Source organism: Vibrio phycocola, assembly GCF_053850235.1.
Map to the genome: position 1 here is coordinate 1 of NZ_JBSQDJ010000008.1, position 57,671 is coordinate 57,671.

54 protein-coding genes and 1 pseudogene are annotated in these 57,671 nt (G+C 42.8%); 37 read left to right on the forward strand and 18 right to left on the reverse strand.

What is annotated here, in order from left to right:
• The first annotated feature begins 287 nt into the window (after positions 1 to 287).
• The 4 genes from ACWU4D_RS12500 to ACWU4D_RS12515 all read left to right on the forward strand — a co-directional run bounded on the left by ACWU4D_RS12500 (position 288) and on the right by ACWU4D_RS12515 (position 2,947).
• A complete protein-coding gene (locus ACWU4D_RS12500; protein WP_456051771.1) occupies positions 288 to 473 on the forward strand; it encodes a hypothetical protein in 186 nt (61 codons plus the stop codon).
• The gene (locus ACWU4D_RS12505; protein WP_456051772.1) at positions 463 to 1,569 is read left to right on the forward strand and encodes an LPO_1073/Vpar_1526 family protein; all 1,107 of its coding nucleotides are present in this window, start codon (positions 463 to 465) and stop codon (positions 1,567 to 1,569) included. Before ACWU4D_RS12500 ends, ACWU4D_RS12505 begins: the two co-directional genes overlap by 11 nt.
• A 124-nt stretch (positions 1,570 to 1,693) precedes the next feature.
• On the forward strand, positions 1,694 to 2,425 hold the full coding sequence (locus tag ACWU4D_RS12510) for a protein NO VEIN domain-containing protein (protein WP_456051773.1): 732 nt from the start codon (positions 1,694 to 1,696) through the stop codon (positions 2,423 to 2,425).
• 117 nt (positions 2,426 to 2,542) lie between these two features.
• Positions 2,543 to 2,947 carry a DUF1801 domain-containing protein gene (locus tag ACWU4D_RS12515; protein ID WP_456051774.1) on the forward strand — a complete coding sequence of 135 codons (405 nt, stop codon included), beginning with the start codon at positions 2,543 to 2,545 and terminating at the stop codon, positions 2,945 to 2,947.
• Positions 2,948 to 2,958: 11 nt separating this feature from the next.
• Here ACWU4D_RS12515 and ACWU4D_RS12520 read toward each other — a convergent pair.
• Positions 2,959 to 3,135, reverse strand: a pseudogene (locus ACWU4D_RS12520) (transposase); the annotation flags it as partial.
• A gap of 234 nt (positions 3,136 to 3,369) precedes the next feature.
• On the opposite strand from ACWU4D_RS12520, the gene ACWU4D_RS12525 reads away from it, so the two are divergent.
• Both ACWU4D_RS12525 and ACWU4D_RS12530 read left to right on the forward strand, forming a co-directional pair.
• The gene (locus ACWU4D_RS12525; protein ID WP_456051775.1) at positions 3,370 to 3,660 is read left to right on the forward strand and encodes a type II toxin-antitoxin system TacA family antitoxin; all 291 of its coding nucleotides are present in this window, start codon (positions 3,370 to 3,372) and stop codon (positions 3,658 to 3,660) included.
• Complete coding sequence (locus tag ACWU4D_RS12530) at positions 3,636 to 4,190, forward strand: GNAT family N-acetyltransferase (protein WP_456051776.1); 555 nt, start codon at positions 3,636 to 3,638, stop codon at positions 4,188 to 4,190. Before ACWU4D_RS12525 ends, ACWU4D_RS12530 begins: the two co-directional genes overlap by 25 nt.
• Before the next feature lie 174 nt (positions 4,191 to 4,364).
• Here ACWU4D_RS12530 and ACWU4D_RS12535 read toward each other — a convergent pair whose 3' ends face one another.
• From ACWU4D_RS12535 to ACWU4D_RS12555, 5 genes are all read right to left on the reverse strand, one after another.
• Positions 4,365 to 6,143 (reverse strand): M14 family zinc carboxypeptidase, encoded by a 1,779-nt coding sequence (locus tag ACWU4D_RS12535; RefSeq protein WP_456051777.1) that lies wholly within the window; start codon positions 6,141 to 6,143, stop codon positions 4,365 to 4,367.
• Complete coding sequence (locus tag ACWU4D_RS12540; RefSeq protein WP_456051778.1) at positions 6,140 to 7,012, reverse strand: ABC transporter permease; 873 nt, start codon at positions 7,010 to 7,012, stop codon at positions 6,140 to 6,142. Before ACWU4D_RS12540 ends, ACWU4D_RS12535 begins: the two co-directional genes overlap by 4 nt.
• A 5-nt stretch (positions 7,013 to 7,017) precedes the next feature.
• On the reverse strand, positions 7,018 to 7,941 hold the full coding sequence (locus ACWU4D_RS12545) for an ABC transporter permease (RefSeq protein ID WP_456051779.1): 924 nt from the start codon (positions 7,939 to 7,941) through the stop codon (positions 7,018 to 7,020).
• A gap of 68 nt (positions 7,942 to 8,009) precedes the next feature.
• Complete coding sequence (locus ACWU4D_RS12550; RefSeq protein WP_456051780.1) at positions 8,010 to 9,539, reverse strand: ABC transporter substrate-binding protein; 1,530 nt, start codon at positions 9,537 to 9,539, stop codon at positions 8,010 to 8,012.
• Positions 9,540 to 9,578: 39 nt separating this feature from the next.
• Positions 9,579 to 11,408, reverse strand: a complete 1,830-nt coding sequence (locus ACWU4D_RS12555) for an ABC transporter ATP-binding protein (protein ID WP_456051781.1) — start codon at positions 11,406 to 11,408, stop codon at positions 9,579 to 9,581.
• A gap of 193 nt (positions 11,409 to 11,601) precedes the next feature.
• Here ACWU4D_RS12555 and ACWU4D_RS12560 point away from each other — a divergent pair, with 193 nt between their 5' ends.
• The 9 genes from ACWU4D_RS12560 to ACWU4D_RS12600 all read left to right on the forward strand — a co-directional run bounded on the left by ACWU4D_RS12560 (position 11,602) and on the right by ACWU4D_RS12600 (position 19,744).
• Entirely contained in the window at positions 11,602 to 12,504 is a 903-nt protein-coding gene (locus tag ACWU4D_RS12560) for a LysR family transcriptional regulator (RefSeq protein WP_456051782.1), read from the forward strand.
• Positions 12,505 to 12,686: 182 nt separating this feature from the next.
• Positions 12,687 to 13,373 carry a DUF969 domain-containing protein gene (locus tag ACWU4D_RS12565; protein ID WP_456051783.1) on the forward strand — a complete coding sequence of 229 codons (687 nt, stop codon included), beginning with the start codon at positions 12,687 to 12,689 and terminating at the stop codon, positions 13,371 to 13,373.
• Positions 13,373 to 14,278 (forward strand): DUF979 domain-containing protein, encoded by a 906-nt coding sequence (locus ACWU4D_RS12570; RefSeq protein WP_456051784.1) that lies wholly within the window; start codon positions 13,373 to 13,375, stop codon positions 14,276 to 14,278. Before ACWU4D_RS12565 ends, ACWU4D_RS12570 begins: the two co-directional genes overlap by 1 nt.
• 8 nt (positions 14,279 to 14,286) lie before the next feature.
• On the forward strand, positions 14,287 to 14,916 hold the full coding sequence (pcp, locus tag ACWU4D_RS12575; protein ID WP_456051785.1) for a pyroglutamyl-peptidase I: 630 nt from the start codon (positions 14,287 to 14,289) through the stop codon (positions 14,914 to 14,916).
• A 377-nt stretch (positions 14,917 to 15,293) separates the two neighbouring features.
• The gene (locus ACWU4D_RS12580; protein ID WP_456051786.1) at positions 15,294 to 16,205 is read left to right on the forward strand and encodes a diguanylate cyclase; all 912 of its coding nucleotides are present in this window, start codon (positions 15,294 to 15,296) and stop codon (positions 16,203 to 16,205) included.
• Between the two features lie 280 nt (positions 16,206 to 16,485).
• On the forward strand, positions 16,486 to 16,923 hold the full coding sequence (locus ACWU4D_RS12585; RefSeq protein ID WP_456051980.1) for an excinuclease: 438 nt from the start codon (positions 16,486 to 16,488) through the stop codon (positions 16,921 to 16,923).
• Between the two features lie 295 nt (positions 16,924 to 17,218).
• Positions 17,219 to 17,677 (forward strand): ComEA family DNA-binding protein, encoded by a 459-nt coding sequence (locus ACWU4D_RS12590; protein ID WP_456051787.1) that lies wholly within the window; start codon positions 17,219 to 17,221, stop codon positions 17,675 to 17,677.
• Positions 17,678 to 18,124: 447 nt separating this feature from the next.
• A complete protein-coding gene (locus tag ACWU4D_RS12595) occupies positions 18,125 to 18,904 on the forward strand; it encodes a transporter substrate-binding domain-containing protein (protein WP_456051788.1) in 780 nt (259 codons plus the stop codon).
• Between the two features lie 33 nt (positions 18,905 to 18,937).
• Positions 18,938 to 19,744 (forward strand): amino acid ABC transporter permease, encoded by an 807-nt coding sequence (locus ACWU4D_RS12600; protein WP_456051789.1) that lies wholly within the window; start codon positions 18,938 to 18,940, stop codon positions 19,742 to 19,744.
• A gap of 99 nt (positions 19,745 to 19,843) precedes the next feature.
• On the opposite strand, the gene ACWU4D_RS12605 is transcribed toward ACWU4D_RS12600, so the two are convergent.
• Positions 19,844 to 22,342 carry a molybdopterin oxidoreductase family protein gene (locus tag ACWU4D_RS12605; RefSeq protein ID WP_456051790.1) on the reverse strand — a complete coding sequence of 833 codons (2,499 nt, stop codon included), beginning with the start codon at positions 22,340 to 22,342 and terminating at the stop codon, positions 19,844 to 19,846.
• Positions 22,343 to 22,736: 394 nt separating this feature from the next.
• On the opposite strand from ACWU4D_RS12605, the gene cobA reads away from it, so the two are divergent.
• The 5 genes from cobA (at position 22,737) to ACWU4D_RS12630 (ending at position 30,060) form a co-directional block, all read left to right on the forward strand.
• Positions 22,737 to 23,567 carry a uroporphyrinogen-III C-methyltransferase gene (cobA, locus tag ACWU4D_RS12610; protein ID WP_456051791.1) on the forward strand — a complete coding sequence of 277 codons (831 nt, stop codon included), beginning with the start codon at positions 22,737 to 22,739 and terminating at the stop codon, positions 23,565 to 23,567.
• Between the two features lie 60 nt (positions 23,568 to 23,627).
• Positions 23,628 to 26,165, forward strand: coding sequence for a nitrite reductase large subunit NirB (gene nirB, locus ACWU4D_RS12615; RefSeq protein WP_456051792.1), 2,538 nt, complete (start codon positions 23,628 to 23,630; stop codon positions 26,163 to 26,165).
• 57 nt (positions 26,166 to 26,222) lie between these two features.
• Complete coding sequence (gene nirD, locus ACWU4D_RS12620) at positions 26,223 to 26,567, forward strand: nitrite reductase small subunit NirD (RefSeq protein WP_456051793.1); 345 nt, start codon at positions 26,223 to 26,225, stop codon at positions 26,565 to 26,567.
• A gap of 108 nt (positions 26,568 to 26,675) precedes the next feature.
• Positions 26,676 to 28,145, forward strand: a complete 1,470-nt coding sequence (locus ACWU4D_RS12625; protein ID WP_456051794.1) for a NarK family nitrate/nitrite MFS transporter — start codon at positions 26,676 to 26,678, stop codon at positions 28,143 to 28,145.
• 157 nt (positions 28,146 to 28,302) lie between these two features.
• The gene (locus ACWU4D_RS12630; protein WP_456051795.1) at positions 28,303 to 30,060 is read left to right on the forward strand and encodes a protein kinase domain-containing protein; all 1,758 of its coding nucleotides are present in this window, start codon (positions 28,303 to 28,305) and stop codon (positions 30,058 to 30,060) included.
• A gap of 80 nt (positions 30,061 to 30,140) precedes the next feature.
• Here the strand turns inward: ACWU4D_RS12630 and ggt are convergent, their stop codons facing one another.
• A complete protein-coding gene (gene ggt / locus ACWU4D_RS12635; protein WP_456051796.1) occupies positions 30,141 to 31,898 on the reverse strand; it encodes a gamma-glutamyltransferase in 1,758 nt (585 codons plus the stop codon).
• 448 nt (positions 31,899 to 32,346) lie between these two features.
• On the opposite strand from ggt, the gene ACWU4D_RS12640 reads away from it, so the two are divergent.
• The 3 genes from ACWU4D_RS12640 to ACWU4D_RS12650 all read left to right on the forward strand — a co-directional run bounded on the left by ACWU4D_RS12640 (position 32,347) and on the right by ACWU4D_RS12650 (position 33,914).
• Complete coding sequence (locus ACWU4D_RS12640) at positions 32,347 to 32,649, forward strand: hypothetical protein (protein ID WP_456051797.1); 303 nt, start codon at positions 32,347 to 32,349, stop codon at positions 32,647 to 32,649.
• A 119-nt stretch (positions 32,650 to 32,768) separates the two neighbouring features.
• Positions 32,769 to 33,287 carry a hypothetical protein gene (locus ACWU4D_RS12645; protein WP_456051798.1) on the forward strand — a complete coding sequence of 173 codons (519 nt, stop codon included), beginning with the start codon at positions 32,769 to 32,771 and terminating at the stop codon, positions 33,285 to 33,287.
• 105 nt (positions 33,288 to 33,392) lie between these two features.
• Positions 33,393 to 33,914 (forward strand): hypothetical protein, encoded by a 522-nt coding sequence (locus ACWU4D_RS12650; RefSeq protein WP_456051799.1) that lies wholly within the window; start codon positions 33,393 to 33,395, stop codon positions 33,912 to 33,914.
• A gap of 223 nt (positions 33,915 to 34,137) precedes the next feature.
• Here ACWU4D_RS12650 and ACWU4D_RS12655 read toward each other — a convergent pair whose 3' ends face one another.
• Positions 34,138 to 34,812 carry an HAD family hydrolase gene (locus ACWU4D_RS12655; RefSeq protein WP_456051800.1) on the reverse strand — a complete coding sequence of 225 codons (675 nt, stop codon included), beginning with the start codon at positions 34,810 to 34,812 and terminating at the stop codon, positions 34,138 to 34,140.
• 481 nt (positions 34,813 to 35,293) lie between these two features.
• On the opposite strand from ACWU4D_RS12655, the gene ACWU4D_RS12660 reads away from it, so the two are divergent.
• Positions 35,294 to 36,070, forward strand: coding sequence for a DeoR/GlpR family DNA-binding transcription regulator (locus tag ACWU4D_RS12660; protein ID WP_456051801.1), 777 nt, complete (start codon positions 35,294 to 35,296; stop codon positions 36,068 to 36,070).
• A gap of 65 nt (positions 36,071 to 36,135) precedes the next feature.
• Here ACWU4D_RS12660 and ACWU4D_RS12665 read toward each other — a convergent pair whose 3' ends face one another.
• Complete coding sequence (locus ACWU4D_RS12665) at positions 36,136 to 36,756, reverse strand: TetR/AcrR family transcriptional regulator (RefSeq protein WP_456051802.1); 621 nt, start codon at positions 36,754 to 36,756, stop codon at positions 36,136 to 36,138.
• 107 nt (positions 36,757 to 36,863) lie between these two features.
• On the opposite strand from ACWU4D_RS12665, the gene ACWU4D_RS12670 reads away from it, so the two are divergent.
• Complete coding sequence (locus ACWU4D_RS12670) at positions 36,864 to 37,931, forward strand: MBL fold metallo-hydrolase (protein WP_456051803.1); 1,068 nt, start codon at positions 36,864 to 36,866, stop codon at positions 37,929 to 37,931.
• A gap of 41 nt (positions 37,932 to 37,972) precedes the next feature.
• Here the strand turns inward: ACWU4D_RS12670 and yddG are convergent, their stop codons facing one another.
• Together yddG and ACWU4D_RS12680 are read right to left on the reverse strand one after the other, a co-directional pair.
• A complete protein-coding gene (gene yddG, locus ACWU4D_RS12675; protein WP_456051804.1) occupies positions 37,973 to 38,857 on the reverse strand; it encodes an aromatic amino acid DMT transporter YddG in 885 nt (294 codons plus the stop codon).
• Positions 38,858 to 38,956: 99 nt separating this feature from the next.
• A complete protein-coding gene (locus tag ACWU4D_RS12680; RefSeq protein WP_456051805.1) occupies positions 38,957 to 39,676 on the reverse strand; it encodes a helix-turn-helix transcriptional regulator in 720 nt (239 codons plus the stop codon).
• A gap of 144 nt (positions 39,677 to 39,820) precedes the next feature.
• Here ACWU4D_RS12680 and ACWU4D_RS12685 point away from each other — a divergent pair, with 144 nt between their 5' ends.
• From ACWU4D_RS12685 to ACWU4D_RS12715, 7 genes are all read left to right on the forward strand, one after another.
• On the forward strand, positions 39,821 to 40,762 hold the full coding sequence (locus tag ACWU4D_RS12685) for an alpha/beta fold hydrolase (RefSeq protein ID WP_456051806.1): 942 nt from the start codon (positions 39,821 to 39,823) through the stop codon (positions 40,760 to 40,762).
• 198 nt (positions 40,763 to 40,960) lie between these two features.
• A complete protein-coding gene (locus tag ACWU4D_RS12690) occupies positions 40,961 to 41,485 on the forward strand; it encodes a hypothetical protein (protein WP_456051807.1) in 525 nt (174 codons plus the stop codon).
• Between the two features lie 37 nt (positions 41,486 to 41,522).
• A complete protein-coding gene (locus ACWU4D_RS12695) occupies positions 41,523 to 42,086 on the forward strand; it encodes a GNAT family N-acetyltransferase (RefSeq protein WP_456051808.1) in 564 nt (187 codons plus the stop codon).
• Positions 42,087 to 42,396: 310 nt separating this feature from the next.
• Positions 42,397 to 42,921: an adenylate kinase gene (locus ACWU4D_RS12700; RefSeq protein ID WP_456051809.1), complete on the forward strand. Its 525-nt coding sequence runs from the start codon at positions 42,397 to 42,399 to the stop codon at positions 42,919 to 42,921.
• A 72-nt stretch (positions 42,922 to 42,993) separates the two neighbouring features.
• Positions 42,994 to 43,344 (forward strand): GFA family protein, encoded by a 351-nt coding sequence (locus ACWU4D_RS12705; protein WP_456051810.1) that lies wholly within the window; start codon positions 42,994 to 42,996, stop codon positions 43,342 to 43,344.
• Positions 43,345 to 43,428: 84 nt separating this feature from the next.
• Positions 43,429 to 43,881, forward strand: coding sequence for a GNAT family N-acetyltransferase (locus ACWU4D_RS12710; protein ID WP_456051811.1), 453 nt, complete (start codon positions 43,429 to 43,431; stop codon positions 43,879 to 43,881).
• A 65-nt stretch (positions 43,882 to 43,946) separates the two neighbouring features.
• Complete coding sequence (locus ACWU4D_RS12715) at positions 43,947 to 44,336, forward strand: NUDIX hydrolase (protein ID WP_456051812.1); 390 nt, start codon at positions 43,947 to 43,949, stop codon at positions 44,334 to 44,336.
• An 8-nt stretch (positions 44,337 to 44,344) separates the two neighbouring features.
• Here the strand turns inward: ACWU4D_RS12715 and ACWU4D_RS12720 are convergent, their stop codons facing one another.
• Entirely contained in the window at positions 44,345 to 45,259 is a 915-nt protein-coding gene (locus ACWU4D_RS12720) for an epimerase (RefSeq protein WP_456051813.1), read from the reverse strand.
• A 109-nt stretch (positions 45,260 to 45,368) separates the two neighbouring features.
• Between ACWU4D_RS12720 and ACWU4D_RS12725 the strand changes: the two genes are divergently transcribed.
• A complete protein-coding gene (locus ACWU4D_RS12725) occupies positions 45,369 to 46,250 on the forward strand; it encodes a LysR family transcriptional regulator (RefSeq protein WP_456051814.1) in 882 nt (293 codons plus the stop codon).
• Between the two features lie 41 nt (positions 46,251 to 46,291).
• Here the strand turns inward: ACWU4D_RS12725 and ACWU4D_RS12730 are convergent, their stop codons facing one another.
• The 3 genes from ACWU4D_RS12730 to pfkB all read right to left on the reverse strand — a co-directional run bounded on the left by ACWU4D_RS12730 (position 46,292) and on the right by pfkB (position 49,839).
• Positions 46,292 to 46,876 carry a chromosome partitioning protein ParA gene (locus tag ACWU4D_RS12730; RefSeq protein ID WP_456051815.1) on the reverse strand — a complete coding sequence of 195 codons (585 nt, stop codon included), beginning with the start codon at positions 46,874 to 46,876 and terminating at the stop codon, positions 46,292 to 46,294.
• A 216-nt stretch (positions 46,877 to 47,092) separates the two neighbouring features.
• A complete protein-coding gene (fruA, locus tag ACWU4D_RS12735; protein ID WP_456051816.1) occupies positions 47,093 to 48,832 on the reverse strand; it encodes a PTS fructose transporter subunit IIBC in 1,740 nt (579 codons plus the stop codon).
• Between the two features lie 26 nt (positions 48,833 to 48,858).
• Positions 48,859 to 49,839 (reverse strand): 1-phosphofructokinase, encoded by a 981-nt coding sequence (gene pfkB, locus ACWU4D_RS12740; protein ID WP_456051817.1) that lies wholly within the window; start codon positions 49,837 to 49,839, stop codon positions 48,859 to 48,861.
• A gap of 141 nt (positions 49,840 to 49,980) precedes the next feature.
• Between pfkB and cra the strand changes: the two genes are divergently transcribed.
• Entirely contained in the window at positions 49,981 to 51,009 is a 1,029-nt protein-coding gene (gene cra / locus ACWU4D_RS12745) for a catabolite repressor/activator (protein WP_456051973.1), read from the forward strand.
• Between the two features lie 22 nt (positions 51,010 to 51,031).
• On the opposite strand, the gene ACWU4D_RS12750 is transcribed toward cra, so the two are convergent.
• The gene (locus ACWU4D_RS12750) at positions 51,032 to 51,994 is read right to left on the reverse strand and encodes a LysR family transcriptional regulator (RefSeq protein WP_456051818.1); all 963 of its coding nucleotides are present in this window, start codon (positions 51,992 to 51,994) and stop codon (positions 51,032 to 51,034) included.
• Positions 51,995 to 52,178: 184 nt separating this feature from the next.
• Here ACWU4D_RS12750 and ACWU4D_RS12755 point away from each other — a divergent pair, with 184 nt between their 5' ends.
• Positions 52,179 to 53,594, forward strand: coding sequence for an acetyl-CoA carboxylase biotin carboxylase subunit (locus tag ACWU4D_RS12755; RefSeq protein ID WP_456051819.1), 1,416 nt, complete (start codon positions 52,179 to 52,181; stop codon positions 53,592 to 53,594).
• Positions 53,595 to 53,666: 72 nt separating this feature from the next.
• Complete coding sequence (gene oadA / locus ACWU4D_RS12760; protein WP_456051820.1) at positions 53,667 to 55,457, forward strand: sodium-extruding oxaloacetate decarboxylase subunit alpha; 1,791 nt, start codon at positions 53,667 to 53,669, stop codon at positions 55,455 to 55,457.
• A gap of 96 nt (positions 55,458 to 55,553) precedes the next feature.
• Here the strand turns inward: oadA and ACWU4D_RS12765 are convergent, their stop codons facing one another.
• Positions 55,554 to 56,156, reverse strand: coding sequence for a LysE family translocator (locus ACWU4D_RS12765; RefSeq protein WP_456051821.1), 603 nt, complete (start codon positions 56,154 to 56,156; stop codon positions 55,554 to 55,556).
• A gap of 84 nt (positions 56,157 to 56,240) precedes the next feature.
• On the opposite strand from ACWU4D_RS12765, the gene ACWU4D_RS12770 reads away from it, so the two are divergent.
• Positions 56,241 to 57,647 (forward strand): aminotransferase-like domain-containing protein, encoded by a 1,407-nt coding sequence (locus tag ACWU4D_RS12770; protein ID WP_456051822.1) that lies wholly within the window; start codon positions 56,241 to 56,243, stop codon positions 57,645 to 57,647.
• Positions 57,648 to 57,671: the final 24 nt, after the last annotated feature.

A 57,671-nucleotide genomic window follows, 5' to 3' on the forward strand; every position in this document is an offset into this window, starting at 1 on the left:
TATTTTGCTTGGAGTCGTTTGTCGCGTTCTTTCTTGTTATCGGTCTCTCGATAGAGGAGCCATCGCTTAATCGAACTACGACAAATGAAAGCTTTAGTTGCAGCTAAAGCCTGGGTCTCACTTTACCCTAAACTGGGAATAAGGTGTTCTTAGGTGGGTTTATTGTCCATACAAGGCGTTTAAACGGAACTAAAACAGTGGGTTACGTTGCGCTTCGCTCCACATTTTAACCCACTATTTTAGTCCGCTTAACGCGGCGTTATACATCATAAATAGAGAGTGTGCATATGGAATGGATTGCTGACAATAAAGATTGGCTTTTTAGTGGAATTGCTATTGCCATACCGCTTGCAATCATTGGTTGGTTTATTTCGTCCCGAAAAAATAAGCAAATCCAAAAAGGCGGAGATAACTCAACTAATATTCAAGTTGGTGGAAACCTCAATTTAGGTGGTAAAAAGGATGCTGAGTAAACAGAGCCAAAAAGGCGGAGATAACTCTACCAATATTCAAGCTGAAAATATGGTCATGCAAGTCGGGATAGATGAAAAGCGTGCTCGTGAAGTTTTTCAGGAAATGAATCTGCAATTAAGAAGAGAATATACTCAAGAAGCATTAGATATTGCTAATGCTAGAGTGACTGAATTTGAAAATAGCCTTATGCCTAAAATGGAACAAGTTGATGGTGCGTTAGAGGCTTTTGCAGATCCAAGTTTTCAATTGTTAGTTGTTGAGGCGCAAAAAACAGCAGCCTCAACGGAAAGACCAGCAGATTACGATTTACTATCCGAGTTACTGGTGCATAGGTTTCAAAAAGGAGATAACCGTATTGCTAGAGCTGGTATTAGTGTAGCCGTAGATATTGTCGATAAGATTTCTGATGAGGCACTACTCGGTTTAACTGTTGCTCATGCAGTCGGTAGCTTTTTTCCTGTTGCAGGTGATGTTTATCAAGGCCTGGATGTGCTAAATGATTTGTTTGGAAAGATTATGTATGGGAATCTACCAAATGGCCAAGAGTGGCTGGATCACTTAGATATATTGAGTGCTGTAAGGCTAAGTACATTCGGTCAACTTAAAAAAATTCAACAGTTCTATCCAGAAACACTATCAGGGTATATTGATGTTGGTATTGAGAAAAATTCAGATAATCATAAGAAAGCTGTCGAGATTTTAAATGTAAATAACTTACCTCTAGGTTTACTTGTAGACCATAGTTTCAACTCAAGCTTTCAGAGGTTGCCAATCTCGAACAGACAACAAATTAAATCTTTAACCTTACAACAGCAGTTTTTACACCAAGGCCAATTAATTCTTACACCAGTGAGATTATCTCAAGAACAGGTGGATGCGATTAATTCCGTATATGATCTTTATTCAAACGATGGAAATCAGAAACAAAAAAATATCGATTCATTCATGGTTCAATGGGATAAAAGAGCTAATTTAAAGGTTTTAAAAGACTGGTGGGATAATATTCCAATGATATTGAACATCACATCCGCAGGTAAAGTCCTAGCCCATTCTAATGCTCAGAGGTGTGACAATAAACTTCCACCAATGAGCTAATGATGCATAACAAGGCCATTAAGTCGGATTCGTAACAGCTTGCTCGGTTCCGCTTCGCTACACATTCTAGCAAGCTATTACTCACCGATTGTGGCGGCGTTATATTTACTTATTAAGGTTCAGCATGAAAGTTACAACTGATGAATTAGCTAGCATACTTGCTGGCGGTGATAGCTATATAAGAACTAAGGATAATGTGGTTAAGGGGCTTGCAATCACTACTCAGAAGAACCCTGAAGCCCCTGAAATTATCGTTGTCGGAAAAGGTCCTCGAATTGTTAGAAATGCTCAATTATTCTTAGAGTGTCAGAGACATGTACCTGTATATGTAAAACAAGCTACAAATCAATGGGAATTTATGGGTAACTATAAAGCAGACAACTATCTTCAAGACTCTGCAACAATAGAGAAATATCGTCGACATAGAAGTGCCGAAGATATTGATGGTATTTTATTCCTAAGCACAGATTTTACAGAAGACGTCATTGTTCAGCCTCGAACTGTCATTGACAATGAGACCAAGAAGAAAGTTGAGTTATCTGCGATCAACACTGTAATTTCGCATTTTGAGTCTAAAGGTTACCAAGTGTTTGACCGTCAAAAAGATAATTGTGGTTACGACCTATTAGCTGAAAAAGGAAATAATGTTTTAAAGCTTGAAGTAAAAGGAACTTCCTCAGAAAAGCAACGATTCTTTTTATCAAGAAATGAACAGGCTAAATCAGTAGATCCTCTATGGCGCTTGGCCATCGTTACATCTGCTCTATTTTCCCCTCATCTAGAAGTACTAAATACCGAAGAAATGGAGTCGAGATTCAATTTTAGTGCTATGTGCTGGGAATGTACGTTACCGTAAATATAACAAGCACTTTAAACCGGAACAAAAACAGTTGGCTAAGTTTCGCTTCGTTCCACAATTTTAGCCAACAATTTTTGTCCGCTTAAGTGGGCGTTATATGAATGAGGGCTTAAGATGCAACTTGCAGTTCGAGAAAAATTTGAAAGCTACCCCGAACATGCAAAAAGCATATTGCTGGAACTTCGTTCGTTGGTGCTCGACATTGTTCATGAGCATAATTTAGGTGAGGTGGAAGAAACTCTTAAATGGGGTGAGCCTAGTTATCTGGTAAAAACAGGTAGTACGGTACGCTTTGACTGGAAACAGAAATCACCAGAGAGTTACTTTATATATTTTAATTGTAAAACCAAACTTGTAGATACTTTTCGGGAACTATATTCAAATGATCTCGAATTTCAGGGAAACAGAGCAATTGTGTTGCGGCTCAGCGAACCTATGCCTACAACCATATTACGGCATTGTATTGAGCTTTCGCTTAAATATAAAAAAGTTAGGCATTTACCATTATTAGGGGCTTAGCTTTAGTGGCTAATACAGGCGATGATAGCTACTTTCTTGGGCTTTCTAGCCGCGACGAGTCGATGATAAGTCTCCTTAAAAACGGGATTGGACTGTATTGCGGACATCATCGCCATGTACAAAACAGTTCGAACCTGATGATGTCCTCCTTGGGTTTTCTTATGGACTTTGAAGCACCCACTTTCTTTTATCGCTGTGCGAGCTCGCTCCCTTGAGGCCCTCTTTATACGGTGAAATAACGGACAAATTAGTTGACACTAACGTCAATTCATACGAATATTTACTTGTCCGGTTATAACCCGTACAAATAAATATACTATCAAGACTATTTAATTTTTATTGGAGTCGGCTTGCGAAACCCAATTGCGAGCTGTTATTCATCAAGTAATGGGTGGCCGAGCGCACATGCGCGAGGAGAAGAAATGAGTGCATTAAAAAAAGAGAGAGTTGAATTTCGCCTTTCTGAGAGTGAGAAAAGGACTTTGGAAGAGGCAGCAATACTGTCTAACACTACTGTAAGTAAATTTGTATCTGAAAGTGCGGTATCAAAGGCTCAAAAGGTTGTGGACGAACATAAGCGTCTACAGGTGGAAGCAAGCCAATGGGAATCGGTTATGGACGCCCTTGAGAATCCAGTAGATCCAAACGAGTTAATGCAGGAAATCATTGGTATGTCTATGGAGGAATCTTGGACAGTCAAGATCAAAAAGTAACGGTTGAACGTTTCAACCCAGAAGCAAACTACGACTTTTCACAGTTCAATTGTGGTGTCGAGGTATTGAATGATTATCTCAATAACTCGATGCACAAAGAGAGCGCTAGGAAAATAGCCATTCCTCACCTATGCATTGTGGAGCCTGAGAACGAAAGTGAACCTAAACGAGTTATTGGTTATTTTACTCTGGCTAGTAGCTCGTTTGAGAAAGCGCATCTCACCAATCGTGAACAAAGGCAATTTCCTTACAAAACCGTACCTTGTATCTTATTAAGCAAGATAGCTGTGTGTCAAAGCTCGCAAGGTCAAGGTATAGGCAAGTGGCTTCTTGGTAGGGCAATTCGTCAGGCTTTCTTTGCATCAAGAGATGTAGGCGTATATGCACTATTTTTGCAGTCAAGAGAAGGACGAGAACAGTTCTACCTTGATGCCGGGATGATTCAATCTAAGCTTCAACCAAAGATGTTCATTTTCCCATTGAAACAGTACGAGAACGGATTAAAAACGCAAGTGCTTAGAGCACTCTAATTAAACTCTTTATCGAAAATTGTTTTTGATAACGATAACCAACAGTTCGCGCCTCTCTCGATGCTGAACTCCAATAGGTTAACATTTTAACCTGCCTCTTCGTGATACAACATTTAGCATTGGAATTTAAGCTAACCCACGAAATGGCTTCGTGGGTAGCAACCTCTAACATCCCTAAAACAGCGGATTTATCTTGCGTGATTTTCCTTGAGAATTCATAACCGACTGAAATATATCGTAGGCTTCTAGAACAACGGCTTTTTGGACATTATGACCAAATTTGAAATCCTGCCCATAGATCGTCTCATCCGGAAATTCACTGATTAATTGCAGCGGAACCGGACTGCTTTCTTCCTTTGAAACAATACAAGGGATATTGTTCAAAACCTTAATGCCACGATTCTGGGCATGGAAAGAGAACAAGTCGATCTGCTGTTGGTTAAATTCGACCAGTTGCGGAATCTCTGCTAGACGCTTGGTGAGTTGCCAAAGTAGCTCTCGACCACAATCTTGGTAAATTTCGTCATTAGAGTAGCGTAAAACAAGAAAAAAGCCTTTTGGCAGTGTCCACTTATCAAAACCGGCAGGAATATAGCCAGATAACGGGCGGACCCATTCATGACAAGGATAGCCATGAAGATTAATGTGAAGTTTTACCTGATTGTTTGCAAAAGCCCTTAATCGGATACTGTTTTCATACGCTTGCTCTTTGATGTGAGTATCTAAATCATTTCCCATCGCCGTGTAGCGTGCAGCGTGATGCATGTGATTTGGGTTAGTTTGAAGCAATCGAAGGAAGGTCTCGTAGCCGTCGGGGTTTTCTAATGGTGAAACAAGAAAGTGAGCGGTTGGCCGCGTTGCCAACTTTTTTGCCGCTCTCAGTGCGCCAACAATGCCAGTGGTTTCGTTGGCATGTTGACCACCACTTACCATAACCGGCAGTTCGCTTCCATAATGATAAACCGCATTGATTGGACGGCCTGCTACAGACTGCGCAATGATTCGTTTCCCTTCTATTTCATCGAGAGTTAATGAAATTTGAGAAGACGACAATGGCCGTTGAGCATACTCCAGCTCTTGCCATGGCATTTCCTGATTGCTCTGAGTGTAAGGATCAAGAGACATCTTAATATCATAGTCGCCTTGTTGGCTTACAATGTCCGGGATAACCTGCCCAAACCGAAAAGAGCGATCGTGTGGGGCTTTCCCTGCTCGGTATTTAAACCATTCTTGAATGGTAAAATAGAGGTCTTCATGGAGCGCTTCACTAAGGCTCACATGTTCGTGGACATAGGGCAGTTCTTCGTCAAACATTGGCCCCTGAACGTTGATATTGAGCTCTTCAAACAGTGAAGAACGCCATGAATGATGAGTGATTGCTTGCGTAATCGTCTCAAAAACCTGTTCATAATCGGTGACAATACTTTTGTCTGTGACTCGATTTCCTTGTGGATCGTTTATTCTTACCCAACCACTTGGTGACAGATGTCTATCACAAGTAATACTTTTGTTTACTGAGCTTGGCGCTAACACGTGATGCGTGAACTTCTCGCCAGTTTTCAATACGACATCAATTTCGTAGGTCAGAGAACGAGCTCGGTTTTCAATTAAATTCACTCTATTTAATCCTAGAATTCCACCAAGAGGGTAACTTTCTAGGGCAAAGCGATTAGGTTGACAGTGGTCATTAACGGGATATCGAATATCCAGCTTTTCTAGGTTTCCTTCGTTGATGTCGAGCTCTTCCAAAACGAAGTGCAGTAATGGCTTATAAGCACTTCGTATTTTGGCATTGATACCCGCCATTTGAAGTTGCTTTTCTGCGCTTTGCCGACTTTTCTTGTCGTTAAATACCCAGAGCTCAATCTCATGATTCTGATACTCTGGCTGGCTGTATTGTTGGACGAGCTCAGGCAATGTCGCCTTAATTTTGGTCGATAAAATCAGGCTCATCGCGACGTTTTTCCTGTTGGGTCTAAAGAATCACGAAGCCAGTCACCTAACAGATTCAAGCCCAATACGGTTAATAAAATCGCAAGCCCTGGGAATAAACTTACCCACCATGCGGTTTGAATATAAGTACGGCCATCGGCAAGCATGCCACCCCAACTTGGTGTCAATGGATCAACACCTAACCCGAGGAAGGTTAAACTACTTTCTAGTAAAATATTGTTCGCGACATTTAGCGTCATTAGAACAATCACAGGACCTAAAAGGTTTGGCAGAATGTGGCGAAATATAATCATAAAGTCACTGACCCCAATCGCTTGAGCCGATTGAATGAACTCTCGGTCACGCAACGAAAGTACTGAGCCACGAACTAGGCGGGCATACTGTACCCATTGAGACACAATCAGCAGTATGATCATATTGGTAAGGCTACCGCCAACAATTGCGATAAAGGTAATTGCAAGAAGAATAAATGGTAGGGCAAGCTGAACGTCGGCAAAGCGCATAACGAACATCTCCCAGAATCCTCTGTAGTAGCCAGAAATGAGCCCCATGACGACGCCCAAAATCACAGCACCAACGACAGAAAGAAAACCAACCTGCAGGGAAACTGCGCCGCCTGCGACGACTCGCGCAAGTACATCTCGTCCAAGGGGGTCAGTACCGAAAAGGTGTTCAGTGTGGCTAAATGGCTCTATAAGGCGAGCGGTAAGATTGATTTTGTCAGCCAATCCATCAAAGAGAAAATCGGAGCAAAGGACGAGCACGCACATTGATGCAGTGAGTGCAAAACCCAATACAAACTCAAGACTTTTGAAGACAGAAAAATTGATGCTAGATGCCTTATCAGAGGCCGTTGTTACTTTTGACATGGTCACTACTCCGTTCTGATTCGAGGGTCGATAAGTCCGTAGGCAATATCAACAAGAAGGTTTACACCGACGATAAGCATGGAAAGAATCGTAATTACTGCTTGTAATACGGGGTAGTCACGAGAACTGACCGCTTCAAATGCTAATGTGCCTAGCCCTGGCCAGTTAAATACGCGCTCAATGATGACAATGCCTCCCAGTAAACCGCCAAATTGCAGGCCAAAGTAGGTAATAAGCGGGATGGCACAATTTCTTAGCGCGTGTTTATAGAGAACCGTATTTTCACTTAGGCCTTTCGCTCGGGCGACCATAACGTATTGCGATTGCAATGTTTCCAGCATGGCAGTACGAACCAATCTGACATTGGTGGCTGTTAGGATGATGCCCATAGTGAAAGCCGGCATTAAAAAGCTCGTCCAATCAGACATACCGCTCGGCGGAAGCCATTGCAGCGTGATTGAGAACAGTAGAACCAGCATTAGCGCTAACCAGAAGTTTGGAAATGACAGACCAATCAGAGATAAAATTCGGATGGTTTGGTCAACCCAGGTATTACGTTTGATGGCGGCCTTGATCCCAAGGGGAATCGAAAGAAGGATAGAGACAATCATGACCGCGAAAGCAAGAAAAACAGTTGCGGGAACCGAAGTCGCAATCAGCTGAGAAACCGGCGTACCTCCCATAAAGCTTTTTCCAAAATCACCAACAAATAGCCCTTGGATAAATTCGATATATTGAACAGTAAAGGGTTTGTTGATGCCTAACGCTTCGCGAATATTGACCAAATCTGCTTCAGTAACACTGCCAGCACCTTGTGTCAGCATCAAGGCTGGATCACCGGTTAAACGGATGGCAAATGCCACAAGCAGCGTCACTGAAAACAGGACAAAGATAGCTTGAATTAAGCGCTTAAATATAAATTGAGCCATAGATTTATTCCTTTGGGAAAGAAGGCACGGCAATCCATACCGCGCCTGTAAATCGGTCGTTGTTGTGGTTATTCAACCGTTACTTCATTAAACAGCAGGCGGTTATCCGCAGCTGGTGTGAAGTTCTTAACTTTTTTGGACACACCATAAATGGCATTTAGGCTGTACAACGGCATTTCTAGAGCATGATCAACAGTGTATTTAGCGATCGATTTGAGCATGACTTCACGTTCAGTCTGATCACTGATGGTGCGTTGTTTCTCGAGTAATGCATCCAATTCTGGGTTGTTGTCATATGGGTTCCACTTTTCACCGCTGTGATACATAAAGTACGCGGTATTATCGTAGTCCAGTGTCCATCCTCCCCAAGCTTGCTGGAACATCGCTCCCGTTTTACCCTGTGGAACAATTTCATTGATGAATATGTTCGTTTCGTAAGGTTTGATGCTCGCATTTAATCCAATTATTTGTAGATAACTTGCAATCGCTTGAGAGACTTCGTTAAATGTTGCATTGCCACCGCGAATATCGATTTGCACTTTCGAACCGCTTGGAACACCAGCGTCTTTCAGCAACTGTTTTGCCTTTTCTGGGTCATATGGCAACGGTTTAAGCTCTGAATCATCACCAAATGAAATACGGCTCTGGAAGCTACTGATAGGTTCAGCTTGGCCACCCAGTATCGCGTCAATAATCGTTTGTCTGTCGACACCGTAGATCATTGCTTTACGTACGCGTTCATCAGCAGTAATGCCATGTTGGGTATTAAACCGAAGGGCATAAACGGAAGGACTGGTTGTCGTACTAACCGCAAGCGAGTCGTCTTGCTCAATAGTCGGAAGCATTGAGATCGGAATGATTGGCGGTACGACCATATCAACTCGGCCTGATTGAAGTTCAGCTACCGCGGTAGAGGGCTCTGCAATAAAGCGATAGTTAAGTGCGTCTAACTTTGGAGCGCCACGCCAATGCTGTGCAAATGGTTTTAACGCAACACTGACTTTGGGTTCGTAGGATTCAAGGCTAAACGCGCCTGTCCCAACAGGGTGTGCATTAAAGTACTCTTCACCTTTCTCGGAGATATACTTAGGTGGGACAATCATCGCACCGTAACCCGATAACTTGGTTAACAAAACAGGATCAGGTTGATGAAGATGAAAGTCCACAGTATAGGTATCTATGGTTTCGATACTTTCAATGGCCGCATAATTTGAACGTTGTGGACCTTTCTTACCTTCTTCACCTAGTAGACGTTCAAATGTAAATTTTACTGAGTCTGCATTAAACGCTTCACCATTGTGAAAGGTGACGCCTTCTCGAAGGGAAAATCGAATACGTTTGCCCTCATCGAGTACTTCCCATTTTGTGGCTAACCCAGGTTTGAGTTCAAGGTCTGTATCACGGTATGTCAGGCCGTCAAAGATATTGGTTGCAACGGTAGACCAAGCGATAAGATACGTATCAATAGGATCCCAACTTCCAGGATCTTGAGACGAAGCCACGGTGAGAGTTCCCGCTGAAGCTGTCGATGCGATTGAAATTGACGTCGCTAATAGAAGCGGTTTAATGAGTTTTTTGTGAATACTAAATGTCGTCATAGATTGGATCTCCATTTCCGTTGTAGTTTGTATTGCTGTTTAGTAATCTTGCGCGACAAAGTGTCCCGCTTGATGTTGTTTGTAGGTATGAGCTTCTGGTTCATTGCCGACTTTACGTACCGGGCTAGGAATCTCACCTGTGATTTGAAAGTGATTACGAGCTCGATTGGGGTCTGCCACTGGGACGGCATTGAGTAACTTTTTGGTGTAAGGGTGTTGTGGCGTTTCCAATACTTGTTGTCGGCTGCCAATTTCTGCAATTTGACCCAGATAAAGAACTGCAACACGGTGACTCATCTTTTCCACGACGGCCATATCATGGCTGATAAACAGTAAGGCAATTCCTTGCTCGGCTTGCAGCTCCATCAATAAGTTGATGATTTGAGCCTGAACGGTCACATCAAGAGCAGAGAGTGCTTCATCGGCAATGATCAGTTTTGGATTACAGGCTAGGGCTCGTGCAATGCAAATCCGTTGCCTTTGACCACCAGAAAACTCATGAGGATAACGGCTAGCATGTTCTGCACTTAACCCAACACGCTCTAGCAGTTCTGATACTCGCTTTTTAACCTCAGATGATCGATGCATGATCTTATGAGTGTATATAGGTTCAGCTATTGAAAAACCAACGGTTTTTCTAGGATCGAGTGATGCAAACGGGTCCTGAAAGATGTATTGGATTTCTTGCTTCAATTGTTTTTTACGGGCTCTAGTGAGATGACGCATTAAACGCCCTTTGTAGTAAATGTCGCCTTCGGATAGCGCTTGAAGTTGCTGGATACTGCGTCCAATAGTTGATTTGCCAGAGCCGGACTCCCCAACCAACGCAAGAGTTTCTCCGGGGTAAATACTGAAATTCACTTTTTCAACAGCATGAATGCGGTGAGTCACTCCTTTAAAAAAGTGTCTGTTGATATCAAATCGAACGGCAATATCCTCAACGGTGAGCAGAGGATCGACATCGTAGTTAGCCGTATTCTGAATTTGCTCTTCACCGATAATTTTAGGTGTGTCACCATCCATAACCGCGACTTGGAAGCGTTTTGGGTATTGCTCTCCTGTCATTTCTCCCAGCCTAGGAACCGCAGCGAGTAGCGTTTGTGTGTAAGGGTGTTGAGGGTTGTTAAAAATGGATTGAACCGAACCTTCTTCGACTTTTTTGCCTTTCCACATCACCACGACATCATCAGCAATTTCCGCTACGACACCCATATCGTGGGTGATAAAAATAACCGCCATATCGAGTTCTTTTTGCAGATCAGAAATAATGGCCAAAATCTGAGCTTGAATAGTAACGTCCAGTGCGGTGGTCGGTTCATCTGCAATCAGCAATTTAGGACGGCATGCAAGAGCCATCGCAATCATGACTCGCTGCCTCATTCCTCCGGATAACTGGTGAGGGTAACGAGTGAGCATTTGATTCGCATTGGGTAGTCGAACCATTTCGAGCAATCGTTGGCTGTCTTTTAAAGCTTCTGCTTTGCTCTTGCCTTCGTGTAACTGGATAACTTCGCTGATTTGGTCGCCAATGGTGTATACCGGATTTAGAGACGTCATTGGCTCCTGAAAGATCATCGCAATATCGTTGCCTCTGATATGGCGCATGTCGTCTTGGGAGAGAGATAAAAGGTCGGATGTACCGTTGTCTGAGTTGAACAATATGCGTCCACTAGAGTAGGTAGCTCCAGAGATATCCGCTAATCTCATAATTGACTGAGAAGTAACGGATTTACCAGAGCCAGACTCACCTACAATGGCGAGTGTACGGCCTGACATCACAGAGAAATCGAGGTTTTCTACGACCGTTGATTGACCGAATTTAACCGACAAATTGTCGACGGTAAGAGTTGGAGAGGTGCTGCATTCCATTACAAACGTCCTTTTCAGAGTGTTAGCTGTTGCTGAGGTTATTACTGCTACAGAACAGGTCCTTTTTGTTCTTGATTGCTGCTTGAGCAAAACGGCATGAGTAAGTCTTTCGCCTATAACCATCATCCATAAATTAAGCATGATATCTACTTATAATATTGTATCACCGATAACCTAATGTTATTCTCTGGGAATGAAATTTAGACAAATAGAAGCGTTCCGTTACATCATGCTACGCGGGACAACAGCGGCTGCAGCCGTAGAAATGCATGTAACCCAGCCAGCTGTCAGCCGTTTGATCAAGGATTTAGAAAGCTCGTTAGGCTTTATGTTGTTTGAACGTAGAGGCAATCGGCTGAACCCAACTCTTGAGGCGAGTGAGTTTTTCAAGTCGGTTGAAGAGAGTTTTCTTGGGCTAGAAAAACTCGAATTTTCTGCGCAAAAAATCCGTAGCCGAGAACCGAAAGAGATAACCATAGCAAGTACATCGGCTGTGGCGAGTTCGATATTGCCTCTTGCAGTGAAAGAGCATAAAAAATATTACCCAGAAGAACGTTTCTCAATCTACACCAACTCTGTATCGGAAATTGTTGCCAAGCTACAGTCAAACTCTATTGATCTGGCTGTTGGCCTTGTGGTTCCAGATTTGCCAGGGATAGAGCAAGAAGTCATTGGGCACGCGCGTTATGTGTTTGCCGCACCTTATGTTCATCCCCTTGCCACGAAAGAGGTGATTTGTGTTGAGGATCTCGTTGGGGAGTCGGTTCTCACGGTTGTCGATTCCACTTCAGATTACTGGAGTAAGTTACATAGAATACTTGAGCCTATACAACCCAGTTTGACTCAACATATCTCCATTGATACATCACACACCGCTTATTCTATGATCGCGACTGGGCTTGCTGTCGGTGTTTTGGAGCCTTTTGCAGCGAAAGTATGGGAAGGGTGTGGTGTTGTGACGCGTCCGTTTGAGCCTGCCATCACATACCCTTATGGATTGGCATATCCTACCCACACTCGACATCGTCATTCTTTGAATAAATTTATTGAGTCGCTACGAACTGCAGCCGAAACCATGTCCGAATTTACCCGCTAGTCGTTTGAGATACTTTCCAACTCCTTTCTTACCCAGTCAATCCTAATTGGCTTAGTGTATAACATCCAGTAATTCTCAATACCACTTTATGAGTAGACGTGATGGTGAATATCGGGATGATTATACACATTATTGCCGGATGGGATCGATCTATCTGGCTGGTCACATTAAGGAGTAGAACAATGATCGACTTATGGCCCTTGATTGGTGTAGTCATTATTACAATTGGTTTTGCATTTAGATTAAATACGTTGCTTGTTATATTGGTTGCCGGCTTTGCGACCGGGTTTGTCGCCAAATTAGATGTCATCGAAATTTTATCTATATTAGGTTCGTCGTTTACGAAGAACCGCTACATGTCTTTGTTTATTCTCGTGTTGCCGATGATAGGTTTGTTGGAAAGCTACGGTCTTAGAGAGCGGGCCGAGATACTCATTTCATCGATGCGCAAGGCGACCGTCACTAAAGTTACTCTAAGCTACCTTCTATTGAGAAAAATCACTGTCGCGATTGGTTTGAACCTGGGAGGACACCCTTCAATGATTAGACCTTTAGTTGCTCCTATGGCCGAATCAGCGGCAACGCAAGACAATAAAAACCTTTCAGAAAGCAAACGCATGAGGATCAGAGCTCTTTCCGCTATCAGTGAAAACTTCGGCAACTTTTTTAGTCAGCTCATATTCATTGGCAGTGGTGGTTTACTTCTTATCAAAGGGGTATTAAGTGACAGTGGGTATCCGTTAGAGATCAACGAAATGTATTTTTGGGCGATACCAACAGCCATTGCGTCGATTATCGTATTCTCTGTATTTGCCCATTTAGAAGTGAAACGTATTCAGAAAGCAGAAACGAAATCGGAGGATAAATAATGCTCGAGTATATTTATCAAGCCGTTGGCCTACTGATTATTGTCTTTTCAGTTCAAACTTTTCTAGATAAAACCAATCAAAAACGCATCGGTACAGGTCTTTTTTGGTTAATTTACGGCTCTTCATTGTGTTTTGGTAAGGTTCTTCCAGATTGGTTGGTGGGGCTCATGATTCTGGTTCTTACTCTGCTGGTTACTTTTAAGATGATGGGAAGCAGTAACAGAGGAAAAGTTGATGTAAAACTGCGTAAGCAAAGAGCAGAAACATTAAAAAATCGTCTATTCCTACCTGCATTAGTCATTCCTGTCATTACCATTTCTTGGTCAAAAATGACGGGCACCAGCACTTTAATTGGTCTAGGTATTAGCTTCGGTATCGCTTTATTGGTCGCGTTATTCATTACAAGAGGTAAAGCAACTCAAAGCATTAATGAAGGGCGTCATTTAATCGATTCCATTGGCTGGGCAGTGATTCTCCCTCAATTTCTAGCGGCACTTGGGTATCTGTTTGGTGAAGCGGGTGTTGGAGATACGGTCTCGCAGATTGTGAAAGAGGTAGTACCGAACAACAGTACCTTTGCCTATGTAGTCTGTTATACCTTTGGGATGGCCCTGTTCACGGTCGTTATGGGAAATGCTTTCGCCGCATTTTCAGTGATTACGACTGGTATCGCAGTACCATTGCTGATTATGGAACAATCAGGAAATCCTGCAATTATTGGTGTTATTGGCATGCTTTCAGGTTATTGCGGCACCTTAATGACCCCAATGGCAGCGAACTTTAATATTGTTCCTGCTGCATTACTTGAGCTAAAGAATAAAAACCAGATTATCTACATGCAGTTGCTGCCAGCCTTATGCATGTTGACCATCAATACTTTCCTTATTTACTTTTTAGCGTTCTGAGAAGCATTATGAAAAAGATACTAATCACAGGTTTTGAACCGTTTGGTGACGAAAAAGTAAACCCAGCATTGGAAGCGGTGCGCCGTTTGGAGTCACATGCACTGAATGGAGCGACGATTATTAGCTGCTCGGTACCTGTCGTACACCAGAAATCCATAGACGTAGTGATTGAGGCCATTGAAAAGCACCAACCTGATTATGTAATGACAATCGGTCAAGCAGGCGGGCGAACGGCGATTACTCCTGAGCGAGTTGCCGTCAATATCGATGACTTCAGAATCCCCGACAATGAAGGCAATCAAGTTGTCGATAAGCCAATCGTTGCTCAAGGGCCTGCTGCTTATTTCTCGACCCTGCCGATTAAAGCAATGGTTGATGCAATTCGGGAAAAAGGCATACCTGCGTATGTTTCTGAAAGTGCAGGAACTTATGTTTGTAATCATCTATTTTATGGAGTCCAGCATTTTCTTAATGACCAAGGAATACCACACGGTTTTGTGCATATTCCGTTGATTGCGGAACAGGCGATAAAAGAGAATAAACCGTGCCTATCATTGGAACTTATTGTGGAAGGGTTAGCATGTGCTGCTCAGGTGATCGTTGATAGCGATAGTGATCAAGAGGCTAGGGCTTCGTAGCGATTTTATTGTACTGTCCTTCATTAAGGATATAAGCTGGCATTCTGAGTTGGCGCTCTAATAGGTTGCTGACTCTTGAATGTCTGAGTGTGTCTTTTAAAAGTGAGGCCGAGAATATCTCCTTTCCTGTTTTCTTTTCTTTAAGTTCAACGTGAATCTTAAATGGTTCGCGTGATATTTTGTTCCAAATTTCTACCTTTTATTCTTAGTAATCAATCTGTCAAGTAGCCTTGTACTCTAGATTATTATCACATTTGCATATTCCTAATGATGAAGTTACTCAAAAATAGAGCTAGTATCCTAATAGACGTTAATATTAGTGGTAAGAATGCAATCTCATAGTTAATAGCAGTGCTAAATGGAATAGGGCTCATTGAATGGAATCAAGTAATGCCACATATTTTTTTGAATCGGTTCTCAATTCATTACCAGAACAATTGGCAGTTATCGATGGAGAGGGGCGAATTGTATTTGTAAACCAAAGCTGGATTAATTTCTCATCTCTCAATGGAGGGGGAACGATTGAGTGGACGAATGTTAATTATTTAGAATGCTGCACATCATCTCAAGTCGATAGTGATTTCACTAAGGTAGCCAAAGGAATAAAAGCAATTATCACCACAAATGAAGGCACCTTCACTTATGAATATCCCTGCCATAGTCCGACCGAACAGAGGTGGTTCATTATGAGAATGTCGCCGCTCAACTGGGAAGGTTCACCTTATTTTGTTGTGACTCATCAAGATATCACACAGAGAAAACTCGCTGAGCAAAAAGCGGAAGCGCTTGCTTTGGAAGATGCATTAACTGGAATTGCAAATCGACGTAAGTTTACTGAATTTTCTGATGAGCAGTGGCGTTTTAATATGAGAGAGAAAACACCGCTAGCTGTTGCGATAATCGATATTGATTATTTTAAAAGCCTAAACGACACATATGGGCATGCCTTCGGTGATGAGTGCTTAGTTAAACTGGGCGCGATTCTTAAAGAAATGGTTCGACGTCCAAATGAATTATGTGCTCGTTTAGGTGGTGATGAGTTTATTATCATTTTTGGTAATACAACCTTGCTTCAAGCTAGGCAGCGCACTGAGCAGATATTAAGCTGTATTAATGCGATATCGTTAAATCATAACTCAGATTTTGACTATTCTTTCGCTTTGAAAGTGAGTATAGGCTGTGCGTCGCTCGTTCCCACTCAAGAGACTTCATTAGAAAACTTGATTAATAAAGCTGATATTAACTTATATCGGGCGAAGCAGAGCGGAAGAAATAAGTTTGTGAGTTGAGCTATCTAAAATTTATGTTCACTAACATTCGACACTATGTGGCTTATTTTCCTAACAATTGGTTGCATTAGTTGGATAAGGACATGATTTTGAAACGCTTAGTGATGCTTGTCTTAAATATCACTGATAATCTCAATATCGCATTTGATACGTATTCTTTGAATTGCTATGTGTTAAATCATCATGGTGTTTGATAACATTTACCAGATTAATCGTTAGTCGGTATTTAGAGCTAGCTGTTAGCGCCATAAATGAATAATAAATTAAGGAAATCAAAACAATGAGAAAATTTGTAATATTAGCGTTGTCTGCCCTCATGCTTCTTTCATCAAATGCTTTTGCAAGAAATGATGTGAAGGAGTATCCACTCAAGGCGGCTATGGAATCTGCAAATGCTGAGGCGAAATTGGGTTCAGATATTTCTTTTTATTTTGGTGACCAACGCCATGGTAAGATCAAACAGAATTTTGGTGAATTTAAAACCAATAAAAAAACCAATGCCTTTAATAAATCAGATAGCGAGGCTTGTAATTGGGCATTCCTTTCAGCAATGATTACTCTGAAAGATAGAGCATTAAAAGAAGGTGGGAATGCGGTTATAGAAATTAAATCGAACTATAAAAATAACCTTGTGTCCAGTTCTGAAACTTTCCAATGTGGAGCGGGAAATGTCATAGCTGGTGTTGCGTTGACAGGAAAAGTAGTGACGCTTAAGTAATGTATACCTTGCTAGAATTTAAAAAACTCTAGCCTAAGAGTCATTGAATTCTAAATAATGAGCCATAAATGCGAATCGCGTTTGTGGCTTTATTTTATGAATACTGCTTTACCCATAGTTTGGTGCTTGTTTGTAAGCGCTTAACTTCGATTCCCAGAGTAATCGATCGTATTACTATCCACGATTCAAAAGTGAGAAAGACAAAACAAACAAGGCATTAACTTTTTTAACAACGAAAATATGGAGCGATAAGTGTATACTCTTTTTTTTCAAAAAAATGCCAGAAGGAATTACTATGAAAGCGGTTAATCTTGGTCTCGTACTTATCTTGTCATTGTTTGTTGGACTGACAACTGTACCTACAGATGCTTATGCAGCATCAACGAAAGAAACGGCAGAGAAAAAACTCCAATCAACGGAAAAGAGCACCAAATCCTCGACAAAAAGTACTAAATCTACGACAAAAAGTACGAGCTCGAATAAATCGACAAACTCAACAAAAAAGAGTACGAAATCTACAACTAAATCTACTGCTTCGAAGTCACCAAAAAAAGCACCATCAAAACCTATTAATATAAATACTGCGAATGAAGCATTATTAATTCAACTTCCTGGTGTTGGACCTGCGACTGCTAAGGCCATTATTAAACATCGTAAGGCTAATGGTAAATTCAAGAAAGCGAATGACTTACTCAATGTAAAAGGCATTGGTGACAAAACATTTAAGAAAATGAAGTCATATGTAAAAATTTAGAGTATTCGCACTGGTATTACGTTGATTGATATTATGCATTCTTGTTTTTCGAGCAATGAGTGTTTATCCATTTCAGCGTGAGTTTCTAAATTATTTCGTTACATTTTATATTATAATGCCTTAATATTAACGATATAAATCATGGGTAAGAGAGTAGAGTTATGGATTTTAAACAAACGTATATGTATTTCTTTGCATGGGCTGCTTTTCTGGGATTAGTTGCACCATTTACCGTTCTATTTCTCGCTATAACCAGTTAATAGCGCGTGTTTCTGATGGCAACAATATTGCTATCGAATAATGACATAATGCGTCCAAATGGGCGCATTTTTTATTTCTCTTAAGCCGTTTAGCCGTGTAAATGTCTTTACTTCAAGATATCTGATGGAATCGACGAAGAACTCTGATAAAATATTTGAACTTCTTCATGTTTAAAAAGGTTCCACAATGCGCGTACTATTGGTCGCTTTACTCTCTGCTCTTACATCACTGTCGTCTTTTGCGGCTGATTTACCCGACCTTAAAGGAAAGGAAATACATGCAGTTACGGAAAATGCATACACACCTCTGAATTTTACCGATCCAAAAACAGGCAAAGGTGTTGGCTGGGAGTACGATGCATTCAACGAGATCGCAAAGCGTTTAAATGCGAAAGTGGTCTGGAATTTGAGCAGTTGGGAAACCATGATTCAAGCGGTTCGTACTGGTCAATATGATGTCGGTATGGACGGTATTACGATCAATGAAGAGCGCAAAAGCCAAATCGACTTTTCTGATTCATACATGGTTTCACAACAATTTATGTTAGTACGAGCTGATGAAGCTGGTTTTACCGACGCAAAAACATTTGCGGAGAACGATAAAAACCTAGTGGGAGCTCAACCAGCAACAACAAACTTCTATGTTGCGGTATACGATATACTTGATGGTAATGAAGCTAACCCAAGAATTAAACTATTTGAAACCTTTGGTGCATCAGTTCAAGCGCTGATCTCTGGTGACGTTGATACGGTACTGATGGATGCGACTTCTGCACAAGGTTACATTGGAGCAAACCCAGGTAAATTGAAGGTTATCGGTGACGCACTGGGTACAGAAGAGTTTGGATTTATTTTCACACCGGGTTCCGATCTTGTTGAACCTGTAAATGCGGCTATTGCATCGATGAAAGAAGATGGCACGCTAGAGCGTCTAAATCAGAAATGGTTTTTTGACTACAACCAATAATTGCTGTTCGCTTTATAGGTTGAATTTACCAATATGAGACAGACTAAACCTTCAGGGTTTTCACGCCTGCCATGGTGGCTGCTCACGGCCACCTTATTATGTATTTTATTTGCTTGGCAGATGGTTGCGGATGAAGGGTATCGAACCATTCTCTCGGCACTATTTGATGGCGTTGGGGTTACGTTATTCGTTTCTTTGGTCGCGTTTGCGTTAGCAACACTGCTTGGGCTTGTGTTTGCTATCATGCGGGTATCTAACCATCGTGTTGTTCGTGAAGTTGCCACCTTCTATATTGAAGTTGTACGAGGTATTCCAATGCTCGTACTGCTGTTTTATATTGCCTTCGTTGGAGCCCCGCAGTTAGTTGGTTTTGCGAACTGGCTGTTTACTTATCCTATTGAATGGCAATGGCTGTCATCGTTTACGGTCCGTGACTTTGATTTTACGTGGCGGGCTATTTTTGCCTTAATGATTGGCTATAGTGCTTTTATTGCTGAAATTTTCCGAGCGGGAATCGAAGCCGTAAGTCGTGGGCAAGTTGAAGCGGCGCAAGCATTGGGGTTGTCACGTTGGCAGGCGTTTCGTCTTGTGGTGTGGCCTCAAGCATTTCGTACGATTCTACCTCCATTGGGTAATGACTTTGTGGCGATGATTAAAGATTCGGCACTAGTGAGTGCATTGGGTGTTCAAGATATTACCCAGTTGGGTAAAGTGTATTCGTCCTCAACTTTCTTATTTTTTGAAACCTATAACATGGTCGCTTTTTTATACTTAGTGATGACCATAATGTTGTCGCTGATGGTCAAATGGCTTGAACATTGGTTGAAAGTAGAACGGTAATTGTTTTATTCGTATTAATGAGTTAGTTAGCTTAAACAGAACAGCCACACTGTATTGATAACAGTGTGGCTGTTTTTTTAGGTTACTTGGGTATAGAAGTTAGGCTACTTCGTTTAATTCTGCATTCCCCAGAAACTCTGCTTCCATCGCGCCATCAAATGGTTTGTTATAACGGTTTATGTAGTCACTAATAAATTGTTCGTCAAGAGACGCTTGAACGTAAATCGCTTGCTGAACCCTCTCCCCAATCACTGAAGCAAAGCGATGTTGCACTCCACTTTCTCCCGATTCGAATGTGGCAACACGATCAATGTTCACGCCCATTTTTTCACGCAACTGTTGGGCAAGTTCATATGCAGAAAGTGTTGATTCAATACGATATAAGTAGCCATCTTCGATTTTCTGGCGAGCCCAGTAATCTTGCTCATTAAAATCGACAGTCGTGCGAGAAATAAACACGGCGGTGCTGTGATAATGGCATGGCTCAATTTTAACCGGAGTGTGTTTGAACTCTGGCTGACCAGAAAAATTATCGGTATGTGGGGCTATTAAATCACAAGGTTTTGAGTTTTTTGCTGTGGTATTGTTCCAATGTATTGGCATAAAGAGCTGATTTGGTAACACATCTTCGGTCAGTTCTGCTCTCGCCACACACAAACCCTGCTGATTCGATATCTCAACAATCTGGCGGTCTTTTATCCCAAACTTTTTCGCGCTATCTGGGTGAATCTGTACATACGGCTCAGATTTATGGTCACCAAGTCTTGCTGACAGTCCCGTCCTCGACATGGTATGCCACTGATCTCGAGCTCGGCCACTATTGAGCAATAGTGAGTGCTCGGCACTGGTGCTAGCAATTGGTGCTGAGTGCTTAACAGATATAAAGTTAGCTTTGCGATCGGCAGTAAAAAACCGTCCGTCACTAAATAAGCGTTGATTGACAATGTCAGTTTGCAGCTCGGTGACTGGCCACTGTTGTGGGGACAATTGGCTATAACCTTTGTCATCTAATTGAGTTAAGCCAATCAACGAGAAATCGCGTTCTCCTTGGGTATTTCCATGTGCTGAAAGCTGAGCGTATTCGCGGAAAACCTCGCCTTCGTGACGAAAGTTAAAGGCATCGGTGAACCCCATTTTTTGGCCAACTTGACTGATGATCCACCAATCTGGTTTTGCCATACCTGGGCTTGGCATCAGCTTACGTTGGCGCGAGATTCGTCGTTCTGAATTAGTAACAGTGCCGGATTTTTCGCTCCACCCTTGGGCGGGCAATACGAGATCGGCCAAGCGCGTGGTTTCGGTATCTGCAATACAGTCAGATACCACTACAAATGGGCAGGTTTCTAACGCTTGTCGTATTTTGTCGGTATTTGGTAAGCTGACCATCGGATTGGTTGCCATTACCCATACGGCTTTGATTTTGCCTTCGGCCATCGCATCAAACATATCAACGGCTTTTAAACCTGCTGAGGTAGCGAGATTCTCTGTGCCCCAAAACTCACTGATCAGATCAAGATGGTGTGGGTTTTCGAATTCCATGTGCGAGGCAAGAGTGTTTGCGAGTGCGCCCACTTCACGGCCACCCATCGCATTCGGTTGACCTGTAATTGAGAATGGTCCCATGCCTTCTTTACCGATCTTCTCGGTGGCAAGGTGACAATTAATAATGCTGTTTACTTTATCGGATCCCGTGCTTGATTGATTCACTCCTTGTGAATACACAGTAATGACTTTATCTGTGTTGGCAAAACTGTGATAGAAGCTTTCCAACTGCTCACTTGAAAGTCCGGTAATGGTTTCAATATCAGATTCTTGTTTTGCAGACTCCAGTGCCTGATCGAAATTGTTGGTATAAGAGTCGATATAAGCTTGATTAAGGTGATTGTTATCTGCGAGGTAATTGAGTAAGCCATTAAACAGGGCGACATCAGAGCCTGAATTTAACGCTAGATGATCGTCGGCAATCGCACAGGTATCAGTAGCACGAGGATCAACGACAATCACTTTTAAGTTTGGATTGGCTTGCTTTGCACTACGAAGCCGTTGGAAGATAACAGGGTGACACCAAGCGAGATTTGAACCAACCAAAATTACGAGATCAGATTGCTCCATATCTTCGTAACACACTGGTACGGTATCCGACCCGAAGGCGCGTTTGTATCCCACAACCGCCGACGCCATACAAAGGCGAGAATTACTATCAATGTTCGCGGTACCCATAAACCCTTTTATAAGTTTATTGGCGAGGTAATAGTCTTCTGTTAGCAGTTGGCCCGATACATAGAATGCGACAGAGTCGGGTCCGTGTTCTTCTATAGTTTTAGAGAATTTATCCGCGACCATTTGTGTCGCTTCATCCCAGCCTAGATCTCTACCACCTGAAACACTGTAATCAATAGGTGACAGCAGGCGTCCATCATGGATCACGGTATCACCTAGAGCAATGCCTTTAGTGCATAATTTTCCGTAGTTTGCAGGGTGGCTTTTATCACCTCTGATCTCCAACTCACCGGACATTTTCGGGCGGGCTTCAACACCACATCCTACTCCACAATAGGCGCATGTTGTTTTGATCCATCCATCGTTTGATTGTGTCACGGCTCAACTCCAAATTTCTTAAACTATTACTAATAAGTGGTATGTAGCAACTTATGAACCAACTTGGTATAAATTTGAAAGTATAATATTTTTATTATTTAAAACAGATAGTTAAATATCGATCTACCCCTAAAGTGGTAGGTGGTATTTTACTATATTACCCATATTAGTTACTGCATTTGCACCATTAGTGAGTTTTTTGCACTATCAAGGCTCATTTTTAGGTAACTTTGCTTTTAATTTTCACTGGTTCTTACTTTTTAATTTTAAAGGTTTTGAGTTATCTATTTGTTAAATAAGTTAATTTTTATTTATTGTGCATGATTTTGTGATCTGGGCACCACTCTTGCATTTCTCGAAATGGAAATTATGAGTTGAAATGTAGGACCCGATTATGAATACAAATCACAACCACGCAGTTTCAGTGACTCGCCCTGGGGTGGTTACGCTTGTTGGCGCTGGCCCCGGAGACCCCGATCTATTAACCGTTAAAGCACTGCGAGTTATTCAGCAGGCAAAATTGATAGTGTTTGATAACCTGGTTAGTGATGAAATCCAAGCTCTCTTTCCTGCAAATGCAAAAAAGCTGTATGTCGGAAAAGCAAAAGGGCAGCACAGTTCAACTCAAGATGAAATTAACAATATCTTAATTAAGTATTCATTATCGGGTGTCGATGTCTGCCGAGTAAAAGGTGGTGACTCTTTTGTCTTTGGTCGCGGGGGAGAGGAGATGCTCTTACTTGCTCAAAAAGGCATAGCTGTTGATGTTGTTCCGGGGATAACTGCCGCATCGGGTTGCACCAGTTATTCACAGATACCTCTCACTCATCGAGGCCTTGCCCAAGGCTGCACGTTTATTACAGCACATGCGGACAAGAAACTTGAGATTAATTGGCCCGCATTAGCAACATTGAATCAAACCTTAGTTATCTATATGGGGCTTAGTAAAACAGACATGATTTCTAAGCAGCTTATTAGAGGAGGGATGGATCCTGAAACTCCAGTCGCATTTCTTGAGAATGGATGCACGCCAAAACAACGAACGTTTACCGGACAGCTCAAGCAATTGACTGAACTTAAGCAGCAGCACGACATTCAATCACCTGCACTTATTGTGATTGGTAAGGTTGTGTCGGTTGCGAGCCAGATGCAATGGCTTGAACAATTATCTGAACGTTCGGATGTGTCGGTAAAAACGGAATATAACCTAAGAATGTCCGCCTAAGTTAGACGTGAAAAACGCACAGACATTGGTTTATAAATTTACTATTAGGAAGATGACAATATGAGCAAGCAAAGAATCGTAGTAGTGGGCAACGGCATGGTTGGTCACAAATTTATCGACACACTAATAAAAAGTGACAGTAATGATTACGAGATTATTACCTTTTCAGAAGAGTCTCGCTTAGCGTACGACCGAGTACAGTTGACGTCTTATCTGACAGGTAAGACGGCTGAAGACTTGGCAATGACCGATGAGCCTTACTATCAAGCAAACGGCATTAAATATGTTGTAGATGAAAAGGTTACTCAGCTCAATACCGCAGAAAAGCAAGTCATTACCGCCTCTGGTCGCGTAGAAGAGTACGACAAGTTAGTGTTGGCGACGGGTTCTTTCCCGTTTGTACCACCGATTCCTGGTAACGACCAAGAGCATTGTTTTGTTTATCGAACTCTTGAAGATCTCGACGCAATTGAAGCATCAAGTAAACAAAGTAAAAGTGGCGTTGTCGTCGGTGGTGGATTGCTTGGTCTAGAAGCCGCAAATGCGATTAAAAACCTCGGTTTAGAAACCCATGTGGTTGAATTCGCACCTCGCTTAATGGCGGTTCAGCTTGAAGAAGGGGGCGGTGCGCTCCTACGTCGCAAGATAGAAGACATGGGCGTGTCAGTTCATACCGAGAAAGCAACAACTGAAATCGTGGCTGGTAAAGATGCTCGTTACTGCATGAAATTTGCTGATGGTACTGAACTTGAGACCGACATGATCGTTTTCTCCGCAGGTATTCGTCCTCAAGATGAATTAGCGCGAAGCTCTGATATCGAAATCGGTGAACGTGGCGGTATCGTTATTAACAACAATTGCCAAACGAATCATGAAGATGTCTATGCAATTGGTGAATGTGCATTATGGGATAACAAAATCTACGGCCTTGTTGCGCCGGGTTACCAGATGGCGAAAGTCGCAGCCAGTCACATGATGCAAGAAGAGAAGCAAGTCGAATTCCTTGGTGCAGACATGAGCACCAAACTTAAGCTTCTGGGTGTTGATGTTGCTAGTATCGGCGAAGTGCATGGCCGCACGGAAGGCGCACAGTCTTTCACTTACAATGATGAGATTGAACAAGTTTATAAACGTCTCATTATTTCTGAAGATGGAACGAAAATTGTTGGTGCGGTACTTGTCGGTGATGCTGAAGCGTACGGTACATTACTGCAAATGATGCAAAATGATATGCCGCTGCCTTCAAATCCAGCGGTGTTGATTCTCTCTAACCTCGCAGAAGATGACTCACCGGGCATGGGTATCGATGCTTTGCCAGATGGCGCAATGATCTGCTCATGTTTTGATGTAACCAAAGGTGATATCAAACAAGCCGTAGCCGCGGGTTGCACAACGATGGCGGCATTGAAAGAAACCACAAATGCATCAACTGGTTGTGGTGGCTGTTCAGCGTTGGCAAAACAGGTACTTGATAGTGAATTGCTAAACCTTGGTGTGGAAGTCAACAATGATATTTGTGAACACTTCGCTTATTCACGTCAGGAACTCAGCGATATCGTCCGTGTTAACCAAATTAAGACGTTTGATGAGTTATTAACTCAATACGGAAAAGGCTTAGGTTGTGAAATCTGTAAACCTGCTGTTGGCTCAATTCTCGCGTCATTCTGGAACGACTACATCCTCGAAAACGAACACATCGAACTTCAAGATACCAACGATATCTATTTAGGCAATATGCAAAAAGACGGTACTTATTCAGTAGTGCCTCGCGTTGCGGGTGGTGAAATTACCCCTGACAAGCTTATCGTATTGGGTGAAGTCGCGAAAGAGTTTGACTTGTATACCAAGGTGACAGGTGGTCAGCGCATCGACTTATTTGGCGCGCAGTTAAATGATTTGCCTTCTATTTGGAAGAAACTTGTCGACGCAGGTTTTGAAACGGGTCATGCCTACGGTAAGTCATTGAGAACCGTTAAATCATGCGTTGGTAGTACTTGGTGTCGTTACGGCGTTGGCAACAGTGTCGGCTTCTCTATCGACCTTGAGAACCGCTACAAAGGGGTTCGAGCGCCACATAAAGTGAAGTTTGGTGTGTCTGGTTGTACTCGAGAGTGTGCTGAAGCTCAGTCGAAGGACTTCGGTATCATCGCAACCGAAAATGGTTGGAATTTGTATGTATGTGGTAACGGCGGAATGCGTCCACGTCATGCCGACTTGTTTGCATCTGACCTTGATGAAGCAACACTAATCAAATACGTCGACCGCATCTTTATGTTCTACATCCGCACCGCAGACCGTTTGCAACGAACGTCGGTTTGGATGGAGAACTTAGACGGTGGGTTGGACTATCTGAAACAAGTCATTATTGAAGATAAATTAAATCTGTGTGAAGAGCTCGAGAAAGAGATGGAAGCGAATATCGCTAACTATCAATGTGAGTGGAAAACCACGATTGAGTCACCAGAGAAACTGAAACGCTTTAGTCATTTTATCAATAGTGATAAGCGTGACGAGGGATTGAAATTTATCTCGGTCCGTGACCAGCGTTTCCCAGAGCCTGAACTTGAGAATGAAATTGAAATCGTTGAAGTATCTTAGTCGATAGCGACAGAACACACTTTACGTTAAAGAATTGAAATAGTTAGGAGAATCATTATGGAAAATTGGCAAACCATCTGTTCTATAGAAGATTTGGCTCCCAATGTAGGTGTTTGCGCATTGGTTGAAGGGAAGCAAGTTGCGGTATTTCGTTGTACTAGAACGCAATCGTTATACGCAATTTCTAATTACGATCCGATAGGAAAAGCGAATGTTCTTTCTCGTGGCATTATTGGTGGCATCGATGGCAAACTTTGTGTTGCATCTCCGCTATACAAGCAGCACTACAGTTTGGAAACAGGTGAGTGCTTAGAACAGCCAGAATACCAATTAGACACTTATCCTATTCGTGAACACAACGGTTCAGTTCAAGTTCAGTTTTCACAAGCGATGGTCGCGTAAATAGAAGAGATATTATAAGTATTAACACGCCTTTATTCCGACTGAATATTGGCGTGAACATTATTATTACAATTATTAAAAATCAAGACGAGATGTAAAGGAAGTAAAATGGAAGACACTAAATTCTCCATAATGTCGTTTAAAGGAAAAATGAAAATCCTGCATATGAGCTGGATAGCGTTTTTCATCACATTTGTCGTGTGGTTTAACTTTGCGCCATTACTGCAAATGGTTAAAGAAACCCTCGGATTAACCACTCAAGAAATCAAAACATTGCTGATTTTAAACGTGGCATTAACCATACCCGCTCGAGTGGTCATCGGTATGCTTACCGATAAATACGGTCCAAGAATCGTCTACTCTGCCTTGTTAGCCGTGTGTTCGATTCCCTGTTTTATGTTCGCGTTTGCCGATAGTTTTATTCAAGCGGCCATCGCTCGTTTCCTATTAGGCTTTATCGGCGCAGGTTTTGTTATTGGTATTCGTTTGGTATCTGAATGGTTCCCACATAACGAGCTCGGTACAGCAGAAGGTATCTATGGCGGTTGGGGTAACTTCGGTTCAGCTGCGGCGGCATTCACACTTCCAACACTCGCTCTTATGTTTGGTGGTGAAGACGGATGGCGTTATGCCGTTGCGATTACCGGCTTAATGAGCTTATTGTTCTCGGTTGTGTTCTACCGCAATGTTTCTGATACTCCGAAAGGGTCGACTTACTTCAAACCTAAGCATTTAAGTGCGATGGAAGTGACATCGAAAGGAGACTTTTTCTTACTGCTTATTATGAAAATTCCAATGTATGCAGTTCTTGCATTGCTCGCGTGGAAACTTTCACCTGCTGGTGTGGCGATGCTGTCCGACTTTGTTGTTAACTGCATTTATGGTGGCTTGTTAGCACTTTACCTACTCGAGCTTAGCCAAGTATGGAAAGTAAACAAAAATATCTTCACCACGCCAGTTGAAGAAATCCATCAGTATAAATTTAAGCAAGTTGCTGTTCTTAATGTTCTGTACTTTGCGACCTTCGGTTCAGAACTTGCGGTTGTCTCTATGTTGCCGCTGTTCTTCTCTGATATGTTTGAACTGACTCCAGTTGTTGCGGGTATGGTTGCTTCGGCCTATGCCTTTATGAACTTGATGTCACGTCCAGGTGGTGGTTGGATTTCAGACCGTTTTGGCCGTAAACCAACACTTCTTATCTTAACCGCTGGTCTGGCGGTGGGTTATGCCCTAATGGGTCAGGTAGACAGTCAGTGGCCAGTATGGTTAGCGGTTGTTGCAGCGATGGCGTGTTCGTTCTTTGTTCAAGCAGGCGAGGGCGCAGTCTTTGCGACAGTTCCACTGATTAAGCGTCGTATGACGGGGCAAATTGCAGGCATGACAGGCGCATACGGTAACGTCGGAGCGGTAACTTATTTAACGATACTCTCGTTTGTTGATTACCAGACTTTCTTCTATGTGATCGCGGGTACTGCTGTACTAGGATTTATTGTTTTACTCTCTATGGAAGAGCCAAGCGGTAAAATCGCAGAAGTGAATGAAGACGGAAGCGTCACCATGATTGATGTTTCACACTAAACTGAAACTGACCCGCAGTTATTAAACAAAAAGATCGGGAGATATTGGAGTACGCACTTGTTTCAATATCGTTCAAAAGCTCAGCTGGGTAAACTAGGCTGAGCTTTTGTCCTTCTACAAAATATTGTTTTCTATTGAATAATAGTAAAGAGAGCTTATGCAGTCAGATGTTGGAAGTAAGATTAAGCAGCTAACACTTAACCATGCGGGAAGTTCATTGATTGGGACTCGTAGCCAAAATCAAGACGCGATTTTGGTGAAGGTTCCTGAGAAACGCAATGAGTTAGAGCATAAAGGAGCCGTAGCCTGTATTGCTGATGGGGTGAGTTGCAGTGTTAATAGCCAGAAAGCTAGCCACACCGCGGTTATCCAGTTTATTAATGATTATCTTGCGACTCCTGAAAGTTGGAGCATCAAACACTCTGCTGGGCAGATTCTAACGTCTCTAAATACTTGGTTGTATAACGAAGGGGCAAAGCACGGACTAACTCATAATGGGCTTGTCACGACATTCAGTTGTCTGGTTATCAAGTCAAACACGGCGCACTTATTTCACGTCGGTGATACGCGAATTTACCGGATGCGAGATAACAAGCTGACCCTACTAACCAAAGACCATCAACGGGTGAATTTTGGCAAAGGAGCATACCTCACTCGAGCCCTAGGTATGGACAGCAAACTTGAGGTCGATTATCAGCAAGTCGCTCTACAAGAAGGCGATAGATTTGTTTTGACCACCGATGGGGTGCACGATTTTATCGAACATGGTGCCTTGGCGGACTTTACTCGTACTGGTCATAACATTGATCTTGAAGATTTAAGCCGCGAGATTGGCAATCAAGCGATTGTGAATGGCAGCCAAGATAATGCGAGCTGTTTGATCATCGATGTTATCAATCTGCCGGATAAGTCGGTTATGGAACATCAGCAATTGATGTTGTCTCGCACCATTCCGCCAGCCCTGAAAGTGGGGAATGTGATCGATGATTATCGAGTTGAAAGCATTGTCTATGAAGGGTCGCGAAGTCATGTTTACCTTGTGTCCGAACTTGAATCTGGCAAGCAGATGATTTTAAAAGCGCCATCGATGCAATACAGTGATGATACGAATTATCTTATAAACTTTGCCAATGAATCTTGGGTTGGGTCTCAGTTAACCAGTGACCGGATAATGAAGATTTACCCGACGCCGAAAGCATCAAAGTTTGCTTACCAATTAAGTGAAATTATCGATGGTATAAATTTACGACAATGGATGTATGATAATCCCAACCCTGGCCTCCAAAGTGTCCGTAAAATCATGGACGATTTGATTCGTGCGGTTCGGGTGTTACAGCGTGCGGATATGGTGCATCGGGATCTTAAACCTGAAAATATTATGGTGACGGAATCTGGCGCAGTTAAAATTATCGACTTGGGCGCGGTGAAGGTTTTAGGCTTGGAAGAGATCGCTCCCGAAAATCCGGATACCATTCCACTGGGAGCCATTAACTACATTGCGCCAGAATATATCTTGGAAAATGAAGCAACCACAACATCCGATCTATTTTCAGTGGCGGTGATTGGCTACGAAATGCTGACCGGTCATTTGCCGTATAAAGAAACGAATAGCCAAAATTTACAATCCGCACGGCACACTAAGTGGGAGTATCGCGCTATCTCTCAACATAGAGAAGATATTCCGACATGGGTTGATCTCGCATTTAAAAAAGCGACTCACCATCAGCCTTCTAAACGTTACCCCGCGTTGAGTGAGTTTATTGCTGATCTCTATACGCCAAATAAAAAGCTGCAAAAAGAGTTTGAAGAGAGCCCGTTGATGCAGAGAAACCCTGTTGTGTTTTGGAAAGGACTTGCGTTGTTGGCCGTTGGTGTCGCGGTAATTGAATTTTTGCTTCTGCTTGAGCATGGCTAGGATGTAAAAAAACCAGTATCACAATCTGAGTGATACTGGTTTATATCAGCGCTTAGGCCATTATTTTTTGCCTAAGTAAATTAATCACCCAATACGATGCCTTCACGTCTTGGGTCGGCACCACCAGAAAGCTGATCAGTGCTGACTAATATGCCTTGTAAGCCAGAATTCAAGTCACGAATATTAACCTTGAATCCCATTTCTTCCAACGGTTCTTTAAATCGCTCAGCCGCCGTTCCTTTCTCTAGATCGTAGGTGCCAAAGCGGTTTAGCATGTTTGGTAAGCTAATAGCCGTTTGAATATCCATTCCCCATTCAAGGTGAGCAATCAGTGCTTTCGATACATAACCGATAATACGAGAACCGCCCGGAGAACCCACTACTAAGTATGGTGATCCGTCTTTAAGAACGATGGTTGGAGACATTGAAGAACGTGGACGTTTACCTGGTTCTAAACGGTTGGCAATTGGGTAGCCATCCTTGTAAGACTTAAACGAGAAGTCTGTCAGTTCGTTGTTCAACAAGAAACCGTTGCTCATAACGCGTGAGCCAAAGCCATTCTCGATGGTAGTCGTTACTGAAACCGAATTACCTTCAGCATCGACAATCGAAATATGACTGGTAGACGGTAACTCAATGGCGATGTCGTCTGCTTGTGCGATAGCCTGTTCCCAGCGTGGCTGACCCGGTTCTACGCTTTCTAGAGCTTTACCTGGTTCAATCAATGCTGCACGTTTTGCGAGGTACTCTTCATCGAGTAGGCCAGCAGGCATTGGTACGAAATCGGTATCTGCCATATAGCGGCCACGGTCAGCAAACGCTAAACGAGAGGCATCACCAATGATTTGCCATGCTTGTGCGGAATCAGGTCCCATAGAAGCGAGATCAAATTGGCTAGAAATACCTAGAATCTGTCCAACAGTAAGCGCACCAGAACTCGGAGGTCCCATCCCACAAACTTCATATTGTTTGTACGGCATACAAACTGGAGCACGTTCTTTTATTTGATAAGTTTGAAAGTCTTGAAGTGCCAATACACCAGGATTGTCGGTGATGTTCTGTACCTTGTTGACAATGCCAGCAGCGAACTCTTCTGAGTAGAAAGAATCTGCGCCTTTTTCAGCGAGCATCGCTAGAGTATCTGCGTATTCTTGGTTCTGAAGAACTTCTCCTTCAGCGAGTGGCGTACCATCTTCATGGAAGAAATACGCCGCAGTATCGGGATAACGACTGAGTTTTTCTCGGTCGCTTTCAATGGCTCCGGCTAAGCGAGGAGAGACATCGAATCCTTTTTCTGCCAACTCTTTAGCTGGTGTTAAAAGATCTTTCCACGCCAATTGGCCGAACTTGTCATGCAATTCACCCATCAGTTTAACGGTACCTGGAGTACCGACTGAACGCCCACCAACGACCGCATCATAGAATTTAAGCGGGTTACCTTCGGCATCTTGAAATAACTCTGGTGTTGCAGCAAGAGGAGCGGTTTCTCGGCCATCAAATGTTGTGGTTTTCTTGGTTTTTGCATCGTAGTACACAACAAATGCGCCACCGCCTAATCCTGATGATTGCGGTTCAACCAAACCTAGCATCATTTGAACAGCGACTAGGGCATCAATTGCGGAACCGCCCTGTTTTAATACATCGTAACCGGCTTGAGTTGCGATTGGGTTTGCTGCGGCAACCATATACTTTTGGCTTTGAACTAGAGTTTTTTCCTGAATCGCGCTTGCGGCTTCTGGAGCAATATTGTCCGTCGTTTGCGCACCAGCAGCAAAAGCGTGTGACGTTGAAAGGGCGAGTGATAGCGCAAGAAACGTTTTGGTAAATTTACCTTTCATATGAGATCCTTTTATGTAATGAAGGCATGGTTGGTTCTGGTAGAGGTCATGTTCTACTTTTAGAAAAGCTATTCTAGAGAACCAGGTAAGGCTATATCTTTGTTATTAAACAAGTTAGCTATCAACGATACTATCAAATACATATCAAGTGCGATACTAGATTTTATATCTAACGTATTAAAGTTTTACAGTACATAGGTGTTGCTATAGTTGTCCAACCTAGAGAGATAACGGAAATAGGTTGTGCGACGATGCTTAGCTTGGTGACTCAAATGCTACATCGCGCGGTGATTGAGCTACAAGGTGGCATAATGATGATGAACTGTTGGATGCTGAGAAATTAGAACTAAAATTGGTTAATTAGGTTAGGGAGCTAAAATTACTGAAATATTGCCTAAAATATTAATAAATGTAGTACTTAGTGCGCGAGATACCAAAAGAAAATTCGATGCCAGTAGAAGAAATAGCAGGGGGTGTTTTAAAGGTAGTGACACGAGCTCTTGGTTGGATATTGTTTGAGTTCGTGCTTTCGTTATTGATAAGGGGGTTAGGTTATTTTATCTGTAGGCCATTTAAGAAAGCTGATATTGAAGGTGGAGCTGAGCTAATCGTCGGGGTTATAGCTTGGACTGTAATCATTGGGTTTGCTTATTATACTTATCCTCATGTAGTAGAGTTTCTTGATGTAGATCGATGCTTAGATGGCGGTGGAAGATATAATCATGAAATAGAACTTTGTGAGTATAGCTAGTCCATCCCAAAAACTAATGGCTAACTGCAGATCAGGGTGATACTTACTGCGTGATTAATTCACTCACCTATATTAAAAACTCCCTTACACTGTTAGACAAGAGGGTTAGGAAATTTATAATGGAAATGTTTTTTTTCACTATTTTATTCGTAGTTATCGTTGTAGAAATGATTCTTAACAGTACTTGGAATCGTATCTATTTTACATATGGTATTCCAGTATTTAGTTATCAACCAAGCTCGAGATGTTCGGCTCAGTCAGTTATCGACACTGAAGAATTGGAAAAATCACTTCAATCTCCAAAATATGCGTCATTTAAAGTAAGACGTTTCTCAGATGAAATTCTAGGGTTTAGAGAAGCAGCATGGGGAGGCCTTGGCAAAACATCCTATTCACCAATGATGCGAGGTAAGCTTGAAATAAACAATAAGGGACAAGTAAAAGTAACGGGATTTGTTAATTGGTTTGTTATTATTATTTCGATTGCGTTTATTGGTTTGACTGTATTGGCGGATCACTCAAATCCAAATGTACTTGGCTTTCCTATAATTTTATTCGTTTTGATTGGCTGGATATATCTTTTACAGAAGAAGCGATTTAAAGAGTTGGCAGATTTAGTAGTTACAAAACTGGATTGAATGTGCGTAACCTAGTGTTAACTTAAACTCACTATCGCTTCTTCTAAATACATCACTTTGTAAGGCCTACTATCATCTTCGGAGTGATCTCTTATCTACATCTGTGTGTCCGCTGTAAAACCTGAAGTCTTTGCCTATTTCATCAACCTTATCTCTAATCAAGATTCTTGTACGATTCGCTTACATTGTCATCTCATTTTCACGTTAATTGCTACTCGTTTAGTCGGCACGAAAATCGCGATCGTTCGGGATAAGGCCTTTAGTTTTCTTTATCAGGCGAATATAGAATTAGTCACTGAGATGGGGGCGGAGTTGTGTTTCTTCTCGCCTTTAGAGTATTCAGAATCAGAGACGGTAGTGGCTGAGTGTGATGCGCTGTATTTGCCGGGGGGGGATCCAGAGTTGTATTTGGATGAACTGTCGAATAATTCCGATCTTAAGAATCAGATTCGAGCTTATATCGAGGCAGGTAAACCAGCGTTAGCAGAATGTGGTGGCATGATGTATCTCGGTACGAGTTTAACCAATATCGACGGAGAGTGTCGTGATATGTGTAATGTGCTGAATCAACATGCGTCGATGCAGCCTAGGTTAGCGGAATTAGGGCTGGTTGAAGCCACATTGTGAGAAGGAGAGTTTTTACGCGGCCACAGTTTCCATTATTCAAAAACTGAATCGGAAGAAGTTGCGTTGGGTGAGTCTCGTTCTCAACGCGGTAAAGCCATGGACCCAGTACGACGCAAAAATAATTTGACTGCATCGTATGTACATTGGTATTTCCCGTCGAATCCAGAGCTTGTAGCCAAGGTATTTTTAGGCTACCTGTGAGTGGTGGAAATCTTGTGAAAGGCTAAGTATTCGTAGCCGTTGACCAAGCATAAATTGGCCAATTTTTACCTTTTGCTGCGACCCTGAGCTTTTCGCAAGGGTTAATTAGATACGCGTGATCGGCGTATTGGCATAGCGGAAGATCGTTAATCGAGTCGGTAAAAAAATGTACAGCATCATATTTATTGGATGTCTGTTCAAGCCACATTTTTAGACGTGTTATTTTGCCTTCTCGATAGCTTGGGACGCCACTAATTTTTGAGGTGTACCGATTAGCATCTGTAACCATATCAATGCCGATCGACTCGGTAATTCCTAATGATGTGGCGACTTTGTTTACAATAAAACTTGTCGTTGCTGAAATAATCAGCATATCGTTTGGCGTCTCTTTTAATGAAGCGATAAGGGTTTGTGCTTGAGTAAATATTTTTGGCGTTACACTTTTTGCAACGAACTCATTCACCATATTATCAACAGATTCAATCGAGAGGTTAAAAAGAGGTTGCATAATAAAGTCGAGATATTCTTCCATATCTAGTTCACCTCGAGCATATTGAGCCATCAAGGCTTTATCGGTTTCCAAAAAATCTGGAATATCGACATATCCGCCATCAACAAGGAATTGGTTCCAGAGCATTGAGCAATCGCCATCAACCAATGTTTCATCCATATCAAATATATATAAGTCTTTAGACATTGTTCTCTCTCATCCGTAAGTATCTGAAGCAAAGTCGTTTGGCTGTCTGTTTATCAAAGCCAGACTTATCTCGATTTGAATAACTAATATACATCAAATACACTAAATTACACAAATGCTTTATTTTACATAAATCAAGGTAGAACATATACTCATATTTAGAGCTGGAATTTAAGCTGTTCGACGCATTCTGTTAAATGGCTTAGTTGCTCATTGTATTTAATTTATTGATTTATAAGTTAAATATTAATATTTAAGTCTATTTTATATCCGAAGAGACAAATCCACTTTTATATTGCCAATTTAGTTGTAACTTGCAATGAAGAACACTTTTTTACAACCTATATGATAGGTCTTATCGCGATAATTACACCGTTGGTATAGTATTAATCTCTCGAGAGACGTATTTTAAATATGACGCCTCAGAGGGTGCCCAATTGTTCAGAGAAGTGCTATTCATTAGATAGAAAATGGACCAAACATGTTAGAAGAAACCCGATTACATCGAATTTGCGCACTACTATCTACGTTAAATCATGTGTCGACGGAATTGATAATCCAACATCTAGGAGTATCAAGAGAAACCGTTCGGCGTGATGTACTTAAGTTAGAAGCACAGGGGCGCCTCAGACGTGTTCATGGCGGTGTTATTTCATGTGATGATGAGCCTGAGCCACCTCTTTCGGTTCGTAATAGTGTTCAAGGAAAGGAAAAGCGAGCGATTGCTAGCGCGACGGTCACTCAACTGCGAGCGGGTCAAACTGTGTTTATCGATGCAGGCAGCACGACATCGCTGCTTGCAGGACCTTTGATGTCGATGTCAGGACTGACGATTATTACCAATAGCTTAGACCTAGCGGGCAAGCTATCAAGTAACGATGATAATCTACCAATGCAGCATGAAGTGATTTTGTTGGGTGGACAAATGGGTCATCTTGCTCAAGCCACAGCAGGGGAGGTGACAGTAACCGAACTTTGTCGATATCGAGCAGACATAGCGCTATTGTCACCGGTAGGAGTTTCATTGAATTCTGGCGCAAGCAGCTATTCTCATCATGAAGCTGCAATTGCTTCTACGATGGTTAGCCATGCAAAATCGACTTATATTTTAGCCGATAACAGCAAGTTTGGTGTCACCAGTAGAATTGTGTATGCAGCGCCTACGAAAATAACCAAGCTTATTACCGATGAAGGGGCTCACGTTCACCCTGAGTTTGCTCAAATTGAAAGTATGGTTGGTGAAGTTGTTATTGCATAATTCCAATACAGCCAGGCAGTCTTTTTGGTGTGCCTAACGCATTAGAGAGACATACCTTCTACGGGTTAAACTTCATAGAATCCAAGAAACATCGCAACAGCATCGTCTATTGTTTTCTGCGCCACTGAATCACTTAGTGGCGCTGCTCCTTCCAGTAATTGTGGCCAAAATGCGTTGGCTTTTAACAAACTGAAAAATTGTCGGCTGGCATTGTTCTCATCCATTTTCTTTAGTTTGCCATCGGCGACCGCCTCTTTAAGCCATAACTGTAAACCGTTTTGTAGACCGCTCATTTCCCCCAGAGCACTGGCGGCTAATTCAGGGGAGCGAATGCATTCAATCATCATAACTCGAGCGACCTTTTGGTAGCTTAACTGTGAGAGAAGATCTAATTCTGCTCGACCGATACTGAGTAATTGCTCTGAGAGAGTCGCTTTCGGGTTGTAAGGAGCACACTCCGTCTTCTGACTAGCTTCAAGTAGATGAGCGACGACCTTTTGGAATAAGATTTCTTTGCTTGGAAAGTGGTTATACACCGTTCGTTTTGATACGCCGGCCTCAGCGGCAACCACATCCATGCTTACCGCTTTAAACCCTTTGGCGGTGAATTCCTGTAAAGCGGCTTCGACTATTGCTTCGCGTTTTTGCTCACTGATCGTCTTTTTTTTATTTTTCTCGTTACTCATTTACGTATGGCTTATTTCAACGTTAAAACACAATATTACACTAACTAGTTTACTTTTGGTAATTAGGTTGTAAACTACACCGTATAGTTTACTTTTATGGTTTTCCAATGAAACGACGATGGTGGGTATTAATAATGGCACTGCTAAGCTGCACGTTTTTTAAAGCAACACAACCAGAAACAACAAATTACAAAGATAGCCCTCAGTATCTCGACAGTAAATTTGCGAACACCAGTGGCGCAAAAAGTATGGATGCTTCTCGTATACCCTCGATGATTTGGCGTTATATTGCGGAAAAACGAATAGAGCCGACACCGGTGCAGCCGATCCCTGTCCATGAAATAGAATTGCCCGGGAACCCTGATAGCACCCAATTGGATTTGTATCGCCTGGGGCACTCTAGCACTTTGTTTAATTTGCACGGTCAATACTGGCTCATCGACCCGGTATTTTCTGAGCGTACGTCTCCAGTTCAATGGATAGGACCGAAACGCTTTCATCAACCACCGATTGACTTAGAAAACTTGCCACTCATTGCTGGCGTTATTATTTCGCACGATCATTATGACCATTTAGACAAGGATACGATTCAACAAATTCATCGCCAAGTAGAGAATTTTGTTGTGCCATTGGGAGTGAAACGACACCTCACAAAGTGGGGCGTAAGTAGTGATAAGATCGTTGAACTCGACTGGTGGCAACATACAACAATGGGACATGTGGAAATTACCGCAACGCCCGCTCAACACTTTTCTGGCCGTGGTGTAAATGATGGAAATAAAACGTTATGGGCATCGTGGGTGATAAAAAGCGAAGATAGATCCGTATTTTTCAGTGGTGATTCTGGTTATTTCGATGGTTTTAAAGAGATCGGAGAACGTTACGGCCCGTTTGACATAACCTTAATTGAAAACGGTGCGTACGACAGGGACTGGCCAGACATTCATATGACGCCAGAGCAAACACTTCAAGCGCATTTAGATGTACGAGGTCAGGCATTGATGCCAGTACACAATGGTACGTTCGATCTAGCATTGCACCCTTGGTACGAACCATTTGAACGAATTTTTGCGTTAGCAGAGCAAAACAATGTCTCGTTGGTGACGCCGCAGATAGGTGAGAAACTCTCGATAAATGACATGTCTAAAACATCGGCATGGTGGCGAAAGAAGTAAATGAGTCACCCTATAGAAGCGGTGAAACGTTGGCTTAGCGTTTAATGCTGACGGGTTAAATACATGCAACTCAATGAGGCAAGGGTGACCATAATCACACCTTGCCAGAAAGTGACTCCTAAGCTGATTCCAAACACCAGTGACGAGAAAAACGCGGAAAAAATCGGCGTGAAATAAGACAAAGTGGCCAGCAGTACCATGTTGCCGCCAATAATTCCTATGTTCCACATCCCATAACCACCCGCCATGGCAAATGCAGCCAATCCTAAGTTGAGTACGGCACTACCGTTCCACGTCATTGGCGGTTGGTCAGTAAGAAGAAATTTAACCCAAAGAGTGGTTGCGGTTGCAATGAAAAACCATGTGATTGCATTTTGCCCATTGGCGAGTCGCTTGGTTACATTGCAGTAAATCGCCCAAATAAAAGCGCCACTGAAGGCGAGGGAATAACTCACGGGATTCGTCGCGACATTCTCGGTAATTCGCGAAATCGAAAGTCCTTCTTCACCGGTTACCGTCCACGCGACCCCAAAAAACGCCATCGCCATTGCCGGATATAACCATATGCTCACTCGCTGGCGGGTTAAGACGACAGCTAACATTACGGTTAAAGCAGGCCAAAGGTAATTAATGACACTCATCTCAACCGCTTGGAATTTATTGTTTGCCATGCCCAAGGTCAGGGCTAAGCACATCTCATAACAAACAAATAAACCGCCCCCAATGATGAGATAGCGGGGAGAAAATCGACTCAATTTGGGTAAGCCGATCACCAAAGCGAGCAATATCGAACTTAAGGTATAAATCATCGCTGCTCCACCGACAGGGCCTAATGATTCTGCGACGTTGCGGATGAAAGGAACAATGGTGCTCCACAGTAAGATAGCGACGCATCCAGCTAAGGTGTATTTGTGTGCTGAAATCAAAGAATACCGCCACGTTAAGAAAAGGAAAGAATGCATTAAGTGTTTAATTTACTTGATGTCGATTGAAGAGATCAATCTCTTTATGCGTGTAAGATACTGCTACCGAGCAAGGTTTCGCAGTGGAGACACGTGATCTTCAAAAGGGACATGCCGCCTTAGAAATGATCGGTCTTCAACACAGCTAGGGCTATCGATTCGGTCCATTCTGAAGTGTCGAAAGTCGTCCCGTTCTGGGTCCCATGCGACCAAATACCAGAGTGGTGGCAAGATTAACATTGCTTGTGGCTCGACTTCCCGATGGGTGGTGGTTCCTTTTGCATCACAATAACCAAAGAGCACGTATTTTTGCTCCAGAAACGAAGTTTCGAAGGTCGTTAGCAAAGAGGCGTCCAATTGTCCCATGTTGGTGATGTCTATTTGAGGCGAGAGTTTTCCGACATACAAACATGCTAACAATCGTCGAAGATCGTGCAACTTTTCTGATGGGAGCGATTTTTCAATTTTGGCGAGTGCCACATCCGCAAGCCCTGTGAAGGGCATTCCTCCTATAGCATCCATTGATGCGACGCCAATTAACAACGCAAACACTTCTGCAACCGAGAACGTCACGGTTGCTTTTACTGATCGCGGGTCAAGTTGTAGCCCACCACCTCGTCCCGGTTCTGAATGGATCACAAACCCTTCATCACGCAGTGCGGTTAAATCACGTAAAACAGTGCGTTTAGACACATCAACTTCACGTGCTAACTCCGCAACGGTCGAAGTGCCGTTACGGCGTAGGCAACGAATAATAGCATCGTGTCGTAGTCGAATTGTCATTGGATAATCTTACTCATTAATAGTGACAATATTTGTCACTATTAACGTATATAAATATGACTCCGACGTCAGTAACTATTTATCGTTATTGCGTCATCCGTATATCTACATCCTTGTATTAAAAGTACCTGTAGGAGACAAGAAATGTCTAATTTAATCGATTTTCCAAATCCAGCGCTAATTTCTGTGAATGGTATTACCCTCGAAGTGTTTGAAGCCGGTCTACAACATAAAGGTAACCCAATCGTGCTTTGTCATGGTTGGCCCGAACATGCCTACTCATGGCGTTTTCAAATCCCAGCGCTCGTTGATGCGGGCTACCATGTCATCGTTCCCAACCAGCGAGGGTATGGTAATTCCTCGCTGCCAGAGGACGTGACGGATTATGACGTCACTCATTTGACCGGCGATCTTATCGCGTTATTGGATCATTACGGGTATGACGATGCCACATTTGTTGGCCACGATTGGGGAGCGATGGTGGTATGGAGCTTGGCTATGCTGCACCCGATCCGAGTGAATAAGGTCATCAACTTAAGTTTGCCTTATCAAGCACGAGGAGATGTTCCTTGGATTGAGTTGATGGCGCAAATAATTGGTAGCGATTACTATTTTGTTCATTTTAACCAACAGCCGGGTGTCGCGGATTCAATATTAAATCAGAATACTCACCAATTTCTTCGTAATCTATATCGTAAAAACGTGCCAATTTCTGAACCCGAGCCAGGTATGCAGATGATCAACCTTGCAAAAGCGACAACGCCTCTGGGTGATCCGGTTATGACCGAAAGCGAGTTAGCAATTTTTGTATCGGCTTTCGAATCCACAGGGTTTATTGGCAGTATAAACTGGTATCGTAATCTCGATCGTAACTGGGGGTTATTGGCGGACGTTAATCCTATCGTTCATCAGCCAACATTGATGATTTATGGAGAGCGAGATTCGATTCCTCAAGCACAGAATCTTTCAGAGTTCGTACCTAATGTGGATGTAATCAGCCTAGATTGTGGTCATTGGATTCAACAAGAACAGCCGGAACAAACTAACCAAGCAATCGTTAATTGGCTGGCGCAAAAAGCACGTTAAATTCGTGACCAGCAAATGAGTACAGGGTGACTGCTTTTGTTTGCATACAATTCAAACTCCTTTAGTATATTATTGAGTATTTAACAGTTTTGTAGCTCACGCTTGGGTAAAATCAAAAAACAGCTATTGCTCGCTCATCACAAAATTATAGGTCTCAACTGTTAGTCTCTGTAAGAGGCACTTGTTAACTGGTCAAGTATGAAAAATAGACGATTTGTAAACCTACCACGTCAAGTTCAGAACGAACTACAAGATCAATATCAAATTATTTATGATGCGCTTGAACGTATGTACGATATAGGAAAGCTTACGAATATAAAGACTAGGTCAATATCTGTTTTTGACCACTGGTTATCTTTCGACGAAGCGATGTCGATACTAACTGAAGTAACACCTTCGATGCAAAATGAATATAACCGTCGTTTACATAAGTTTATATGCTCACTTAGTCATTCATATGAATGTTATTTGATCGTATATAAAGGTCGTTATTCAAGTAAAACTATATACAGAAAGTTCACTTCTGACAGTGCTCGTGAAAAGACACTGTTACCACAAGATTATAGGGCTTGCGAGAATGAGAGGTTTAAGTTAGTCATTCCGGCGTTAGGTATTATGTATTTTGAAGGCTCTGATTTTACTCATCGATTGTATTTTTCCGATGAAAGCGTATTAAAGGTGATTTCTGAATACTTAAGTGAAGCGGAAGTGCATTTAATATAACAAATACGCTAAATATCGACTACCAAAAGGAACACACATGACATTGGAAACCGAGCGACTTATTCTGCGCCAGTGGAAAAGAGACGATTATCAGACATATGCTGAGCTGTGTTCTGACACCAATGTTATGCGGTACTTTCTAGCCCCGCTTTCACGTCACGAGAGTGATGAGCAAGCGACAATGATTCAAACCCTCATTGCAGAACAAGGATGGGGATTTTGGGCGGTTGAATTAAAATCTACTAATCAATTTATCGGCTTTGTTGGTTTACATAGTCAAAGCGCTGATAGTGGTTTACCAAATGCACCGTTTATTGAAATAGGGTGGCGGTTGTCTTCGGAATTCTGGGGCTTTGGTTATGCACCAGAAGCGGCAAAAAGGGCTTTGAAATTTGCTTTTGAAGAGCTTAATGCGCCTGAAGTTTATGCATTTACCACCTTGCAAAATAAACCATCGCAGCGAGTGATGACCAAGGTCGGAATGGTCGATAGTAACCAGAATTTTGATCACCCAAAAGTTACTAAGGGTCACCCGTTAGAGCGTCACTGCTTATACAAAATCACCAAACAGCAATGGTTAGAAAAGCCTATATTCCCGTAATAAGAAAGTCGATCGCAGCAATACTCTCGCTTTTGAATAGAGAATTCTAGTTGGGTGTCGGTTCATTTGAAGGTTTATTGGGGTAGTTCTTTTGTTTATTGTAAGTTCTATAAATGTTTTGTTGACATGAATCGAGTCCTCTATCAGTATGAATTCTATGAATATAAACTTACCGCACCACTCAGCTCGAATTATCATCATTCCATAGGAATGGTGGGATTTGTGATGCGTTAATATTTTATCAAACCCGCCCTAGAGGCGGGTTTTTTATCTCTGCTTCTTGGGAATCACCCTAATTGGAGGAGTTAACATGAAAAAAGTCGCGGTATTCGGGAAACCAGCAAATGGTAAATCAACGTTAAGTAAAAAATTGGCACTCGCCACAGGCATAACATTATATCCTTTAGATTCAATCTTATATCAGCCAAATGGTGACGAAGTAAGCCGAGAAGATTACGAGAAAACTCATGAACGCATTCTCGCTTCTGAGGAATGGATCATTGAAGGTTTTGGGCCACTAAATTCATTGAAGTCGTTTCATCAGCGTTTGGACGAAGCCGACACTTTAATTTATATAGATTTACCCTATTTAGTGACCTATTGGTTAGTGGCAAAACGGTGTTTCAAAGGAATATTTCGCAAACCAGAGGGATGGCCAGAAGGAAGTTCAGTACTTAGCGGAACATTGGAAAGTTATAAAGTATTAAAAATGTGCCCAAAATTCTGGAATGACGACTTTTTGCAGGCATTAGAAAAACGTTCAATAACCAAGAAGCTCTATGTGATTCGTTCGGTTTCTGAGTTAGATAGATTTGTTGAGAAAAATGTGAAATAAAGGAATGTCACAACAGAGGACAAATGCGCAGCGTGTGAGGTTAGATTATATACCATAAGAAAAGGAAGTCGTATGATGAAAACATTTCAAGGTTCATGTCATTGCCAAGCGGTACAGTTTGAAATAGAAACAGACTTATCAGAACTGACCACGTGTGATTGCACTATTTGTCTTAAAAAGAACGCGCTCATGATTAAAGTTCACGAAAGTGCAATGAGAATCACCGCGGGTTTAGAATCACTGACGACGTATCAGTTTCATTCCAACACGGCCGAGCATTACTTTTGTAAAGTCTGCGGTATTTACCCTTTCCATCGTAAGCGTGTCACACCAGATTATTTTGGGGTAAATGTATTTTGTTTGGAGTCTTTTGACACAACAAATATTCCAGTACGCGCCACGGTTGGGGCAGGGATGAAATAGTAGCCACCGTTAGCATTTAATTCAGAATACAGTTCAAATTATTGTGCAGTATTATCGTGACCCGATTTTCTTCAGGAGGTAAACATGATGACGTTAAGTTTTAAATGGTCGAGACTGGATTCCTTAAGTGTTATGGAGTTCTTTGAAATAATTAAAGCACGAGAATCCGTTTTTGTGGTTGAACAGCAGTGTCCATATCAAGAAACTGATGAAATGGATCGTGATTCATGGCATCTCGCGGTGTCTTTGAATGATGAGCTTGTTGCGTATGTGAGAGTCGTTGATCCTGGCGTGAAATATGCCCAACCATCAATAGGCCGAGTTATGACGTTGCAACCATTTCGGCACTTGAAAATAGGTCGCCCGTTGATGAACGAAGCGATTCGTTTTACCGAACACACCTTTCCGAAGCTGGGGATTAAAATTGGTGCTCAAGTCTATTTACAAGGTTTTTATGAATCTTTGGGGTTTGAGGCTGTAAGTGAACCATACGATGAAGACGGCATCCTGCATTTAGACATGCTGAAGCCAACCTAACCAGCAAACATGTGATACTCGGTATATTATTTAGGTCAGTACCCGAAAACTGTTCAGGTAAACTTATGAAAAATATTGCTTTAGGCGTCGTTATAAGAGAAGAGAAAGTGTTAATTCAACATCGCTTTAGACGAAATCAAGGAATGGTATTTGAGTTCCCCGGGGGCTCGATTGATTCTGGTGAGTCTAGCGTTGAAGCGGGAGTGAGGGAGCTTTGGGAAGAGACAGGCCTAAAGGATTTAAAATATCTAGGCAGTCATCAAGCCGTCAACGACTTTGGTGGCGAGATTCATTATGTCGTCTTACGCGCAAGCCGAGATAATGAACCTTATATGACTGATGAGGTAAGGCAACAAACTTTCTATTGGTTAGAGCCAGCAGAGATCCCCCTAGGCGATTTCTATCGAGCAGATATCGACTTTATTCGAAATCACCTGATCCAGTTTATTCAGTAGGTGACTTATTAATGATTAACCAGCATTGGCAGTATGTCGCTGAGAGCCGTTTCTTTATATTGGTCTTCAAGTGCTCGTCTCATTTTGCTGCCATCCAATAGTACGGGTTGCTGCCAAAGGTATTGCATTTTCATGACTTCACTAATTAAGGGTACAAAAGGCGCGATGAGCATAAATGCCCACCACGAAAATTTTGCGGCATGCAAGGTTTTACCGTTGGCGATACAGGCTTTATCCCAGTCATTTTGAGAGAGCTTTAGTCCGTCGTCATGCCATACTTCATAGGACGATTGTGGTAAGGACATAAGCATGGCGGTGTTGTCACATAGGTCGGGTAAGAACGACCAAAAGTGCACATGCCGATCATTATGTGGAAACTTAATTTTTACGCGATTGCGCTTCTGCCTCAAGATCATCGATATCCAAGTGAAATTAGTGTCGGGGCCGATAAAATCACCCGCGCGTACAATGGATACTTTTGCACCCTGTTGGCTCGCTTGATAAAGTCGGTTCTCCATTTTCACTCGAATTTCACCTTTTACCGATACGGGCTTCATCACAACGTCTTCGGTAATATAGTGCTCTTGAGGTGCTAAGTTATACACGTTCCCTGGAAAAAGGATTCGACTCGTGAGTTTCTCTGCGACTCGAACGGTGGGTTCCAATAGCGCCATGGCTTCGGTTTCCCAGCGATGATAAGCCGGGTGAATACCGTATACGATAAGTTCTGCTCCCAAGGCTGCTTCCTCGATCAGAGCTTCATTGTTTGCATCCCCGACCCAAATGTCATTGGTATCTAACCATGCTGGCGCTTTTACAGCTTCGCGTACCAATACTCGAATGTTCCAGCCTGCGTTTCGTAACGAACAAGCCATTTGTGATCCAAAGTTTCCGGTAATACCTAAAATTAGTGCTGTTTTCATCTTGTTTCCTCCTTTAGCTAACGATATTCTACAATTCGGTAAAGAATAGTGAATGTCAGTTTTGCACTATCGGATATTCATAAATGAATAGATAAAGTGAATAGCAAAAATGAATAGTAATAATTGGCAATGGTGGCAATACTTCCTTGCGATTGCAGAAGCAGGCAGTTTAAGCCAAGCCTCGAATCATCTAGCGGTCTCTCAACCGACATTGAGTCGGCAACTGCAAGCGATGGAAAATCGGCTTGGGCAATCGCTTTTTGATCGAAGTACTCAAGGGTTAATCCTTACAACCTTTGGCGAGCGCCTGCTAGAAGATTGTAAACAAATGCAGATGAGCGCACACCGCCTTGAACGCATAGCGGCTGGGCTAGCAACTTCATTGACAGGGCGAGTTCGCTTGGCCGCTAATGAAATGCTTGCACAATATTATCTACCTAAATTGTTACCTCTGTTTATGGATACTTACCCTGAGGTTTCGATTGAACTTGATGTGAGTAATCACGCTAGCAACTTAGATAAACGTGATGCAGATGTCGCGATTCGCATGTTTGAGCCGACTCAATTGGACTTAGTCTGCCGGCGGATTTGCAATATTTCATTAGGCTTTTATGCGAGTGCTGACTACCTCGAGAGAAACGGCACCCCAAACACCGCCGACACGCTCTTTCAGCATCGAATTATTGGCTATGATCGAGATCCACAATTTGAAAAAGGCGCGCAAGTGATGGGGTGGAGTGTAAGTAATGAGCAGTTTTTAATCCGAACGGATTTTATGCCAATGCATCTCGAGCTTGCGCGTCATCATGGGGGGATTATTGCTAGCCACAAGCGTTTGTGCAGTGAAGCTGGTCTGCAAGCGATTACGTTCGACTTTGAGTTGCCGGAATTGCCAGTGTATTTGGTGTGTCACCGAGATGTGCAGCACAATAAGAAGATTCGAGTGTTGATGGATTTTCTTAGCCAACACTTACCGACGGTGTTAGCTTAAAAAATATTGTGGTTGAGAAGATGAAGCTTGAGTTCTTACGCTCATTCACAATATTCCTCGCCTTCGAAGTGCTCTAATTCACCATCATTTACATGATCAATAAACGTTGAATATTGCAAAGCTCTTGATTTAGTGTCAGTTGTCAGAGCTTCGAGTGAACTAATTAAATTCGACAGATCATTTAGCTCAACGCCTCTTGCAAAATAACACGCTTCTATCTTTCTCGAATTGAGTTTTAAATTGTAGGCAAGCTCTAGTGTTTTATTATTTTCTTTAGAAAAGTCATTGGTCATAACAGACTGAAGATTACGAGCATTTTGTTTAATAACAGTTCTAATGGGATCTTTGACTTGTAATGCTTCGATATACGCTTCAATGTCATCGCGAATACCATCTTGATTTTCGTCTGGGCCAGCGATGTTGTCACTACGATCTAACTGAGGTTCAAACGCTTCGTATAACAAGGTGAGTTGTTCATTGATCGTCGATTGAGATTGTAGATCGCTAACCATTTTACCGGGTAACGTTAAGGTGACAGAGCCAACTTCAATCACTATTTTGTTTTCGCTACATGCGCTCAACAAGAAAACAGCAAGTAGGTATGTGGTTAATGTAGAAAGGTTCATCAAACAAGACCATTAGAAAAATTATAATCATCAATTTATCATTAATAGCCAGATGGCACTGGTTAATTTCCCACCTTCGAGCGCGCATTCTTATTCTCAATACACACAAAGCTGGATTGAAGGTTGCTATAACTTAGTCGTAAATTGAAGGATAAAAAAAAGCGCTGCTAGTGCAGCGCTTGAGGGTATTAAGCATTATTCATTTAGAGGAACTTTTTAAACGGTGGCTTCGGTAGATGACTCATTCTGTTTAAGAAAAGCATAGGTGAAACCCGTAACAGCCGTACCTGCAATGATAGCGACAAGATACATGATGACTGGCGAAATGGCTCCTGGGATCAACAATACAAATAAACCACCGTGGGGTGCCACAAGTTGTGCTCCGACTAGCATAGATAAAGCACCGGTTAGAGCGCCACCAATCATACAAGAAGGGATAACACGCATTGGGTCTTTGGCTGCAAAGGGAATCGCGCCTTCAGAAATAAAACACATACCAAGGACAAAAGAGGCTTTACCCGCTTCTCGTTCACCGGCTTCAAATTTACTTTTTGCGAGGAAGGTTGCCAATCCCATTCCAAGAGCTGGAACCATTCCTGCAGCCATGATTGCTGCCATTGGCGTATAGGTTTGCGAAGCAAGTAGACCAACACCGAACGTATAAGCGGCTTTGTTGACTGGGCCACCAAGATCGAAACACATCATCGCCCCAAGGACAATGCCAAGAAGTACCGCATTTGTACTGCCCATATTATTTAGGAAGTCGGTCATTGCAGCCATGATGCTGGCAACAGGCCCGCCAATTACGTATATCATGACTAGGCCAGTAAATAAGCTAGCAAAAAAAGGTATGATTAAAATTGGCTTAAGTGCTTCCATTGACTGGGGTAGTGACACTTTGTCGACGATGAATTTTGCCGAGTATCCCGCGATAAGACCCGCGACAATGCCCCCTAAAAATCCTGAGCCTGTTGAGCTTGCGAGCATTCCACCAATAAGTCCGGGTGCTAAACCTGGGCGATCGGCGATAGAGAAGGCAATAAAACCAGCAAGAACCGGGATCATCAGAGCAAATGCGCTGCCTCCTCCTATCGACATTAGCGCGGCCGCTAAGGTCCCTTCTTCTTTAAATGCCTCAATACCAAATATGAAAGAAAGTGCGATAATCAGACCACCGGCGACAACAACCGGAAGCATGTGCGACACCCCGGTCATTAGATGTTTGTAGATTCCTTTTTTCTCTTCAGGTGCCTTGGTTTGGCTATTGTTATTGCCGGGTTGGGTATAGGTTGTCGCCGAAGCAAAGGCTTGATTGATTTCTTGCTCTGGTTTCTTAAGCGCAAGGCTGGTACTGGTTTTGTAAAGTAGCTTGCCTTCGAACTGGCTAAGCGGAACATCAATATCCGCCGCAATGATAACGACATCAGCTTCCGCAATTTCTTGGGCAGTGAGTTGGTTCTTGGCACCTACTGAACCGCGAGTTTCGACTTTTATCGTGTGTCCAAGGCGCTTGCCGTGTTTCTCAAGAGCATGAGCGGCCATGAATGTGTGTGCGACGCCAGTCGGACAAGCGGTGATCGCTACGATTTTTTTACCGTTACCTGATGGTGGTGTGAATTCTATTGGCACAACCGTCGTGCCTTGTTCAAGAGTCGTTGCGTTGTCGATAGCTTTGTTTAAAAAGGCTTTAGGATCACTTGTACATTCAGAAATACTGGCTTGATACACCTTCTTCCCAACAAAGCGCTGAGTATCAACTGGCGTGTTAGCAGCAATAATGATGACATCGGATTCTGCAATTTGAGCATCTGTGAAGGGGTGAGCATCCACGACGTTAGAGTGGCACTCAACTGTCGCGTCGTGTCCGAGTATCTTTGCAGCTTGATCAAGCATTCCGGCAGCGATGAGGCTATTTGCTACGCCACTGGGGCAGGCAGTAATTATTGAGATTTTCATAGACTTTACCTTCGTGTTCATTTGTTTCACTTCAAATTGGAGTTAGTGTTCTGACGTTTATTTGTTATTTTTTGTAATTGAACTTGCTTTTGTAGGGATAAAACTTCGTTAATGTCGGGTGCGCCAACACCCACTTGGCACACCGCAAGTGCTGAGAGTGCTGTTGCAAAAGAAAGTATGTCGGCTTTAGGTAAGGCTTGCATATAGCCCCAACAAAATCCGGCAACCAAGGTATCACCAGCGCCGACGGTGCTGATGACATTCATCTGGGGTGGTTTGGCTTGATACCATTGGGTATTTTCGAGCCACAGAACGCCTTCTGCTCCCATAGAAACAACAATGTTAGCGATTCCTTTGTCGGACAGTACTTCAGCCGCTTCAATGCATTGATTTTGTGAGGAGAGGTGATGACCGATATAGTGCGAAAGCTCTTCATCATTTGGCTTAATTAACCAAGGTTTTGCTTCGAGACCTTTTGTGAGCGCCTCTCCACTGCTATCAAATAGCACTCGTTTCCCATTTTGCTGTAAGAGCGTAATCCATTGTGCACTTTGCTCGGCACTAATGCCTATTGGTAGACTGCCCGAAAACACAAAGTAGTCGTGGTTTTGCATTAGCTTTTTAAGTACGACTTCGAATTGTGAAATGGCGGATTGGTCGACGGTAAAACCAGGGAAATTGATATCACTGACATTACCGTTTTCTTCGACAAGCTTTACGTTTATCCGAGTCGAACTTTCTACCCGAATAAATTCATCGTTAGCCCCCAGGTCGGTAAATAACTCCTCGAAAAGATCTTGGTTTTTTGCACCTAAAAATCCCGTTACCGTTACTTCTGCCCCTAAGTCACTTAGCACTTTAGCAACGTTGACCCCCTTACCGGCGGCATGGAGCGAGCCTTTATTCACTTGGCTTACTGAACCGATATTTAGTGCATCTAAATGGCCAGTTAAATCAAGCGCGGGGTTTAGAGTAATCGTCACGACTTTTTTTGTTTGCGTTGCCATAAACCGTTCCAGTTTTCTTCGCTGATATTAATTGCTGAATCGATTCAGCATTGTTTTAAAAAAATTCAGCAAATTTGATCTTTGCTGAATCCTTTCAGCTTTCATACTGAACCGATTCAGCTTATAATTCAACTCATCAATATGGCTGGGATTTATTTATATGATCCATCGCACAAAAAAGATCTCGTTATGACACTAGAAGAAATTGCAAAACTTGCGGGCGTATCTAAGACCACGGCCAGTTACGTGATCAACGGTAAAGCTGACAAATATCGTATTGCTGAAAAGACTCAAGAAAGAGTGATGGAGGTTGTCGAACAGTATAATTACCGGCCCGATCACGCGGCATCGTCGTTACGAGCGGGTCACAGTCGCTCTTTTGGTTTAATTATTCCAGATTTGGAAAACTCGAGTTATGCCCGAATAGCAAAACTACTCGAACAGAACTCGAGGAAGGCGGGTTTTCAGATATTGATTGCGTGTTCTGACGATGATCCTGAAACAGAGAAATTGGTGGTAGAAGCATTGCTTTCACGCCGTATAGATGCCTTGTTTGTTGCGAGTGCGGTATCTGATGCGAGCGAATACTATTTATCGATTCAGAAACGAGGTACACCGATTATTGCTATCGACCGGTCATTGGACGATGAATACTTCAGCTGTGTGATTAGTGAGGATTATGGCGCGGCATTTCAATTAACCAATTCGGTGATTGATGCCAGTACCCATTCCATCGGACTTATTGGTGCTTTGCCGAGTTTGAATATTTCTAAAGATCGCCATCTTGGGTATGAAGCTGCCTTGAAAGAATCTGGCTTAGTTCCGCAGATTGCGTATGGTGAACATTTTAACAATGCAGAAGGTAAAAGGCTCTTTTTGGAATGGATTGAAGCCTGTACGGTCCCACATGCGATTGTCACAACATCGTATACTCTGTTAGAAGGTGTGTTAGACGTTCTTATCGAAAAACCCGAACTTATGCATACAGTGAAATTGGCTACATTTGGTGACAATCGTTTGTTAGATTTTCTGCCAATAAAAGTGAATTCACTGCCCCAACAATTTGAATTAATTTGTGGCAGTGCGTTGGAACTTGCACTCAACGCAACCGAAAAGCGTTATAACCCAGGCGTTGAGTTGATTCCAAGGACAATTAAAATTCGGCGATAAGCATTTTTTATAGAAATATATCTTAATGACTAATCGATGAACCGGTGACTTCTTGGAATAGTGCTTCAATAGTTACGATGTTGTTTTGAACATAGTCGATAAAAGCACGCATCGTGGGAGTTGGGTGCTTACCTTGTGGGTAGACTAAACTCCACGATCGGCGTAATGGAAAACCGGGCAGGGGTAGTATCTTAATAGATTCGTTTTGCAGTTCAGCAACGACACTTAAACGCGGTAAAACACTCACACCTAAGCCAGCCATAACCGCATGTTTAAGCCCTTCATTCGAGTCTATTTGAATATATGGATTCAACTTTACTCGCACATCTTGGCAATGCTGTTCCAGTGCCAATCGGTTGCCTGATCCCGGCTCACGTAGCATTAACCTGCTGTCGAGAAAGTCTTCAATTGTGACCTCTTTCTTTGAGAGAAGAGGATGATTTGGCGCGACTAAAGGCAGAAGTTCGTTATCGAGAAAAGGTAATGATGAAAAGGGCTTTCCGGTCGGTACCATCCCCATGATAACGATATGGTCTACATTTTCACTTAAGCGTTCGATTGCCTGAGTTCGATTCACCGCTTTCACATTGACCGAGATATGAGGGTGAAGTTTCATAAATCCATTCAATAAATAGGGAACAACACATTGAGCAGTATTGACCGCCGCGATGTTTAATTCTCCAGAGATTTGTCCTTTCATTTCCCCAAGTTCTTGTTGCAGGGTTTGCAGCTGTTCAAATATCGATTCTACCGCTTCAAATAAGTATTCTCCCGCCGTGGTGTGGTAGAGCTTGCGACCGACATATTCGAAAAGGGGTTGCTCTAATGCTTGCTCAATTTGACGTATTTGGCTACTGACTGCGGGTTGAGTTAAACCTAACTCAAGCCCGGCACGACTGTAGCTTTTTAACTTGTATACGGATTGAAACACCTGAAGTTGGCGAAAAGAGAGCCGACTTGCCAGTTTATGTACGCTCATTGACATAAGAAAGGTTCGGTTATTTATCTATAACCAATAGCTTATAGATAAACGAAAAAATATCAATTATACGCTGATTATCTCTCAGGTTATGGTGTTTACAGGCGACCAGATATGAGGATTTCAGACAAGGATTTCTGTCTGTCATATCGTGAGTACTGGTTATCACTCTCTTCAAGGAGTCATAAAAATGCTGAAGAAAGTTCTAATTGCTAACCGAGGTGAAATCGCAGTGCGTATCGTCCGTGCATGCGCTGAAATGGGGATTCGCTCGGTAGCTATTTATACCGAGCCAGATCGTTATGCTCTGCATTTAAAACGTGCTGATGAATCTTACTCATTAGGTACCGACCCGTTAGCGGGATATCTAGATCCACTACGATTGGTAAACCTTGCTTTGGAAACCGGTTGTGACGCTATTCACCCTGGCTACGGCTTTTTGTCTGAGAATGCGGAATTTGCTCGTCTTTGTGAAGATGCCGGTATTGTGTTCATTGGCCCCAAATCTAGCGTGATTCATTCGATGGGCGATAAAACTCAGGCACGCGATAGCATGAGAGCGGCTGGAGTGCCGATTACTCCGGGCTCAAATGGGAACCTTAATGGTGTTGGAGAAGCGTTGTCGCTAGCGGAAAAGTTCGGTTATCCAGTGATGATCAAAGCAACTTCGGGTGGTGGTGGACGTGGGATACGTCGTTGTGATTCAGCGCAAGAGCTAGAACAGCAATATCCGAGAGTGATCTCAGAAGCAACCAAGGCATTTGGGGCTGCGGATGTGTTTCTTGAGAAATGCATTGTTAACCCTCGTCATATCGAAGTACAAATTCTGGCGGATTCTCACGGTAATGTCATTCATCTGTATGAGCGTGATTGTTCAATTCAACGACGTAATCAAAAGCTCATCGAAATCGCCCCAAGCCCTCAACTGACGCCTGAACAACGGGAATATATTGGTAGCTTAGCGGTGCGAGCGGCCGCGGCAGTCGGGTATGAAAACGCGGGAACGGTGGAATTTCTGCTAACTGGTAACGAAGTCTATTTCATGGAAATGAACACGCGAGTCCAGGTTGAGCACACCATTACTGAAGAAATTACTGGCGTTGATATTGTACGTGAACAGCTTCGGATCGCATCAGGTTTGGCGTTGAGTTATCGTCAACAAGACATTAGTTATCGAGGATTTGCTCTGCAATTTAGAATTAACGCAGAAGACCCAAAGAACGACTTTCTTCCTAGTTTTGGCCGTATTTCTCACTACTACGCTCCCGGTGGTCCAGGAGTGCGGGTGGATACAGCGATTTATACAGGCTATGAGATTCCTCCTTATTACGATTCTATGTGCATGAAGTTGGTTTGTTGGGCATTGACGTGGGACGAAGTGATAGCTCGTGGTAAGCGTTCATTGGATGACATGCGGTTGCGCGGTGTGAAAACCACAGCCACATATTATCAGCAGATATTGAGCCATCCAGAATTTCAACGTGGCGTGTTTGACACCAGTTTTGTATCCGAACATCCAGAGTTGCTTCACTACTCTGAAAAAGGGGTCCCGAAAGAAATTGCATTAGCATTAGCGGCTGCGATTGCAGCTCATGCTGGCTTATAACCATAGCAGTTATCAAAAAAAATTAATGAAAAGCACGCCATTCGTGCTGAATAGAATTTTGGAGTGAAACCAATGAGCAAGATCCAGATTACTGACGTTACTCTACGCGATGCCCATCAGTCGTTAATTGCGACGCGTATGCGTACCGAAGACATGCTGCCAATTTGCGATGCCCTCGACCAAGCTGGATTCTGGTCTTTAGAAGTATGGGGAGGCGCGACGTTTGATGCTTGTGTACGCTTTCTTAAAGAAGATCCGTGGGCGCGTTTACGTGCGCTACGTCAAGCCTTGCCAAATAGTCAATTGCAGATGTTACTGCGCGGGCAAAACTTATTAGGTTATCGCCATTATGCCGATGACGTTGTTGAAGCATTTGTTCACAAAGCGGCTGAGAATGGTATCGATGTGTTTCGTGTTTTCGATGCGTTAAATGATTTACGTAACCTTGAAACCGCGATGAAAGCTGTTAAAGCGGCTGGAAAACACGCCCAAGGCACGATTTGTTACACCACCAGTCCAGTACACACTGAAGCGTTATTTGTTCAGCAAGCCAAAGATCTGGTTAATATGGGCGCGGACTCTATCGCGATTAAAGACATGGCAGGTTTACTGACGCCATACGCGACATACGATCTAGTCAAAGCTCTTAAATCGGCGGTCGACATTCCTGTGCTTATTCATAGTCACAATACCGCGGGGCTGGCATCGTTATGCCAAATGAAGGCGATTGAAGCAGGGGCAAGTGGAATTGATACCGCAATCTCTTCGTTTGCTGGCGGCACAAGTCATCCAGCATGTGAATCACAGGTAGCGGCATTAAGAGGAACAGAGTTTGATACTGGAATGAACTTGAGTCAGCTCGGGGAAATTGCCGATTACTTTCAAGACGTACGCAAAAAGTATCATCAATTTGAATCGGAATTTACTCGAGAAGATGTGTCAGTTCAAATCAATCAAGTGCCGGGTGGAATGATGTCGAATCTGGCAAACCAGCTCAAAGAGCAAAATGCACTGGATAAAATAGGTGAAGTGTTTGCTGAAATACCACGAGTTCGAGCGGATCTTGGATTTCCTCCTTTAGTGACACCAACCTCTCAGATTGTTGGAACTCAAGCGGTATACAACGTTTTGGCCGGTGAACGTTACAAGACCATCACCAATGAAGTGAAGCGCTACCTTCAAGGTGGCTATGGCGCTGCACCTGCTGCGGTCGATTTGGACTTACAGAAAAAAGCCATCGGTAATGAAATTGTGATGGAAGGGCGTCCGGCGGATCAACTGACTCCCGAAATGAGCCGACTTAAAGAGGAGATCGGTGAACTTGCTGAGAGTGATGAAGATGTACTGACGTTTGCGATGTTCCCAGACCTTGGACGGGAATTCTTAGCACAACGTGCCGAAAATACATTGGTCCCTGAAGCGTTGATTCCCGCAGAGCAAGCGGAATCTAAAATGGCAATGGCGACAGAGTTTAAGATTGATGTTTCTGGTGAAAGTTACGATATCGCGGTTACGGGAGTTGGTGATTTTGGTGGTGGTAAACGTAAAATTTACATGTCGATGGATGGCGTACCTCGTGAAGTGATTTACGAGTCGCTCAATGAATATGTAGACGATGGTCAACATAAGGGGCGTAAACGAGCCACAGAACCAGGAGACGTGACCGCAACGATGCCAGGTAATGTCGTTGAGGTGTTAGTAAAAGAAGGTGACAAGATCGATGCCGGACAAGCTGTTCTAATTGCAGAAGCGATGAAAATGGAAACCGAAATTCATTCAAGTGTGGCAGGAACAGTTCAAGCGGTTAACGTTAGCAAAGGCGACCGTGTCACGCCAGGTGAAGCGCTCATCGAAATCGCATGAGGTGATTAAAACGTAATATGCACATTGGATACGTCATACTTGGAGTATCCAATGTGCTTAAGTGAGCGATGTGCCTAGGTTAACAATATACTTAGGTTACAGAAAAATCATCGGTAAGGTCATCAGCAACAATAAACCCATTGCGAGATTAAACACTCGATTGTAAGTCGGGTGTTGCAGTTGCTTCGAAACCAACTTCCCAATTGTGATCCACATAAAGGTTCCCGGTAAGGTCGCGGTGTTAAAAAATAGAATACAGAGTAGGGCTGAAGGCCAAAACAAATCACCCGTTAAGGTAAATACGCTGCTTGCTGTCATCAAGTTAGCCCATGACTTAGGGTTTATCACCTGAAACAACGCCGCTTCAATAATCCCCATTGGCTTTGCATCCTCATTGACGCGATGCATCTTTGCAAACGCAATCTTGAATGACATGTAAACAATATAACCAGCGGCAATGTAAGTACAGATAGTGTGAGTCGTTGGCCAACGTTCAAATAATTGCCCCAGTCCAAGTAAAATTGTGAAATGGAGAATGGTCATCCCACAACGTATACCAAGAACGTGAGGAAGCGTTTTAACGACTCCAAATTGGGCTGCGGAATGGGCGAGTAGAATATTGTTTGGCCCCGGAGTGACCGTTGAGATAAAACAGAAAAGTGCCAGAGAGGGAATAATATTGATTAGTTCGTTATTCATGTCGTAAGTCCTGTACAATATAAATTGTACCCTTGAATGTATAAACTCTCATGTGATACAAAAACGATCAAGGATTTTATTGTTATGGGTACAATTTCAAAAGTCGATCTCGACAAATTTACATTGGCATGTGAAAGTTATCCGAAATACCAAGCGCTAGCATGGGTTATTGAGCAAGCGATCCATGAAGGAGAGTTAGTCGATAGGCAAAAACTGCCCCCACAACGACAGCTGGCAGACGCATTGAATATCACCCATGGAACTGTCACCAGAGCGTATGCCCTTCTCGAAAAAAAAGGGATCGTAACTGCAAAGTTAGGGGCCGGGACCTATGTAACTTTGTCGCTGGATTCACATTCTTTTAATTCAGAGAACAGCGTATCGAATGAATACGACTTTGCTTCAAGCATGCAGCCTATGTTGGGTCAGCAATTGTTGGTCAAAAAAGCGCTGTCTGCATTGGCCAATGATATCGGTGCGATAGAAAGCGTGATGAATTATTCGTATCAGGGAATTGATCGGCATAAAACGACGTTTCTCTCGTGGCTCGCTACGCGGGATATTCAAGCGAATAAAAGTGATATTTGTTTTACTTACGGCGCGCAGCAGGGGATATATACCTGTCTGCAATTGTTGACTCGGCCAGAAGATTTTATTCTACATGAAGATCTCAGTTATCCGGGGTTCTTTCGTGCCGTGGGTGCAAGTCATGTAACACCTTTAGGGGTTCCCATTACCGATGAAGGGTTGGATCTTGAAGTTTTAGAGCAATATTGCCAGCAATTTAAGCCAAAATTACTGTATATCACGCCAAATATGCAGAACCCGACTAATACGAGGTACACAACAGAACAGCTCGATCGTATTGTTGAACTTAGTATTAAATACCAATTTTATATTATCGAAGATGATGTGAATTATTGCTTACCGGAGGATTGGCATCTACCGTTACAACAGCGTGCTAAAGACCGTGTATTTTACGTATCTAGTTTATCGAAATATGTCGCTGGAGGACTGAGGATCGCTTATACCTTAGTGCCAGAGAAATGGCAGCAAGCATTTAACGATCACATTCATAGTCAATCTTGGATGGTGCCTACGATCAGTTTTGAGCTTGGCAGTCGATTTATATTGAGCGATGAATTTAAGCAAAATCAAGCGTATTTAGCGGATGAAATTCGATACCGACGCGCTAAGTTTTCCGAGATGGTGGCGCGATATGGCTTCACCACACGCCAGGGTGGATTAAATATTTGGCTAACGTTACCCGACTCTATAAACGTTGACCATTTCAACCGGGTCTTAATCTCGAACCGAATTAAAGTTCGTCCCGCCGACCTTTTTTGTTCGTTTAATCCTCAAAGACCAAACCAACAAGGTTTCCGAATTTCCCTTGGTGGTTTCACGACGCGAAATCAGTTTGAGCATGGTGTGGATATATTTGAGGAAGCGCTACAGCAGTTAAATGACAGGCAAGATGTGATCATTTAGGAGCAAGTGACGTCGTCACTCTAG

Bases quoted from the DNA above. Each gene is read 5' to 3' on its own strand.
- ACWU4D_RS12555 (WP_456051781.1), bottom strand. From the start codon at position 11,408: ATGGAATGCAGCACCTCTCCAACTCTTACCGTCGACAATTTGTCGGTT.
- ACWU4D_RS12625 (WP_456051794.1), top strand. From the start codon at position 26,676: ATGGAAGACACTAAATTCTCCATAATGTCGTTTAAAGGAAAAATGAAA.
- ACWU4D_RS12655 (WP_456051800.1), bottom strand. From the start codon at position 34,812: ATGTCTAAAGACTTATATATATTTGATATGGATGAAACATTGGTTGAT.
- ACWU4D_RS12590 (WP_456051787.1), top strand. From the start codon at position 17,219: ATGAAAGCGGTTAATCTTGGTCTCGTACTTATCTTGTCATTGTTTGTT.
- ACWU4D_RS12770 (WP_456051822.1), top strand. From the start codon at position 56,241: ATGGGTACAATTTCAAAAGTCGATCTCGACAAATTTACATTGGCATGT.
- ACWU4D_RS12715 (WP_456051812.1), top strand. From the start codon at position 43,947: ATGAAAAATATTGCTTTAGGCGTCGTTATAAGAGAAGAGAAAGTGTTA.
- ACWU4D_RS12545 (WP_456051779.1), bottom strand. From the start codon at position 7,941: ATGGCTCAATTTATATTTAAGCGCTTAATTCAAGCTATCTTTGTCCTG.
- ACWU4D_RS12510 (WP_456051773.1), top strand. From the start codon at position 1,694: ATGAAAGTTACAACTGATGAATTAGCTAGCATACTTGCTGGCGGTGAT.
- ACWU4D_RS12730 (WP_456051815.1), bottom strand. From the start codon at position 46,876: ATGAACCTTTCTACATTAACCACATACCTACTTGCTGTTTTCTTGTTG.
- ACWU4D_RS12750 (WP_456051818.1), bottom strand. From the start codon at position 51,994: ATGTCAATGAGCGTACATAAACTGGCAAGTCGGCTCTCTTTTCGCCAA.
- nirB (WP_456051792.1), top strand. From the start codon at position 23,628: ATGAGCAAGCAAAGAATCGTAGTAGTGGGCAACGGCATGGTTGGTCAC.
- ACWU4D_RS12580 (WP_456051786.1), top strand. From the start codon at position 15,294: ATGGAATCAAGTAATGCCACATATTTTTTTGAATCGGTTCTCAATTCA.
- ACWU4D_RS12630 (WP_456051795.1), top strand. From the start codon at position 28,303: ATGCAGTCAGATGTTGGAAGTAAGATTAAGCAGCTAACACTTAACCAT.
- oadA (WP_456051820.1), top strand. From the start codon at position 53,667: ATGAGCAAGATCCAGATTACTGACGTTACTCTACGCGATGCCCATCAG.
- ACWU4D_RS12720 (WP_456051813.1), bottom strand. From the start codon at position 45,259: ATGAAAACAGCACTAATTTTAGGTATTACCGGAAACTTTGGATCACAA.
- nirD (WP_456051793.1), top strand. From the start codon at position 26,223: ATGGAAAATTGGCAAACCATCTGTTCTATAGAAGATTTGGCTCCCAAT.
- ACWU4D_RS12640 (WP_456051797.1), top strand. From the start codon at position 32,347: ATGCCAGTAGAAGAAATAGCAGGGGGTGTTTTAAAGGTAGTGACACGA.
- ACWU4D_RS12695 (WP_456051808.1), top strand. From the start codon at position 41,523: ATGACATTGGAAACCGAGCGACTTATTCTGCGCCAGTGGAAAAGAGAC.
- ACWU4D_RS12665 (WP_456051802.1), bottom strand. From the start codon at position 36,756: ATGAGTAACGAGAAAAATAAAAAAAAGACGATCAGTGAGCAAAAACGC.
- cra (WP_456051973.1), top strand. From the start codon at position 49,981: ATGGCTGGGATTTATTTATATGATCCATCGCACAAAAAAGATCTCGTT.
- ACWU4D_RS12585 (WP_456051980.1), top strand. From the start codon at position 16,486: ATGAGAAAATTTGTAATATTAGCGTTGTCTGCCCTCATGCTTCTTTCA.
- ACWU4D_RS12525 (WP_456051775.1), top strand. From the start codon at position 3,370: ATGAGTGCATTAAAAAAAGAGAGAGTTGAATTTCGCCTTTCTGAGAGT.
- ACWU4D_RS12725 (WP_456051814.1), top strand. From the start codon at position 45,369: ATGAATAGTAATAATTGGCAATGGTGGCAATACTTCCTTGCGATTGCA.
- ACWU4D_RS12705 (WP_456051810.1), top strand. From the start codon at position 42,994: ATGATGAAAACATTTCAAGGTTCATGTCATTGCCAAGCGGTACAGTTT.
- ACWU4D_RS12515 (WP_456051774.1), top strand. From the start codon at position 2,543: ATGCAACTTGCAGTTCGAGAAAAATTTGAAAGCTACCCCGAACATGCA.
- pfkB (WP_456051817.1), bottom strand. From the start codon at position 49,839: ATGGCAACGCAAACAAAAAAAGTCGTGACGATTACTCTAAACCCCGCG.
- ACWU4D_RS12685 (WP_456051806.1), top strand. From the start codon at position 39,821: ATGTCTAATTTAATCGATTTTCCAAATCCAGCGCTAATTTCTGTGAAT.
- ACWU4D_RS12690 (WP_456051807.1), top strand. From the start codon at position 40,961: ATGAAAAATAGACGATTTGTAAACCTACCACGTCAAGTTCAGAACGAA.
- ggt (WP_456051796.1), bottom strand. From the start codon at position 31,898: ATGAAAGGTAAATTTACCAAAACGTTTCTTGCGCTATCACTCGCCCTT.
- ACWU4D_RS12560 (WP_456051782.1), top strand. From the start codon at position 11,602: ATGAAATTTAGACAAATAGAAGCGTTCCGTTACATCATGCTACGCGGG.
- ACWU4D_RS12550 (WP_456051780.1), bottom strand. From the start codon at position 9,539: ATGACGACATTTAGTATTCACAAAAAACTCATTAAACCGCTTCTATTA.
- ACWU4D_RS12755 (WP_456051819.1), top strand. From the start codon at position 52,179: ATGCTGAAGAAAGTTCTAATTGCTAACCGAGGTGAAATCGCAGTGCGT.
- ACWU4D_RS12540 (WP_456051778.1), bottom strand. From the start codon at position 7,012: ATGTCAAAAGTAACAACGGCCTCTGATAAGGCATCTAGCATCAATTTT.
- ACWU4D_RS12600 (WP_456051789.1), top strand. From the start codon at position 18,938: ATGAGACAGACTAAACCTTCAGGGTTTTCACGCCTGCCATGGTGGCTG.
- ACWU4D_RS12570 (WP_456051784.1), top strand. From the start codon at position 13,373: ATGCTCGAGTATATTTATCAAGCCGTTGGCCTACTGATTATTGTCTTT.
- ACWU4D_RS12670 (WP_456051803.1), top strand. From the start codon at position 36,864: ATGAAACGACGATGGTGGGTATTAATAATGGCACTGCTAAGCTGCACG.
- ACWU4D_RS12595 (WP_456051788.1), top strand. From the start codon at position 18,125: ATGCGCGTACTATTGGTCGCTTTACTCTCTGCTCTTACATCACTGTCG.
- ACWU4D_RS12765 (WP_456051821.1), bottom strand. From the start codon at position 56,156: ATGAATAACGAACTAATCAATATTATTCCCTCTCTGGCACTTTTCTGT.
- ACWU4D_RS12645 (WP_456051798.1), top strand. From the start codon at position 32,769: ATGGAAATGTTTTTTTTCACTATTTTATTCGTAGTTATCGTTGTAGAA.
- ACWU4D_RS12565 (WP_456051783.1), top strand. From the start codon at position 12,687: ATGATCGACTTATGGCCCTTGATTGGTGTAGTCATTATTACAATTGGT.
- pcp (WP_456051785.1), top strand. From the start codon at position 14,287: ATGAAAAAGATACTAATCACAGGTTTTGAACCGTTTGGTGACGAAAAA.
- ACWU4D_RS12680 (WP_456051805.1), bottom strand. From the start codon at position 39,676: ATGACAATTCGACTACGACACGATGCTATTATTCGTTGCCTACGCCGT.
- ACWU4D_RS12535 (WP_456051777.1), bottom strand. From the start codon at position 6,143: ATGAGCCTGATTTTATCGACCAAAATTAAGGCGACATTGCCTGAGCTC.
- fruA (WP_456051816.1), bottom strand. From the start codon at position 48,832: ATGAAAATCTCAATAATTACTGCCTGCCCCAGTGGCGTAGCAAATAGC.
- ACWU4D_RS12710 (WP_456051811.1), top strand. From the start codon at position 43,429: ATGATGACGTTAAGTTTTAAATGGTCGAGACTGGATTCCTTAAGTGTT.
- ACWU4D_RS12660 (WP_456051801.1), top strand. From the start codon at position 35,294: ATGTTAGAAGAAACCCGATTACATCGAATTTGCGCACTACTATCTACG.
- ACWU4D_RS12505 (WP_456051772.1), top strand. From the start codon at position 463: ATGCTGAGTAAACAGAGCCAAAAAGGCGGAGATAACTCTACCAATATT.
- ACWU4D_RS12700 (WP_456051809.1), top strand. From the start codon at position 42,397: ATGAAAAAAGTCGCGGTATTCGGGAAACCAGCAAATGGTAAATCAACG.
- ACWU4D_RS12500 (WP_456051771.1), top strand. From the start codon at position 288: ATGGAATGGATTGCTGACAATAAAGATTGGCTTTTTAGTGGAATTGCT.
- cobA (WP_456051791.1), top strand. From the start codon at position 22,737: ATGAATACAAATCACAACCACGCAGTTTCAGTGACTCGCCCTGGGGTG.